The sequence below is a fragment of the Nocardioides perillae genome (assembly GCF_013409425.1).
In the GTDB taxonomy this organism is placed as follows: Bacteria; Actinomycetota; Actinomycetes; order Propionibacteriales; family Nocardioidaceae; genus Nocardioides; species Nocardioides perillae.
In genome coordinates, this window is record NZ_JACCAC010000001.1 from 2058845 (window position 1) to 2115527 (window position 56683).

At 74.9% G+C, this 56683-nt stretch carries 54 protein-coding genes, 1 tRNA gene and 1 other RNA gene (2 of these 56 cut by a window edge); 34 read left to right on the forward strand and 22 right to left on the reverse strand.

What is annotated here, in order from left to right; genetic code table 11:
• From BJ989_RS09530 to BJ989_RS09550, 5 genes are all read right to left on the reverse strand, one after another.
• Nucleotides 1-365: the start of a beta-ketoacyl-[acyl-carrier-protein] synthase family protein gene (locus BJ989_RS09530; RefSeq protein ID WP_179518001.1), read on the reverse strand. The gene continues 931 nt to the left of window position 1, outside the view; 365 of the gene's 1296 nt are visible here — the first part of the coding sequence; it begins with the start codon at nt 363-365; its stop codon lies off the left edge, out of view.
• 136 nt (nt 366-501) lie between these two features.
• Complete coding sequence (locus tag BJ989_RS09535) at nt 502-747, reverse strand: acyl carrier protein (RefSeq protein ID WP_179518002.1); 246 nt, start codon at nt 745-747, stop codon at nt 502-504.
• A gap of 95 nt (nt 748-842) precedes the next feature.
• Nucleotides 843-1847 carry a beta-ketoacyl-ACP synthase III gene (locus tag BJ989_RS09540; RefSeq protein WP_179518003.1) on the reverse strand — a complete coding sequence of 335 codons (1005 nt, stop codon included), beginning with the start codon at nt 1845-1847 and terminating at the stop codon, nt 843-845.
• Nucleotides 1847-3031 (reverse strand): acyltransferase domain-containing protein, encoded by a 1185-nt coding sequence (locus tag BJ989_RS09545; protein WP_179518004.1) that lies wholly within the window; start codon nt 3029-3031, stop codon nt 1847-1849. Before BJ989_RS09545 ends, BJ989_RS09540 begins: the two co-directional genes overlap by 1 nt.
• 78 nt (nt 3032-3109) lie before the next feature.
• A complete protein-coding gene (locus tag BJ989_RS09550; RefSeq protein WP_343049228.1) occupies nt 3110-4363 on the reverse strand; it encodes a PucR family transcriptional regulator in 1254 nt (417 codons plus the stop codon).
• Between the two features lie 143 nt (nt 4364-4506).
• On the opposite strand from BJ989_RS09550, the gene BJ989_RS09555 reads away from it, so the two are divergent.
• Complete coding sequence (locus tag BJ989_RS09555) at nt 4507-5514, forward strand: alpha/beta fold hydrolase (protein WP_179518005.1); 1008 nt, start codon at nt 4507-4509, stop codon at nt 5512-5514.
• A 40-nt stretch (nt 5515-5554) separates the two neighbouring features.
• Here BJ989_RS09555 and aceE read toward each other — a convergent pair whose 3' ends face one another.
• Nucleotides 5555-8347 carry a pyruvate dehydrogenase (acetyl-transferring), homodimeric type gene (aceE, locus tag BJ989_RS09560; protein WP_179518006.1) on the reverse strand — a complete coding sequence of 931 codons (2793 nt, stop codon included), beginning with the start codon at nt 8345-8347 and terminating at the stop codon, nt 5555-5557.
• A 206-nt stretch (nt 8348-8553) separates the two neighbouring features.
• Here aceE and BJ989_RS09565 point away from each other — a divergent pair, with 206 nt between their 5' ends.
• The 6 genes from BJ989_RS09565 (at nt 8554) to BJ989_RS09590 (ending at nt 12913) form a co-directional block, all read left to right on the forward strand.
• Entirely contained in the window at nt 8554-9018 is a 465-nt protein-coding gene (locus BJ989_RS09565) for a DUF3052 domain-containing protein (RefSeq protein WP_246283422.1), read from the forward strand.
• Nucleotides 9018-10646, forward strand: coding sequence for an AMP-binding protein (locus BJ989_RS09570; protein ID WP_179518007.1), 1629 nt, complete (start codon nt 9018-9020; stop codon nt 10644-10646). The genes BJ989_RS09565 and BJ989_RS09570 overlap by 1 nt, the downstream gene beginning before the upstream one ends.
• A gap of 94 nt (nt 10647-10740) precedes the next feature.
• Nucleotides 10741-11235 (forward strand): peroxiredoxin, encoded by a 495-nt coding sequence (locus BJ989_RS09575; protein WP_179518008.1) that lies wholly within the window; start codon nt 10741-10743, stop codon nt 11233-11235.
• A gap of 192 nt (nt 11236-11427) precedes the next feature.
• Nucleotides 11428-11499, forward strand: a tRNA-Val gene (locus BJ989_RS09580).
• 154 nt (nt 11500-11653) lie between these two features.
• Nucleotides 11654-12022, forward strand: a complete 369-nt coding sequence (locus BJ989_RS09585) for a hypothetical protein (RefSeq protein WP_179518009.1) — start codon at nt 11654-11656, stop codon at nt 12020-12022.
• Between the two features lie 6 nt (nt 12023-12028).
• Entirely contained in the window at nt 12029-12913 is an 885-nt protein-coding gene (locus BJ989_RS09590; protein ID WP_179518010.1) for a protein kinase domain-containing protein, read from the forward strand.
• A gap of 120 nt (nt 12914-13033) precedes the next feature.
• Here the strand turns inward: BJ989_RS09590 and BJ989_RS09595 are convergent, their stop codons facing one another.
• Genes BJ989_RS09595 through BJ989_RS09605 form a run of 3 tightly spaced genes read right to left on the reverse strand, consistent with a single transcriptional unit; the run spans nt 13034 to nt 15867 of the window.
• Nucleotides 13034-13714: a response regulator gene (locus BJ989_RS09595; protein ID WP_179518011.1), complete on the reverse strand. Its 681-nt coding sequence runs from the start codon at nt 13712-13714 to the stop codon at nt 13034-13036.
• Nucleotides 13699-15363, reverse strand: coding sequence for an ATP-binding protein (locus BJ989_RS18755; protein WP_179518012.1), 1665 nt, complete (start codon nt 15361-15363; stop codon nt 13699-13701). Before BJ989_RS18755 ends, BJ989_RS09595 begins: the two co-directional genes overlap by 16 nt.
• A 6-nt stretch (nt 15364-15369) precedes the next feature.
• Nucleotides 15370-15867, reverse strand: coding sequence for a hypothetical protein (locus BJ989_RS09605; RefSeq protein ID WP_179518013.1), 498 nt, complete (start codon nt 15865-15867; stop codon nt 15370-15372).
• Between the two features lie 109 nt (nt 15868-15976).
• Between BJ989_RS09605 and BJ989_RS09610 the strand changes: the two genes are divergently transcribed.
• From BJ989_RS09610 to BJ989_RS09625, 4 genes are read left to right on the forward strand one after another with little or no spacing between them, the layout of a single operon-like run.
• The gene (locus BJ989_RS09610; protein WP_179518014.1) at nt 15977-17533 is read left to right on the forward strand and encodes an AMP-binding protein; all 1557 of its coding nucleotides are present in this window, start codon (nt 15977-15979) and stop codon (nt 17531-17533) included.
• A gap of 10 nt (nt 17534-17543) precedes the next feature.
• Nucleotides 17544-18704, forward strand: coding sequence for a Nif3-like dinuclear metal center hexameric protein (locus tag BJ989_RS09615; RefSeq protein WP_179518015.1), 1161 nt, complete (start codon nt 17544-17546; stop codon nt 18702-18704).
• 60 nt (nt 18705-18764) lie between these two features.
• A complete protein-coding gene (locus tag BJ989_RS09620; protein WP_179518016.1) occupies nt 18765-19505 on the forward strand; it encodes a CT398-like coiled coil hairpin domain-containing protein in 741 nt (246 codons plus the stop codon).
• Nucleotides 19502-20710 carry a bifunctional RNase H/acid phosphatase gene (locus BJ989_RS09625; RefSeq protein WP_179518017.1) on the forward strand — a complete coding sequence of 403 codons (1209 nt, stop codon included), beginning with the start codon at nt 19502-19504 and terminating at the stop codon, nt 20708-20710. The genes BJ989_RS09620 and BJ989_RS09625 overlap by 4 nt, the downstream gene beginning before the upstream one ends.
• Nucleotides 20711-20802: 92 nt before the next feature.
• Here the strand turns inward: BJ989_RS09625 and yaaA are convergent, their stop codons facing one another.
• Nucleotides 20803-21582 (reverse strand): peroxide stress protein YaaA, encoded by a 780-nt coding sequence (gene yaaA, locus BJ989_RS09630; RefSeq protein WP_179518018.1) that lies wholly within the window; start codon nt 21580-21582, stop codon nt 20803-20805.
• A gap of 41 nt (nt 21583-21623) precedes the next feature.
• On the opposite strand from yaaA, the gene BJ989_RS09635 reads away from it, so the two are divergent.
• Nucleotides 21624-23114, forward strand: a complete 1491-nt coding sequence (locus BJ989_RS09635; protein ID WP_179518019.1) for a ribonuclease catalytic domain-containing protein — start codon at nt 21624-21626, stop codon at nt 23112-23114.
• A gap of 15 nt (nt 23115-23129) precedes the next feature.
• On the opposite strand, the gene rnpB is transcribed toward BJ989_RS09635, so the two are convergent.
• An RNA gene (rnpB, locus tag BJ989_RS09640) (RNase P RNA component class A) lies at nt 23130-23533 on the reverse strand.
• Between the two features lie 51 nt (nt 23534-23584).
• Between rnpB and BJ989_RS09645 the strand changes: the two genes are divergently transcribed.
• Entirely contained in the window at nt 23585-24103 is a 519-nt protein-coding gene (locus BJ989_RS09645) for a tetratricopeptide repeat protein (protein ID WP_343049229.1), read from the forward strand.
• A 15-nt stretch (nt 24104-24118) separates the two neighbouring features.
• Here the strand turns inward: BJ989_RS09645 and map are convergent, their stop codons facing one another.
• On the reverse strand, nt 24119-24988 hold the full coding sequence (gene map, locus BJ989_RS09650; RefSeq protein WP_179518020.1) for a type I methionyl aminopeptidase: 870 nt from the start codon (nt 24986-24988) through the stop codon (nt 24119-24121).
• A 24-nt stretch (nt 24989-25012) separates the two neighbouring features.
• On the opposite strand from map, the gene BJ989_RS09655 reads away from it, so the two are divergent.
• On the forward strand, nt 25013-25231 hold the full coding sequence (locus BJ989_RS09655) for a hypothetical protein (protein WP_179518021.1): 219 nt from the start codon (nt 25013-25015) through the stop codon (nt 25229-25231).
• Nucleotides 25228-25524 carry a hypothetical protein gene (locus tag BJ989_RS09660; protein ID WP_246283423.1) on the forward strand — a complete coding sequence of 99 codons (297 nt, stop codon included), beginning with the start codon at nt 25228-25230 and terminating at the stop codon, nt 25522-25524. Before BJ989_RS09655 ends, BJ989_RS09660 begins: the two co-directional genes overlap by 4 nt.
• A gap of 42 nt (nt 25525-25566) precedes the next feature.
• Here the strand turns inward: BJ989_RS09660 and BJ989_RS09665 are convergent, their stop codons facing one another.
• On the reverse strand, nt 25567-26781 hold the full coding sequence (locus BJ989_RS09665; protein WP_179518022.1) for a PQQ-dependent sugar dehydrogenase: 1215 nt from the start codon (nt 26779-26781) through the stop codon (nt 25567-25569).
• 105 nt (nt 26782-26886) lie between these two features.
• On the opposite strand from BJ989_RS09665, the gene BJ989_RS09670 reads away from it, so the two are divergent.
• On the forward strand, nt 26887-28458 hold the full coding sequence (locus BJ989_RS09670; RefSeq protein ID WP_179518023.1) for an LVIVD repeat-containing protein: 1572 nt from the start codon (nt 26887-26889) through the stop codon (nt 28456-28458).
• On the opposite strand, the gene panB is transcribed toward BJ989_RS09670, so the two are convergent.
• Entirely contained in the window at nt 28404-29261 is an 858-nt protein-coding gene (panB, locus tag BJ989_RS09675) for a 3-methyl-2-oxobutanoate hydroxymethyltransferase (RefSeq protein WP_246283424.1), read from the reverse strand. The two genes, BJ989_RS09670 and panB, sit on opposite strands and share 55 nt — an antisense overlap.
• A gap of 205 nt (nt 29262-29466) precedes the next feature.
• Here panB and BJ989_RS09680 point away from each other — a divergent pair, with 205 nt between their 5' ends.
• From BJ989_RS09680 to BJ989_RS09695, 4 genes are all read left to right on the forward strand, one after another.
• On the forward strand, nt 29467-31506 hold the full coding sequence (locus BJ989_RS09680; protein WP_179518025.1) for an NAD(+) synthase: 2040 nt from the start codon (nt 29467-29469) through the stop codon (nt 31504-31506).
• Between the two features lie 168 nt (nt 31507-31674).
• Nucleotides 31675-32064 carry a hypothetical protein gene (locus BJ989_RS09685; protein WP_179518026.1) on the forward strand — a complete coding sequence of 130 codons (390 nt, stop codon included), beginning with the start codon at nt 31675-31677 and terminating at the stop codon, nt 32062-32064.
• Nucleotides 32065-32138: 74 nt separating this feature from the next.
• Nucleotides 32139-32522 carry a hypothetical protein gene (locus tag BJ989_RS09690; protein ID WP_179518027.1) on the forward strand — a complete coding sequence of 128 codons (384 nt, stop codon included), beginning with the start codon at nt 32139-32141 and terminating at the stop codon, nt 32520-32522.
• 419 nt (nt 32523-32941) lie between these two features.
• Entirely contained in the window at nt 32942-34540 is a 1599-nt protein-coding gene (locus BJ989_RS09695; RefSeq protein WP_179518028.1) for an HNH endonuclease signature motif containing protein, read from the forward strand.
• Nucleotides 34541-34866: 326 nt separating this feature from the next.
• Here the strand turns inward: BJ989_RS09695 and BJ989_RS09700 are convergent, their stop codons facing one another.
• Nucleotides 34867-36267, reverse strand: a complete 1401-nt coding sequence (locus tag BJ989_RS09700; RefSeq protein ID WP_343049498.1) for a sensor histidine kinase — start codon at nt 36265-36267, stop codon at nt 34867-34869.
• A gap of 38 nt (nt 36268-36305) precedes the next feature.
• A complete protein-coding gene (locus BJ989_RS09705; RefSeq protein ID WP_179518030.1) occupies nt 36306-37025 on the reverse strand; it encodes a response regulator in 720 nt (239 codons plus the stop codon).
• 79 nt (nt 37026-37104) lie between these two features.
• On the opposite strand from BJ989_RS09705, the gene BJ989_RS09710 reads away from it, so the two are divergent.
• The 8 genes from BJ989_RS09710 (at nt 37105) to BJ989_RS09745 (ending at nt 46548) form a co-directional block, all read left to right on the forward strand.
• Entirely contained in the window at nt 37105-37554 is a 450-nt protein-coding gene (locus tag BJ989_RS09710) for a hypothetical protein (protein WP_179518031.1), read from the forward strand.
• Between the two features lie 29 nt (nt 37555-37583).
• A complete protein-coding gene (locus BJ989_RS09715) occupies nt 37584-38921 on the forward strand; it encodes a glutamine synthetase family protein (RefSeq protein ID WP_179518032.1) in 1338 nt (445 codons plus the stop codon).
• Nucleotides 38921-39664 carry a type 1 glutamine amidotransferase gene (locus tag BJ989_RS09720; protein ID WP_179518033.1) on the forward strand — a complete coding sequence of 248 codons (744 nt, stop codon included), beginning with the start codon at nt 38921-38923 and terminating at the stop codon, nt 39662-39664. The genes BJ989_RS09715 and BJ989_RS09720 overlap by 1 nt, the downstream gene beginning before the upstream one ends.
• 12 nt (nt 39665-39676) lie before the next feature.
• Complete coding sequence (locus BJ989_RS09725) at nt 39677-42703, forward strand: bifunctional [glutamine synthetase] adenylyltransferase/[glutamine synthetase]-adenylyl-L-tyrosine phosphorylase (protein ID WP_343049230.1); 3027 nt, start codon at nt 39677-39679, stop codon at nt 42701-42703.
• Between the two features lie 46 nt (nt 42704-42749).
• Nucleotides 42750-43223: a TIGR03618 family F420-dependent PPOX class oxidoreductase gene (locus tag BJ989_RS09730; protein ID WP_179518034.1), complete on the forward strand. Its 474-nt coding sequence runs from the start codon at nt 42750-42752 to the stop codon at nt 43221-43223.
• Nucleotides 43224-43297: 74 nt separating this feature from the next.
• Nucleotides 43298-44104, forward strand: coding sequence for an isocitrate lyase/phosphoenolpyruvate mutase family protein (locus BJ989_RS09735; RefSeq protein WP_218848790.1), 807 nt, complete (start codon nt 43298-43300; stop codon nt 44102-44104).
• A 43-nt stretch (nt 44105-44147) separates the two neighbouring features.
• Nucleotides 44148-44936: a hypothetical protein gene (locus BJ989_RS09740; RefSeq protein WP_179518035.1), complete on the forward strand. Its 789-nt coding sequence runs from the start codon at nt 44148-44150 to the stop codon at nt 44934-44936.
• A gap of 133 nt (nt 44937-45069) precedes the next feature.
• A complete protein-coding gene (locus BJ989_RS09745; RefSeq protein WP_179518036.1) occupies nt 45070-46548 on the forward strand; it encodes a PepSY domain-containing protein in 1479 nt (492 codons plus the stop codon).
• Here BJ989_RS09745 and BJ989_RS09750 read toward each other — a convergent pair.
• On the reverse strand, nt 46535-47794 hold the full coding sequence (locus BJ989_RS09750) for an acyltransferase family protein (RefSeq protein WP_179518037.1): 1260 nt from the start codon (nt 47792-47794) through the stop codon (nt 46535-46537). The two genes, BJ989_RS09745 and BJ989_RS09750, sit on opposite strands and share 14 nt — an antisense overlap.
• A 137-nt stretch (nt 47795-47931) precedes the next feature.
• Here BJ989_RS09750 and BJ989_RS09755 point away from each other — a divergent pair, with 137 nt between their 5' ends.
• Nucleotides 47932-48507 (forward strand): sugar O-acetyltransferase, encoded by a 576-nt coding sequence (locus tag BJ989_RS09755; RefSeq protein ID WP_179518038.1) that lies wholly within the window; start codon nt 47932-47934, stop codon nt 48505-48507.
• Here BJ989_RS09755 and BJ989_RS09760 read toward each other — a convergent pair.
• Complete coding sequence (locus tag BJ989_RS09760) at nt 48504-49175, reverse strand: DUF305 domain-containing protein (RefSeq protein ID WP_343049231.1); 672 nt, start codon at nt 49173-49175, stop codon at nt 48504-48506. The genes BJ989_RS09755 and BJ989_RS09760 overlap by 4 nt on opposite strands.
• A gap of 130 nt (nt 49176-49305) precedes the next feature.
• Here BJ989_RS09760 and BJ989_RS09765 point away from each other — a divergent pair, with 130 nt between their 5' ends.
• From BJ989_RS09765 to BJ989_RS09785, 5 genes are read left to right on the forward strand one after another with little or no spacing between them, the layout of a single operon-like run.
• Nucleotides 49306-49986 (forward strand): DUF4396 domain-containing protein, encoded by a 681-nt coding sequence (locus tag BJ989_RS09765; protein ID WP_343049232.1) that lies wholly within the window; start codon nt 49306-49308, stop codon nt 49984-49986.
• A 23-nt stretch (nt 49987-50009) separates the two neighbouring features.
• Nucleotides 50010-51062: a citrulline utilization hydrolase CtlX gene (gene ctlX, locus BJ989_RS09770; protein ID WP_179518040.1), complete on the forward strand. Its 1053-nt coding sequence runs from the start codon at nt 50010-50012 to the stop codon at nt 51060-51062.
• A 9-nt stretch (nt 51063-51071) separates the two neighbouring features.
• Entirely contained in the window at nt 51072-52310 is a 1239-nt protein-coding gene (locus tag BJ989_RS09775; RefSeq protein WP_179518041.1) for an NADH:flavin oxidoreductase/NADH oxidase family protein, read from the forward strand.
• A 22-nt stretch (nt 52311-52332) separates the two neighbouring features.
• On the forward strand, nt 52333-52698 hold the full coding sequence (locus BJ989_RS09780; RefSeq protein WP_179518042.1) for a DUF1330 domain-containing protein: 366 nt from the start codon (nt 52333-52335) through the stop codon (nt 52696-52698).
• 39 nt (nt 52699-52737) lie between these two features.
• On the forward strand, nt 52738-53280 hold the full coding sequence (locus BJ989_RS09785; protein ID WP_179518043.1) for a DUF421 domain-containing protein: 543 nt from the start codon (nt 52738-52740) through the stop codon (nt 53278-53280).
• Here BJ989_RS09785 and BJ989_RS09790 read toward each other — a convergent pair.
• From BJ989_RS09790 to BJ989_RS09805, 4 genes are all read right to left on the reverse strand, one after another.
• A complete protein-coding gene (locus BJ989_RS09790) occupies nt 53218-54237 on the reverse strand; it encodes a hypothetical protein (RefSeq protein ID WP_179518044.1) in 1020 nt (339 codons plus the stop codon). The genes BJ989_RS09785 and BJ989_RS09790 overlap by 63 nt on opposite strands.
• A 225-nt stretch (nt 54238-54462) precedes the next feature.
• On the reverse strand, nt 54463-55881 hold the full coding sequence (gene glnA / locus BJ989_RS09795) for a type I glutamate--ammonia ligase (protein WP_179518045.1): 1419 nt from the start codon (nt 55879-55881) through the stop codon (nt 54463-54465).
• Nucleotides 55882-56030: 149 nt separating this feature from the next.
• Nucleotides 56031-56456, reverse strand: a complete 426-nt coding sequence (locus tag BJ989_RS09800; RefSeq protein WP_179518046.1) for an RDD family protein — start codon at nt 56454-56456, stop codon at nt 56031-56033.
• Nucleotides 56453-56683, reverse strand: the 3' portion of a protein-coding gene (locus BJ989_RS09805; protein WP_179518047.1) for a DUF4191 domain-containing protein. Its footprint extends 477 nt past the window's final position; 231 of the gene's 708 nt are visible here — the last part of the coding sequence; its start codon lies beyond the right edge, outside the window; it ends in the stop codon at nt 56453-56455. The genes BJ989_RS09800 and BJ989_RS09805 overlap by 4 nt, the downstream gene beginning before the upstream one ends.

Genomic DNA, 56683 nt, shown 5'->3' on the forward strand with positions numbered 1-56683 from the left:
ATCGCGACCGCGAGCCGCTCGGGGTCGACGCCGGCGAGCGACGCCGCGTCCTCGCCCTCGTCGCCGCTGGTCGTGCTCACCGCGCCCGGGAGCGCCAGGCCTGCGTCGGCCCACGCCTCGAGCGCGGCCACCATCGCGAGCTGGCCCGAGCGGTCCATCCGCCGGGCCTTGACCCGGTCGAGGACCTCGCCGGGCTCCACCGCCACGCGCGCGGCGATCCGCGCGCCGAGGGGCTCGGCCCAGGCGTCCTCGAGCGCGCGGACGCCGGAGCGGCCCTCGAGCAGGGCGTTCCAGGTGGTGGGGACGTCGCCGCCGACGGGAGAGGTGGCTCCCAGGCCGGTGACGACGACGCGGGTGTGCTTCATCCAGGTCTCCGCTCGCGTGTGCAGGTCTGCTGCCGGGTCGGTGCCGGGCTGCTGGTGGGGGTGAGGTGGGAGCGAGCCCCGCGCGGCGGCGTACGGCGGGTGGTGCCGGCCGCCGCGACCGGTGCTCGGGCGGACCTCAGCCCTGGGCGCGCTCGATGTAGGCGACGGCGTCGCCGACGGTCTTGAGGTTCTTGACCTCCTCGTCGGGGATGGTGACGCCGAACTTCTCCTCGGCTGCCACGACGACCTCGACCATCGAGAGCGAGTCGACGTCGAGGTCGTCGACGAAGGACTTGTCGAGCTGGACGTCCTCGGCCGGGACGCCCGCGACCTCGTTGACGATCTCGGCCAGGTCGGTGCGGATCTCCTCGGTGGTGGCCATGGGCCTTCCTTCCTTCGGTTGCGGGCCCGGTGCGGGCCTCGTGGGGTGGTGCTGAGGGGGTGCTGCGGACGCAGCGGGCGCCCGGGGTGGGGCGATCAGGGGACGGTGACGACCTGGGCCGCGTAGGCCAGGCCGGCACCGAAGGCGACGAGCAGCGCGGTGTCGCCCGAGCGGGCGTCGCCGTCGCGCACCAGCCGGTCGAGCGCGAGCGGCACGGAGGCGGCGGAGGTGTTGCCCTGCTCGGCGACGTCGCGCGCGATGCGCACGTGGGCGGGCAGCTTCATCGCCCGCGCCATGGCGTCGGTGATGCGCATGTTGGCCTGGTGGGGCACGAAGAGGTCGAGGTCGTCAGGGGTGAGGCCGGCCCGCTCGAGCGCTTCGCTGGCGACCCCGGCCATGGTGAAGGCCGCCCAGCGGAAGACCTCGTTGCCCTGCATCACGAGGTGGGGCATCCGGGGCGACTCGGAGGCGAGCACGTCGCGCCAGTCCTCCCGCGACCGGATGAGGTCGGCGCGGGCGCCGTCGGAGCCCCACACGACGGGGCCGACGCCGTCGGCCTCACCGGGTCCGACGACCACCGCGCCGGCGCCGTCGGCGAAGATGAAGGCGGTGCCGCGGTCGGTCGGGTCGGTGATGTCGGAGAGCCGCTCGACGCCGACGACGAGCACGTGGCGCGCGGAGCCGCCGCGCACCATGTCGGCGGCGAGGGCCACGCCGTGGCAGAAGCCGGCGCAGGCGGCCGAGAGGTCGAAGGCGGCGCCCTGGCTGCCGAGCTCGTGCGCGACCAGGGCCGCGACGGCCGGGGTCTGCACGAGGTGGGACACGGTGGCGACGACGACGCAGTCGATCTCCGCAGCCGCGACGCCGGCCTGCTCGAGCGCCTGCCGCGAGGCGGCCACGGCCATCATCTGGACGGTCTCGTCGGGGGAGGCGAAGCGGCGCTCCTTGATGCCCGAGCGCTGCTGCACCCACTCGTCGCTGGAGTCGATCGCCTCGACCACCTCGGCGTTGGGCACGACGCGGCGCGGGCGGTAGGCGCCGAGCCCGAGCAGGGTGGCGTGGGGCGCGCCGGTCGGGGCGGTGAGGACGCGGCCGGGCATCAGGCGGCGCCCTGCGGGTGCAGGCGCACGAGCGGCTGGCCGGGGGAGACGAGGTCGCCGTCCTCGACGAGCCACTCCACGACCTGGCCGCCGTGGGGCGCGGTGACGGTGGTGCGGTCGCGCAGGCTCGCGACGTCGCCGATCGTGGCCTCCGGCGCGAGCACGTCGGCCGCGGCGGCGGCCTCGTCGAGGTGGAAGGTGCCCTTCGCCGGGGAGACCACCATCCGCCAGGTGGGCGTGGTGTCGATGGAGGAGGCCTCCCCGTGCTTGTCGACGAAGGCGCGCGCGGCGTCGAGCTGGTCGGGGGTCTTCAGCGCGAAGGTCTCGACGCCCTTCATCGCCCGCTTGGCGATGCCGGTCAGGGTGCCGGCGGGCGGCATCTCGAGCACGCCGGTCACGCCGAGGTCGAGCATCGTGTCCATGCACAGGTCCCAGCGCACGGGGCTCGCGATCTGCCCCACGAGCCGGGCGAGGACGTCGCGCCCGTCGTGGACGACGCGACCGTCGCGGTTCGAGATCACCGGAGTGCGGGGGTCGTGGGTCGAGACCGAGCGGGCCAGGCGGCCGAGGTGCTCGACGGCGGGCGCCATGTGCTGGGTGTGGAAGGCGCCGGCGACCGACAGCGGCACGAGGCGCGCCTTGGCGGGCGGGTCGGCGGCCAGGGCCTCGAGCTGGGCGAGCGTGCCGGCCGCGACGACCTGACCGGGGCCGTTGTCGTTGGCCGCGGTCAGCCCGTGGCGCCCGAGCGCGGCGAGCACCTCGTCGCGCTCGCCGCCGAGCACCGCGGTCATCCCGGTGGGCGTGGCGGCGGCGGCCGCGGCCATCGCCCGGCCGCGCTCGCGGACCAGCACCATCGCCTGCTCGGCCGAGATCACCCGGGCGCCGGCCGCTGCCGCGATCTCGCCCACGCTGTGGCCGGCGACCGCGCCGATGGTCGAGAACGCGTCGGCCGGGTGCGGGAAGAGCTCGAGGGCGGCGACGAGGCCGGCGGCGACGAGCAGCGGCTGGGCGACCTCGGTGTCGCGGATGGTCTCGGCGTCGGACTCCGTGCCGTGGTGCACGAGGTCGAGGCCGGCGACGGTGGAGAGCCACGCGAAGCGCGAGGCGAAGGTCGGGTCCTCCAACCACGGGCGGAGGAGGCCGGGGGACTGGGCACCCTGACCGGGGGCGACGATGACGAGCACGTGTCCATCCTGCGGGCGCACCGCCCTCGCGCCCGTGGGCGACGGGCACCAAACTGCCGGGCGGGTCTTGTCGGGTTCTTACAAAGTCGGCGGTGTCGGGCGGGTGGTTCGCCGCGACTGGCGCCCGAGCACGAGCGCGATGCGCAGGGTGAAGCCCTGGCGCGGGTCCGTCGGCACCAGGCCGGTCACCTCGGCGACGCGCCGGAGCCGGTAGCGCACCGTGTTGGCGTGCACGAAGAGCGCCCGCGCGGTGCCCTCGACCGAGGCGCCCTGGTGGAAGTAGGCGCCGAGCGTCTCCACCAGCGCCCCGCCCGCGGCGACCAGCGGGGCGTGCACCTCCTCGACGAGGTGGCGTCGGGCGTGGCCGTCGCCGGCCAGCGCCCGCTCGGGCAGCAGGTCGGCGGCGTGCACCGGGCGCGGTGCCTCCGGCCAGCCCGCTGCGGCACGGTGCGCCGAGACCGCGGCGCGGGCGGAGAGGTGCGCGGTGCTGAGGTCGGGGGTGACGGGACCGACGACGACGGGCCCGTCGCCGAACTGCTCGCTCACGACGGCAGCGGCGGCGGTGGCCTCGGCCGCGGTGGCGCCGACGCCACCGAGGACCACCACGAGCCGGTCGCCCTGGGTCGCGCAGAGCGCGTCGCTGCCTGCGGCGCGCGCGGTGCGGCGTACGTCGTCGAACAGGTCGGTCTCGGGCCGCGAGCCCGGCACGGGGCCGAGCACCACGCAGACCCCGCCGCGCGCCGACCAGCCGAGCGCGCTGGCGCGCGACAGGACCGTCTCGTCGGGCTCCGAGCGCAGCACGGAGTCGACGACGAGGGCCTCGAGGCGCGCGTCCCAGGCGCCCCTGATCTCGGCGGCGCGGGCGTAGACCTCGGCGGTGGCGAAGGCGACCTCGCGGGCGTAGCGCAGGACGGCCGCGTGGACGGTCGCGGCGTCGCGGGGGTCGACGACGCCGTCGACGTGCTCCTCGACGACCTCGATCGAGAGCCGCACCAGGTCGACGGTCTGCTGCAGGTTGATGACGCCGGTCAGCGCGCGCGGCGCGGCCCCGAAGACCTCGGCGGCGACGGCGTGCTCGCCGACCCCGCCGGCACCCCCGGCCCGGTCGTCGCCCTCGGCGCGGAACCAGTCGACGAAGCCCCGCACGCCCGCCTGCAGGATCAGCCCGACCCACGAGCGGTCCTCGGCGGACAGGTCGCGGAACCACGCGACCTCGGCCTCCATGCGCGCGGTCGCCGCGGTGCTCAGCCGCCCGCCCGCCCGCAGCAGGGCGGTCGCGGCCCGCTCGCGGGAGGGTGCCCCCGGGTCCGCGGGGGCGGCGTCGGCGGCCACGAGGCGACCCTACCGCCGCGCAGCCGCGGGGGTCGGGCACGAGGACTCCCAAGCAGGGAAGGGGATTCTCTGCTCCCGGTGGGTACCGAGGTGGTTGAATCGGGACCGGCCCGCCCCCGCGGGCCCGCACACCAGGAGGCTCGATGAGCCCACGCCCCACCCGAGCAGCCGTCGGCGCGCTCACCCCCCAGCACGTCACCGTGCACGGTCACCGGCGCGTCTTCGTCAGGGCCGGTCGGGGCCCCGCGCTGCTGCTGCTCCACGGCCTGGGCTGCGACCACACCACGTGGGCGCCGGTGGTCGCCGACCTCGCCAAGCGCTACACGGTGATCGCGCCCGACCTGCTCGGGCACGGCGCGTCGGACAAGCCGCGTGCCGACTACAGCCTGGGCGGCTACGCCAACGGGATGCGCGACCTGCTGACCGTGCTCGGGATCGACCGGGTCACGGTCGTGGGCCACAGCTTCGGCGGCGGCGTCGCGATGCAGTTCGCCTACCAGTTCCCCGAGCGCACCGAGCGCATGGTGCTGGTCGCCCCCGGCGGTCTCGGCCCCGAGGTGACCCCGGCCATCCGCGCCATCACGACCCCCGGCTTCCACCAGGCCCTCGGGCTCCTGACCCTGCCCGGGGTGCGCCACCTCGGCGGTGCGGCGATGCGCGCCCTCGCGCGCACCGGCCTGCCGCACACCCGCGACCTCGCCGAGGTCGCCGACATCTACGACTCGCTGCGCGACCCCGCTGCGCGGGCCGCGATCCGCCACGTCGTGCGCGCGGTGGTCGACTGGCGCGGCCAGGTCGTCACCATGGCCGACCGCGCCTACCTCACCGCGGCGATGCCGATGTGCGTGGTGTGGGGCGAGGACGACGACGTCATCCCCGTCTCGCACGCCGCCAACGCGGCCGCGCTGGCCCCCGGTGCCCGGGTCGAGATCGTGCCCAACGCCGGCCACTTCCCGCACAAGGACCACCCGCAGCGCTTCGTCAAGACGGTCCACGACTTCGTGCGCACCACCGAGCCGGCGCTGCACTCGCGCGCCCGCTGGCGCCAGCTGCTGGAGCAGGGTGCGCCGGTCGAGCCCGTCGAGGCCGAGGCCGGGCAGGCCCCGGTCGACCCCGTGCCGCACGTGCACGGCGCCGGGTCCCCCGCCTGAGCGGAGCACCCGGCGCCGGCCGGTCGTGCGGGGTCGTGCCTCAGGCGTCGCCGCCCTCCTGCTTGCGGTCCTTGACCGCGGTCGGGTCGTCGATGCGGTACTTCTCGAAGGCCTGCACGACGACGCCGGGGTCGACCTGGCCGTCGTCGGCGAGCGCCTGCAGCGCCTGCACCACGACCGACTCGGCGTCGACGTGGAAGAAGCGCCGCGCCGCGGGCCGGGTGTCGGCGAAGCCGAAGCCGTCGGTGCCGAGCACCCGGTAGTCGGCCGGCACCCAGCGCGCGATCTGCAGCGGCACCGCCGCCATGTAGTCCGACACCGCGACGACGGGCCCGGCGTGGCCGCGCAGCTTGTCGGTGACGTAGGGCGTGCGGGCCTCGTCGGCGGGGTGCAGGAGGTTGTGCTCCTCGGCCGAGACCGCGTCGCGGGCCAGCTCGTTCCACGAGGTCACCGACCAGGTGTCGGCGCGCACGCCCCAGTCCTCGGCCAGCAGCCGCGCGGCGTCCTCGACCCACGGGTAGCCGACGCCGGAGGCCAGCAGCTGCACGCGGGGACCCTCGCCCTCGGCGGTGGAGACCTTGTGCAGGCCCTTGAGGATGCCCTCGACGTCGACGTCGTCGGGCTCCTTGGGCTGGCTGATCGGCTCGTTGTAGACGGTGAGGTAGAAGATCACGTCCTCGCCGTGGGGGTGCTGCTCGGTCGCGCCGTACATCCGCTCGAGGCCGGACTGCATCACGTGCGCGACCTCGTAGGCGAAGGCCGGGTCGTAGTGCACGACCGCCGGGTTGGTCGCCGCCAGCAGCGGCGAGTGGCCGTCGGCGTGCTGCAGGCCCTCACCGGTCAGCGTCGTGCGACCGGCGGTCGCGCCCACGAGGAAGCCCTTGGCCAGCTGGTCGGCCATCGCCCAGATCGAGTCGCCGGTGCGCTGGAAGCCGAACATCGAGTAGAAGATGTAGAACGGGATCATCGGCTCGCCGTGCGTGGAGTACGCCGACCCCGCGGCCGTCGCCGACGCCATGGCCCCGGCCTCCGAGATGCCCTCGTGCAGCATCTGGCCCTGCTCGGACTCCTTGTAGGACAGCAACAACTTGCGGTCCACGGACTCGTAGCGCTGACCGCCGGGGTTGTAGACCTTGGCGCCCGGGAACATCGAGTCCATGCCGAAGGTGCGGTACTCGTCGGGCGCGATCGGCACGATGCGCTTGCCGATCTCGGGGTCCTTCATCCAGTCGCGCAGCAGCCGGACGGTCGCCATGGTCGTGGCGACCTTGTTCTTGCCCGAGCCCTGCTTGATCTCGGAGTAGACCGCGTCGCCGGGCAGCGTCAGGGGCTTGGCGCGCACGTCGCGGCGCGGCAGCGACCCGCCGAGCTGGCGGCGCCGCTCGAGCATGTAGTCGATCTCGGGGGAGTCGGCACCGGGGTGGAAGAACGGCGCGGTGCCGGTCTCCTCGTAGGCGCGCTCCAGGTCGCGGTCGGAGATGGGGAGGTAGAGCCGGTCGCGGAACCTCTTCAGGTCGTCCTGCGTCAGCTTCTTCATCTGGTGGGTGGCGTTCTTGCCCTCGAGGGCGTCGATCGTCCAGCCCTTGATGGTCTTGGCGAGGATGACCGTCGGCTGCCCGGTGTGCTTCGTGGCGGCGTCGAAGGCGGCGTACACCTTGCGGTAGTCGTGGCCACCGCGCGGCAGCTTCTCGATCTGGGTGTCGCTCATGTGCTCGACCATGGCCCGCAGCCGCGGGTCGGCGCCGAAGAAGTGGTCGCGGACGTAGGCGCCGTCCTCGACCGAGTAGGTCTGGAACTGCCCGTCGGGCGTGGTGTTCATCTGGTTGACCAGCACGCCGTCGACGTCGCGGGCGAGCAGCTGGTCCCACTCGCGGCCCCACACGACCTTGACGACGTTCCAGCCGGCGCCGCGGAAGTTGGACTCCAGCTCCTGGATGATCTTGCCGTTGCCCGTCACGGGGCCGTCGAGCTGCTGCAGGTTGCAGTTGACGACCCAGGTGAGGTTGTCGAGCTCCTCGCGGGCGGCCACGCGGATCGCGCCGAGCGACTCGGGCTCGGCCATCTCGCCGTCGCCGAGGAACGCCCACACGCGCTGCTGCGAGGTGTCCTTGATGCCGCGGTTGTGCAGGTAGCGGTTGAAGCGCGCCTGGTAGATCGAGTTGAGGCCGGTCAGGCCCATCGAGACCGTCGGGAACTCCCAGAAGTCCGGCATCAGCCGCGGGTGGGGGTAGGACGGAAGGCCCGCGCCGGGGCCGTGCTGGACCTCCTGGCGGAACCGGAAGAGCTGCTCCTCGCTCAGGCGGCCCTCGAGGAAGGCGCGGGCGTAGACGCCGGGGGAGCCGTGGCCCTGGATGAAGACCTGGTCGCCGCCGCCGGGGTGGTCCTTGCCGCGGAAGAAGTGGTTGAAGCCGACCTCGTAGAGGCTGGCCGAGGACTGGTAGGTGGCGATGTGGCCGCCGACCTCGAGGCCCTTGCGGTTGGCCGCCGAGACCATGACCGCGGCGTTCCACCGGATGAACGCCCGGATGCGGCGCTCGGTCTCCTCGTCGCCGGGGAACCACGGCTCGCGCTCGGGCGGGATGGTGTTGATGTAGTCGGTGCTGCGTAGGGCCGGGACGCCGACCTGCGACTGGCGGGCCCGCTCGAGCAGGCGCAGCATCACGTAGCGCGCGCGCTCGCGGCCGCGGTCGCCGACGAGGGAGTCGAAGCTGTCGAGCCACTCCTGGGTCTCGTCGGGGTCGATGTCGGGCAGCTGGGTCGGGAGGCCCTCGTGGATCACCGAGGGGGTCGCGCCGCTGCGGGTGCCTGGGGTGGGGGTGGTTCCGTCGGTCACCGGCCCATCGTGGCACTCCCGTGAGCGGGAGGAAATCTACCCGCGAGTACGTCCGGAGGGCGGTCGCGCGGGTGGTGTGGCGCACGTCGTGGTTGCGCACGGGCCGCGACTCCGCTGGACTGGTGCCACCTGCGTCGACCGCCCGGTCGTCGCAGCCGGGGCCGGCCGGACGTGCCGGGCCCTCGCGCACGAGACGGAGGTCGGAGTTGAGCTCGACGGCGGGTGGCGGGTCCACCCAGACGCACGGCGACCAGCAGGAGGCGGCGACGCCGACGGGCGGTCCGGCCGAGCGCATGGGGTTGACGCGCGGGATGGTCGTGCAGGAGCTCGGCTGGGACCAGGACACCGACGACGCCCTCCGGGTCGCGATCGAGGACGCCATCGACGCCGACATGGTCGACGGCGACCACGGCAACGTCGTGGACGCGGTGGTGCTGTGGTGGCGAGAGGACGACGGCGACCTCGTCGACGGCCTCGTCGACGCCCTCACCGACCTCGTCGGCGGCGGCTCGATCTGGCTGCTGACCCCGAAGGTGGGGCGACCGCAGTCGGTCGACGCCGCCGACATCGCCGAGGCGGCACCCATCGCCGGGCTCGCCCAGACGACCACGGCGACCGTCAGCAAGGACTGGGCCGCCACCCGCCTCGTCGCACCGAAGCCCCCCGCCTGATGGCGACCTCCACGCCCTCCCGCCTCGTGCGGGAGCGGCTCGGCGCGGCCGGCACCAGCCTGCGGGTGCTCGGCGCGGCCGGCGTCGTGCGCCCCTACGGCCCGCGCACGCTCCTCGGGCTCGCCAAGGTGCTCAAGGACTGGGGCACCGGCCCCGCGGGCGGCTTCGCCTCGCTCGCCCTGCGCCACCCCGACCGCCCGGGCCTGGTCGACGAGCTCGGCACGCTGACCTTCGGCGAGGTGCACCTCCGCAGCAACGCGCTCGCCCGCGGCCTGCGCGAGCTGGGCGTCGGCGAGGGCGACGGCGTCGCGGTCATGTGCCGCAACCACCGCGGCTTCGTCGACGTCAGCATCGCCGCGGCGAAGCTGGGCGCGGACGTGCTCTACCTCAACACCGCCTTCAGCGGCCCGCAGCTGGTGGAGGTCCTCGAGCGCGAGGGCCCCACCGTGGTGGTGCACGACGAGGAGTTCACCGACCTGCTCGCCGAGGCGGCCACCGCCCACCGCCTGCTCGCCTGGACCGACGCCGAGCCGGCCGACGACGTCGTCACCCTCGAGCGACTCGTGCGCAGCGGCGACGAGGCCGACCTCGACCCGCCCGAGCGCCACGGCCGCATCGTCATCCTCACCTCGGGCACCACCGGCACGCCCAAGGGCGCCCCGCGCAACGAGGCCGGCGTCGACGCCGCGGTCGCGCTGCTCTCCCGGATGCCCCTGCGCTTCGGCTGGCGCACCCACGTCGCGGCCCCACTCTTCCACACCTGGGGCTTCGCCCACCTCGCGCTCGGCATGTTGCTGGGCTCGACCGTCGTGCTGCGGCGCCGCTTCGAGCCCGAGGAGTTCCTGCGCACGGTGGAGTCGGAGCGCTGCGACTCCGTCGTGGTGATCCCGGTGATGCTGCAGCGCGTGCTCGGGCTGCCCGAGGAGGTGCTCTCCCGCGCCGACCTCGGCCACGTCAAGGTCGTGGCGTCGTCGGGCTCGGCGCTGGCGGGCGACCTCGCCACGCGGTGGATGGACCGCTTCGGCGACCACCTCTACTCCACCTACGGCTCGACCGAGGTGGCCTACGCCAGCATCGCGACCCCCGAGGACCTCCGCGAGGCGCCCGGCACGGCCGGCCGCCCGCCGTACGCGACGATCGTGAAGATCCTCGACGAGCAGGGCCGCGAGGTGCCGCGCGGCACGACCGGGCGCATCTTCGTGGGCAACGGACTGCTCTTCGAGGGCTACACCGGCGGCGGCCACAAGGAGGTCGTCGACGGGCTGATGTCGAGCGGCGACGTCGGGCGCATCGGCGACGACGACCGGCTCTACGTCGAGGGCCGCGACGACGACATGATCGTCTCCGGCGGCGAGAACGTCTTCCCGCAGGAGGTCGAGGACTGCCTGGCTCGCCACGAAGCGGTGGCCGAGGCGGCCGCGGTGGGCGTCGACGACGACGAGTTCGGCAAGCGCCTGCGCGCCTTCGTCGCGCTGCGCGACGGCGCCGAGTGCACCGAGGAGGACCTCAAGGCATGGGTGAAGCAGAACCTTGCCCGCTACAAGGTCCCCCGCGAGGTGGTCTTCCTCGACGAGCTGCCGCGCAACGCCACCGGCAAGGTGCTGAAGCGCGAGCTCGACCGCGACTGACGACCGCGCGACCGAGGACCGCGGCCGGACCCGCGGCGGACGGGCGGTCGACCGGGGTGCACGCCTCGTGGGTGGTGGGTGGGAGGATGCGGTCATGACCGTCGAGGCCCCGACCGCGGCCGGGCTGCGCATCGGCGGCCCCGCGCCCGACTTCACCCTGCGCGACCAGTTCGGACAGGACGTCACGCTGTCGTCCTTCCGCGGGCACAAGGCGGTCGCGGTCTTCTTCTACCCCTTCGCCTTCTCCGGGGTGTGCACCGGCGAGATGGCCGGCATCCGCGACCACCTGGCCGACTTCTTGACCTTCGACACCGAGGTGCTGGCGATCAGCTGCGACCCGGTCTACGCCGTGCGGGCCTTCGCCGACGCCGACGGGCTGAACTTCCCGCTGCTCTCCGACTTCTGGCCGCACGGGGCCGTGAGCCGGTCCTTCGAGGTCTTCGACGAGCGCCGCGGCTGCCCGCACCGCTCGTCCTACGTCGTCGACAAGCAGGGCGTGCTGCGCTGGGCGGTGCACAACGCGGCCCCGGAGGGGCGCGACCTCGCCGAGCACCTGCGGCAGCTGCGCGCGGCCGCCGACGGTGACTGACCGGGCGGTCCAGACCGCTCGCGGCGGACGGTGGACGAAGCCTTCCGTCGCCGTGACCGCCCTGCTAACGTTCTCCACGTCGCGCCGCTGGAGACCCGAGACTCCAGCGGCGCGACTCTTGCGTTCCCGGTGACGTCGCCCCGGCGCGCTGTCGTAGTCTGTGCCCGCTCCCGGGCCGGCGGCCCGGGTCCCGGGCGTGTAGCTCAGCGGTAGAGCCCCTCGCTTACAACGAGGTGGTCGGGGGTTCGATCCCCTCCGCGCCCACCGCTCCCACCCGTCGTACGCCGTGAGGTGGCTGCGTGAGACCACTCTCACGGCAGCCTCACGGACACCTCACCACCGCTCGGCAGAGTCTTCGTCGTGGCCGACGCAGGGCCACGACACCCGGGCCCCAGGCCCTCGACGAAAGGGACTCACCGTGAAGAAGATCGCCTCCGCCTCCGTGCTCGGCCTCACCGGGCTCGTGACGGTCGGCCTGCTGTCGCTGCAGGCGCCGAGCGTGTCGGCCGACCCGGAGCTCGCCAAGCGCGAGGACGACACCCCGGAGCTGGTGCTGGTGGCCGACGACGACGACGACGACACCAACGACCAGACCCGCAGCCGGAACACCGGCGTGAGCCGCTCGACCGGCGACGGCACGCGCAGCAACTTCACCCGCGTGAGCCGAGACCGCGACCTGAGCCGCAGCGACAAGACGCGCGACTTCACCCGCGACGGCGGCAAGCTGAAGCGCGACTGGTCGGCCAACCGCACCAACGACCGCTCGCGCAACGACACCCGTCGGTGACCCGGAGTGCCCGACTCCTGGCGCCTCGCCGAGGGTGACGAGCTGGCCCCCGAGCTGACCGCGGTGCGGCTGCTCGGGGGCGGCTCCGCCTACGAGGCCTACCTCTGCTTCGACGAGCTGACCTTCGTGCCGGTCGTCGTGAAGGTGCTGCGACCCTCGCAGGTCGACGACCCGTCCGCGCTGCGCGGGCTTCGACGCGAGGTGCGCGCGCTCACCGACGTCGACCACCCCGTGGTGGTCCGCGGGCTGCGCTACGACCTCGCCCACGAGCGGCCCTACGTCGTGCTCGAGAACTGCGACGGCCCGCGGCTGTCGTCGCTGGTGCGGCGCTACGGACCGCTGCAGGAGCAGCAGTACCTCCCGCTCGCGATCGACGTCGCCGCGGCGCTGCACTACTGCGGGCGCATCGGCTACGTGCACCTCGACGTCAAGCCGTCGAACGTCATCATGGGCGCCCCCGCGCGCCTCATCGACCTCTCGGTCGCGCGCACCGTCGAGGAGGCCGCCGACCTGCGCGCGCTCATCGGCACCGACGCCTACATGGCGCCCGAGCAGTGCGACCCGCAGGGCGCCTGGGGCGTCCCCGGGCCGGCCAGCGACGTGTGGGGCCTCGGCGCGACGGTCTGGGAAGCCGTCAGCGGCGCCCGGCCCTTCCGCGACGGCGACCCCGACGCGCCCGACGCCGAGGTGGCCCGGCGCTTCCCGCAGACCGTCGAGGACCCCCGGCCGCTCCCCGGCCGCGTGCCCGGTGCCGTGGCGGAGGTCCTCACCGCCTGCCTGCAGCGCGACCCTGCCGCCCGACCACAGCCAGCCGAGGTGTCCGAGGCCCTCGAGCCGGTGCTCACCGGCCTGCCGCGCGGTCGCCTCGCCGGCTTCCGGGTGCGCGGCTGAGCCACCGGCCCTGGGTTGCAGGAGTCACCGGCTGACCGGTGACTCCTGCACCTGTGCCCCGAGTCCTCGGGCCACCAGTGCGGGAGTCACCGGTCGACCGGTGACTCCGACGAGGGCGGTTCAGGGGACGAAGCGGTAACCGACGCCCCGGACGGTGGCGATGCGGTCGGCGCCGACCTTCTTGCGCAGGTAGCCGACGTAGACGTCGACGACGTTGGAGCCGGGGTCGAAGTCGTAGCCCCAGGCGTGGTCGAGCAGCTGCTCGCGGCTGAGCACCTGACCGGGGTTGAGCAGGAAGATCTCCGCGAGCGCGAACTCGCGCGCCGACAGGTCGTGCTCGACCCCGCCGACGCTGGCGCGGCGGGTGCGCAGGTCGAGGCGCACGCCACCGGCCTCGAGCGCGTCGTCCTGCCACCCGCCCGGCCCGCTCGCCGCCTCGGCGGCCTGCCGCAGCCGCAGCCGCACCCGGGCGAGCAGCTCGGCGAAGCGGAACGGCTTCGGCACGTAGTCGTCGGCGCCGCCCTCGAGCGCGGAGACCGTGTCGGTCACCGAGTCGCGGGCGGTGAGCACGATGACCGGCACCTTCGAGCCCTGCGAGCGCAGCTGGTCGAGCACCGCGAAGCCGTCGAGGCCGGGCAGCCCGATGTCGAGCACCACCAGGTCGTGCTCGCCCCGCAGCGCGACGTCGAGGGCTTCGCGCCCGTCGCCGACCACGGTCGTCAGGTGACCCTCCGCGCGCATGCCCTTGTCGAGGAAGGAGGCGATGCGCTGCTCGTCCTCGACGATCAGGATGCGGGCCACGGGGAGTCCTCTCGGTCGGGGTCAGAGGCAGGTACGGCGGGCAGGGCGCGGGTGGGCTCGTCGTCGGCGGCGTCGAGCGCGGCGGGAGAGGTGACGGTGCGGGGTGCCGGCGCCCGGTCGGCCGGCTCCCGCGCGGGCGCCGGCGGGTCACCGGGTCGCACGAGGGGCACCCGCACGACGAAGCGGGCGCCGCGCGGCACCGCGTCCTCCACGTGCGCCGTCCCGCCGTGCGCCTCCGCGATGGCCCGCACGATCGACAGGCCGAGCCCGAAGCCCTCGTCGCCGCGCGGGACGACGCTGCGCCCGAAGCGGTCGAAGATGCGCTCGCGGTCGGCCGCCGGGACGCCACGGCCCTCGTCGCGCACCCACAGCTCCACGTGGCGCTCTGCCACGCGTGAGCCGACCTCGACCCGCGACCCGGGCTCGGTGTGCTTGACGGCGTTGTCGGCGAGCTGCAGGAGGGCTTGGGTGATGCGCTGCTCGTCGAGCACCGCGACGGTGTCCGCGACCTCCGGCACCGCCCAGTCGCGCTCCCCCAGGGCGGACGCCTTGGCGTGCACGGCGCGGGTGAGGGCGCCGATGTCGACCGGCGCCGGCGCGAGGAAGTCGGGGCGTTGGCTCTTCGCCAGCAGGATCAGGTCACCGACGAGGCGCGCCATCCGGTCGACCTCGTCGAGCAGCAGGTCGCGGGTCTCGGCCACCTCGGCCGCGTCGTCGGGGTCGAGCAGCTCGAGGTGGCCGCGCAGCACGGTCAGGGGCGTCTTCAGCTCGTGGCCGGCGTCGTCGAGGAAGCGGCGCTGGTCGCCGAAGCCGGACTCCAGCCGGTCGAGCATCCCGTTGAAGGTGCGCGAGAGCGCCGTGACGTCGTCGCGGCCAGACCCGGTCTCGGGGATGCGGCGGGTGAGGTCGGAGGTCGAGATCTCGGCGGCCGTCGCCCGGAGCGCCCGCAGCGGCGCGAGCAGCCGGCCCGACTGCAGGGCCGCCACGAGCGTCAGCAGCCCGAGCGAGAGCAGCGAGACGATCGCGTAGGTCTGCATCGTGCGCCGCAGCTCGCTGTGCTCGTCGAGCAGGAAGTTGACGATCACCAGCGTGCCCTCGACCTCGGTGCTGGCCCCGCGCTGCACGGGCACGGCGGTCACCCACACCTCGCCGTACGGCGTGTCCTCCAGCACGCGGGTGCCGCCGCTGGCCAGCAAGCCCGCGACCGTGTCCTCGAACGCCGGGAGCTCCAGGATCTCGCTGCCGTAGCGGTTGCGGGTGCGCAGGTCGCGGGAGTCCTCCTCGGCCGCCTGCGAGCTCTCGCGGAGCTGGTCTCCGGCGTACCAGATGAGCAGCTCGTCGTCGTCGGGCACGTTGCGGGTCAAGAAGACCTCGAGCAGCCGGTTGGGGTCGTCGATCGGCCCGCCGGTGTCGGGGTCGACGGCGCTCGCCTGGAAGGCGCGCAGCTCGGCGACCTCCTGGTCGACCTGCGCGGTGACGTCGGACTCGATGCGCGAGGACTCCAGGGCGTAGACCAGCACCCCGGCCCCGGCGAGGGCCAGGGTGCTGAGCAGCGCGGCGGTGACGGTGATGCGGGTGCGGACCGTCAGCCGGGTGCGGCTCGCCGCGCCGCGCTCGGCCACCCCGCCTCCGGTCGGGGTGCTGCTCACCGGCGCTCAGTCGTCATCGTCGTCACCGGAGTCGTCGGCGTCGTCGTCCGCGTCGTCGTCGGTGCCGCCCCGGTCGTCCCGGTCGTCGTCCAGGTCCTCGCGGTCGTCGTCGCGGTCGGGCGCGAGGCGGGTCGGGGACGGGGTCACCACACGGACGCCGTCGCCGCGGTCCTCGTCGCGGTCGGCACCGCCGGCACCGGCCGTGCCACGGTCGTCCTCCCGGTCGTCCCGGTCGTCGTCCAGGTCGTCGCGACCGTCCTCGACGGCGTCCTCCCCCCCGTCGTCCTGGTCGTCGTCCCGATCGCGCGGTGGGCGGGTCGGGTCGGGCCGCGGGGTGCGCGACGGCGCCGGGGAGCCGGAGGGGGAGGCGGGGGCGTCGCGGAGCACGACGGGCTCGCGCGGGGTGGGTGCCGGCGCCTGCGCGCCCGCCAGCGTGCCGGCGACGTACCCCCCGATGGGGAGCAGCACCGCGACGGAGAGGAGGAGCTTCAGCCACGTGCTCATGACCCCACGATGGTGCCCGACGGTGGGGAGGTCGTGAGACCACCGTGAGAGGTCTCTCATCCCGTGGGACCTCGCGGCTAGGGTGGCGACCCCGTGTGAAGGAGGCCACATGTTCGTCCCGTTCAGCGTCAGCGACTTCCTCGACCGCGCCGAGAAGGTCTACCCCGCCCGCACGGGCGCGGTGGACGAGCCGGAGCAGCCGGCGCCCTCGCTGGGCACGCTCACCTACGCCGACGTGGCGGCGCTCGCCCGGCGCCAGGCCGCGCGTCTCGACGAGCTCGGGCTCGAGGTGGGCGACCGGGTCGCGGTGGTCTCGCACAACAGCGCCCGCCTGCTCACCTCGTTCTTCGGCGTCTGCGGGTCCGGGCGCGTGCTCGTGCCGGTGAACTTCCGGCTGCGGCCCGACGAGGTGCGCTACATCGTCGAGCACTCCGGCGCCCGGGTGCTGCTGGTCGACCCTGAGCTCGACGAGGCGCTCGCCGACGTCACGGCCGAGCACCGCTTCGTGCTCGGCGACGACGCCGCGCTCTACGCCGCGGCCCCGGAGGAGGGCGGGCCGGACCCGCGACCGTGGGAGCCCGACGAGTCGGCGACGGCGTGCATCAACTACACCTCTGGCACGACCGCCCGGCCGAAGGGCGTGCAGATCACCCACCGCAACGTGTGGGTCAACGCGGTCACCTTCGCGATGCACGCCGGCGTGACCGACCGCGACGTCTACCTCCACACCCTGCCGATGTTCCACGCCAACGGCTGGGGCATGCCGTTCGCGATGACGGGGCTCGGCGTGCCGCAGGTGGTGCTGCGCAAGGTCGACGGCGCCGAGATCCTGCGCCGCGTGGAGGAGCACGGCGTCACCGTGATGTGCGCCGCGCCGGCCGTCGTGGCGGCCGTGCTCGAGGCCGCGCAGTCGTGGGAGGGAGAGGTGCCCGGGCGCGACCGGGTGCGCATCATCGTCGCCGGCGCCCCGCCGCCGACCCGCACGGTCGCCCGCGTCGAGGAGGAGCTCGGGTGGGAGTTCATCCAGATCTACGGCCTCACCGAGACCTCGCCGCTGCTGACCATCAACCGCGGCCGGGCCGAGTGGGACGACCTGCCCGCGGAGGAGCGCGCCCAGCGGCTCGTGCGGGCGGGGGCCCCTGCCCTCGGCGTGCGCCTGCGCATCGACGACTCACCCGAGGGCGCGGGGGAGGTGCTCGCCCGCTCCAACGTGGTGCTCGAGGGCTACTGGCAGCAGCCGGAGGAGACCGAGCGGGCACTGGCCGGAGGGTGGTTCCACACCGGTGACGGCGGCACGATCGGCGACGACGGCTACCTCACGATCAACGACCGCAAGAAGGACGTGATCATCACCGGCGGCGAGAACGTCTCCTCGATCGAGGTCGAGGACGTCCTCTTCTCGCACCCCGCCGTGGCCGAGGTGGCGGTGATCGGGGTGCCCGACGAGAAGTGGGGCGAGACCATCAAGGCGCTCGTGGTCCTCGCGCCGGGCGAGGAGGTCTCGGAGGCCGACCTGATCGCGTGGTGCAAGCAGAAGGCCGCGGGCTACAAGGCGCCGACGTCGGTGGAGTTCCGCGACGAGCTGGCGCGCACGGCCACCGGCAAGCTGCAGAAGTTCAAGCTGCGCGCCCCCTACTGGGAGGGGCGCGAGCGGCAGGTCAACTAGCCTGCCCGACATGGCTGCCCCTGACGCGCCCGTCGGCCCCGCCCTGCGCGAGGTCGTCGACCTCGTCCACGGGTGGTACCCGCCCGGCACGGCCGAGGCCTGGGACGCCGTCGGGCTGGTGGCGGGGGACCCGGCCACGCCGGTGCGCAAGGTGCTGCTGGCGGTCGACCCGGCGCCGACGGTCGCCGAGGAGGCCGCCGACTGGGGCGCCGACCTGCTCGTCGTCCACCACCCGCTGCTGCTGAGGCCGGTGCACGGCGTCGCGGCGACCACGCCGAAGGGGCGCACCCTCGCCACCCTCACGGCGGCCGGGTGCGCGCTGCTCACCGCCCACACCAACGCCGACCAGGCCGAGGGCGGCGTCTCGGAGTCGCTCGCGGTGGCCCTGGGGCTGCGCGACCTCGAGCCGCTGCTGCCTGCGCCGCTGCCCGCTCTCGACCAGGTCGTCGTGCACGTGCCGAGCGCTGACGCCGACGCCCTGCGCCGGGTGCTGGCCGACGCCGGCGCCGGCGCCCTGGGCGACTACGCCGACTGCTCCTTCAGCGTCGCCGGGGAGGGCCGCTTCCGGCCGCTGCCCGGTGCGAGCCCCGCGATCGGCGAGGTGGGGGTGCCGGAGCGGGTCTCGGAGACCCGCGTGGAGGTGGTCGTGCCGCGCTCGCGGCGCACCGCGGTGGTGCGCGCGCTGCTGGCCGCCCACCCCTACGAGGAGCCGTCGTACGCCGTGCTCGAGCTCGCCGACCCGGGCACGGGTGCGACCGGCACGGGCAGGGTCGGCACCGTCGCCGCCAGCTCGCTGCGCGCCTTCGCCGAGCGGGTCGCCGCCGCGCTGCCGGCCACGGCCCACGGGGTGCGGGTGGCGGGCGACCCTGACCGCGAGGTGCGTCGGGTGGCCGTCTGCGGCGGGGCGGGGGACTTCCTGCTCGACCGGCTGCGCGGGGCCGACGTGGACGTCTACGTCACCAGCGACCTGCGGCACCACCCCGCCTCGGAGTTCCGCGAGTGGGACGGCCCGGCGCTCGTCGACGTCGCCCACTGGGCCGCGGAGTGGACGTGGCTCCCGGTGCTGCAGCAGCGGCTGCGCCGGGCGCTCGCGCCGCGGGGCGAGGGCGGGGATACGGTGGAGGTCCGGGTCAGCACGCGCTGCACCGATCCCTGGCAGTTCCGGGCCTGAGGCGCTCTCGGCCCGAGCCACCGCCCTGCCATCCGCCCGAGCACGCCGAGGAGACCACCGGTGAAGGCCGCCCCCAACGACCAGCTCGCGCTGCTCGACCTCCAGCAGGTCGACGCCCGGCTCGACCAGCTGCGCCACCAGCGCCGCTCGCTGCCCGAGCTGGCCGAGATCGCCGCCCTCGAGACCGAGCGCCGCGCGGTCGACGACCGGCGCCGCGACGCGCAGATCCGCGTCGACGACCTGACGCTGGAGCAGCGCCGGGCCGACCAGGACGTCGAGCAGGTCAAGGCCCGCCGCCAGCGCGACCGCGACCGGATGGAGCGGGGGCTCGTCACCAACCCCAAGGACCTCGAGCGGATGCAGCACGAGCTGGTGTCGCTCGAGCGCCGCATCGCCACGCTCGAGGACGCCGAGCTCGAGGTCATGGAGCAGCTGGAGGAGGCCCTGGCGCAGCTGGCCCGCCTCACCGAGGAGCTGGCCGCGATCGACGTGCGCCTCGACGACCTGCGCGCCGCCCGCGACGAGAAGGTCGGCGCGCTCGACGCCGAGGCCGGCACGGTGGAGGCCCAGCGCGGACCGCTCGTCGAGCGCCTGCCCGCCGACCTCGTCGCGCTCTACGACCGGCTGCGCGAGCAGAAGGGGAGCGGCGCCGCGGAGCTGCGGGGCCGCGCCTGCGGCGGCTGCCGGCTCACCCTCGACCACCTCGAGCTGGGGCGCATCAAGGCGCTGCCGGTCGACGAGGTCGTCCGGTGCGAGGAGTGCTCGCGGATCCTCGTCCGCACCCCCGAGTCCGGGCTGTGACCGGCTCGGCGACCCCGTCCCGGGTGGTCGTCGAGGCCGACGGCGGCTCGCGCGGCAACCCCGGCCCCGCGGCGTACGGCGCGCTGCTGCGCGACGCGGACACCGGCGCGTTGATCGCCGAGGACGGCGCCACCCTCGGGGTCGCCACCAACAACGTCGCGGAGTACTCCGGCCTGCTCGCCGGCCTGCGGCTCGCTCGTGACCACGCGCCGGGCGCGGTGGTCGAGGTGCGGATGGACAGCAAGCTCGTGGTCGAGCAGATGTCGGGGCGCTGGAAGATCAAGCACCCCGACATGCGGCCGCTCGCGCTCGAGGCACGCGAGCTCGCGCCGCCGGGCACGACGTACACGTGGGTCCCTCGGGCGCAGAACGCGCACGCCGACCGGCTGGCCAACGAGGCCCTCGACGGGGTCGCGGAGGGGGTGCGACTGCCCGGCGGAACCGCCGTCGGCGGCGTGGGGCGCGCACCGGACCCGACGCGGGGCGGCGACGAGGCACAGCCGGCGTCGGCGCAGGCGCAGCAGCGCGGGTGGTCGCCCGCGGGCGGGCCGCCGACCACGCTGGTCCTGGTGCGCCACGGGGTCACCGCGCACACCCAGGCCAAGCGCTTCTCGGGCGGCCTCGGCGGGGCGGACCCCGCGCTGAGCGACGAGGGGCGCGCGCAGGTGCGCGCCGTCGGGGAGTGGCTCGCGCCGCTGGCGGACCGGGTCGACGCGGTGCTGACCTCGCCCGTGCGCCGCACGGTCGAGTCGGCCGAGGTGCTCGCGGCGCTGCTCGGTGACCACGAGGTGGTGCCGGAGCCGGGGTTCGCGGAGATGGAGTTCGGCCGCTGGGACGGCCTGACCTTCGCGGAGGTGCGCGAGCGCGACCCCGAGGCGCTCGACGCCTGGCTCGCCGCGACCGACGTGCCGCCGCCCGGCGGGGAGTCCTTCGCCGAGGTGCGCGAGCGGGTCGCAGCGGCACTGGAGCGGGTGCTGCGCGGGCACGCCGGGCGCACCGTCGTCGTCGCCAGCCACGTCACGCCGATCAAGGTGCTCGTCGCCCAGGCGCTCGGTGCGCCCCTCGAGGCGCTCTACCGCATGGAGCTGGCGCCGGCCTCGGTGACGGTGATCGCCTACCACCCCGACCCCGACGCCCCCGCCGAGCCCGTGCCGGGCCACCGGCCGTCGCTCCGGCTCTTCAACGGGCGGGCTACCGCGCTCTGAGCGCCCCGCCGACGGTGCAATTGCTGGGTTGTGGCCCGGTTACGCGCGAGTAACCGGGCGACAACCCAGCAATTGACCGCTGCAGCGGCGGGTCAGACCTCGGTGACGACGACGTCGAGCTGGGTGCCCTTCGGGCCCGCGTCGCCCACCTCGACGTGCCACCCGAGGTCGCGCAGCACGTCGGCGAGGGCGGCAGGCGTGCGCGGCGCCCGCCCGTCCTCGAGCAGGGCGCGGACGAGGCGGCCCTTCGTCGCCTTGTTGAAGTGGCTGACCACCTTGCGGGTGCCGCCGTGCTCGTGCAGCACGCGCACGGTCGCCACACGCGGCGCGAGGTCGGCCGGCGGGCGCCAGAACGCCGCGTAGGTGCCGGAGCGCAGGTCGACCAGCAGACCGCGGCCCAGCGCCGCGGTGACGGCCTCGCCGAGGTGCGCGCGCCACAGCCCCGCGACGGGGCCGAGGCCGGGCAGCGCGACGTCGCCGGCGAGGCGGTACGCCGGGATGCGGTCGGCGAGCCGCACCAGGCCGAAGACCGACGAGGTCACCGCGACCCGTGTCGCCGCGCGTCGGCGGGCGGCGGGGGAGAGGGAGGCGGCGTCGAGGGCGTCGTACAGCACCCCGGTGTAGACGCGGTCGGCGCGGGCCGTGGGTGCGCTGCGCAGGTGCGCGTTGGCGGCGACGAGGTCGTGCTGGCCGGCCCCGACACCGAGCACGGCCGCGGCGTCGGCGACGTCGCCGGCGCACAGCGCGGTGAGCGCGTCGAGCACCTGCGTGCGCGGCTCGCGCAGCGTCGGCGCGACGAGGCCGTCGAGGTCGAGGGGGGAGCCGCGACGCGGCGCGGTCTTGCCCTCGCTGGGCGGCAGCAGGATCAGCACGGGAGAAGGCTAGGAGGCCGTCCGTGGCTAGGGTGACCCGCATGACGCAGGCAGGGCTCGACCGGCAGGTGCACGGGGTGCGCGCGCACCTGCGAGGCGACGGTGGCGCGCTCGCCGCCGAGCTGCAGGCGGGCCTCGCCCGCCTGCACGCCGACCTCGGCCTGCCCGACGGCTTCGCGCCCGACGTCGTGGCCGCGGCGGAGCGCGCGACGGTCGCGCCGCGCCTCCCGGAGCTCGACCGCACCGACCTGCCCTTCCTCACGATCGACCCCGAGGGCGCCCGCGACCTCGACCAGGCGCTGCACCTCGAGCGGGCCGGCGACGGCTACCGGGTCCACTACGCGATCGCCGACGTCGCCGCCTTCGTCACCGCCGGCGACCCGGTCGACCAGGAGGCGCAACACCGCGGCGAGACGCTCTACGGCGCCGGGTCGAAGGTGCCGCTGCACCCACCCGCGATCTCCGAGGGCGCGGGCTCGCTGCTCGTCGACCAGGTGCGGCCGGCGCTGCTGTGGACCATCGACGTGGACGCCGAGGGCGAGGGCACGCGGGCCCACGTCGAGCGCGCACTGGTGCGCTCCCGGGCGCAGCTGACCTACGACCAAGCCCAGGAAGTGGTCGACGGGACCGCCGACCACGGCCTCGCCCCCGAGCTGCGTGACGCGCTCGGCCTGCTGCGCGAGGTCGGCACCCTCCGCCTGGCACGGGAGGCGGCACGCGGCGGCGTCTCGCTGCCTCTGCCCGAGCAGGAGGTCGACGTGCGCGGCGAGGCGTGGCACCTCGAGTTCCGCGCCCGGCTGCCCGTCGAGGACTGGAACGCGCAGATCTCCCTGTTGACGGGCTTCGCCGCGGCCTCGCTCATGGTCTACGCCCGCGTCGGCATCCTGCGCACCCTGCCGCCGCCGGACCCGCGCGACGTGCGGCGCCTGCACCGCACCGCCCGGGCGCTGGGCATCGCGTGGCCCGCCGAGCAGCTCTACCCCGACTTCGTGCGCTCGCTGGACCCGACCGTGCCCGCCCACGCCGCGATGGTCGTGGCCTGCACCCGGCTGCTGCGCGGCAGCGGCTACGTCGCCTTCGACGGCGAGCTGCCCGAGCAGCCCCAACACGCGGGTCTGGCCTCGGAGTACGCCCACGTCACGGCCCCGCTGCGCCGGCTGGTCGACCGCTACGGGCTCGAGGTGTGCGTCGCGCTGTGCGCGGACGAGCCCGTGCCCGCGTGGGTGCTGGACGCGCTGCCGGGACTGCCCGCGACCATGCGGGAGTCGGGCCGACGCGCGAACCAGTACGAGAGCGGCGTGCTGGACGTCGCCGAGGCAGGTGCGCTCGCCGGGCACGTCGGGGCCGAGCTGCAGGCGGTCGTGGTCGAAGTCGACGACGACGACCCGAGGCGCGGTGAGGTGCGGCTCGTCGACCCGGCCGTCGAGGCGCGCGTGCGCGGCGCGCAGCCGCTCCCGCTGGGCGAGGAGGTCCGGGTGCGGGTGGTCTCGGTCGACGTCGTCGGCGGACGCGTCGAGCTCGAGGCCTCCTGAGCGGGAGCCCGGGTGCGGACGGGCTGGCTCGTAGGCCGGGTTCTGTTCCCCGACCGGCCTCACGACCGGTCGGCTGGCGACCATCCATCTAGGGCTGCCGTCGCCGACAGCCTCGTGCGGTCCACCCGCGAGCTCGGGCGGGCCGCCCTCGAACGCTCGCGCACCGCGACCGGGGTCGCGGCTTCTTGACCTTGCTCCAGGTGGGGTTTGCCGAGCCGCTCCGGTCACCCGGAGCGCTGGTGGTCTCTTGCACCACCGTTTCACCCTTGCCGCCCGGCCCCGGAGGGTCGGGAGGCGGTCTGTTCTCTGTGGCACTGTCCCGCGGGTCACCCCGGGTGGGCGTTGCCCACCACCCTGCCCTGTGGAGCCCGGACCTTCCTCGGCCCGCCGCAGCGGGACGCGGTCGCCCGGCCAGCCCGTCCGCGGAGCCAGGATAGGGAACAGCGACCCCCGCGCGCACGTTGACCGCGGTGGAGGACGAGATGACCGACGAGCAGCACACCCCCGACCGCACCCACGGCGAGGCCCCCGAGGCCCCCGAGACCCCCGAGGCTGTCGTGGGGAGCGCCGAGCCGCCCGTGCGCCTCACCGCGCCGGTGCTGCGCTTCCCCGGCGGGCCCGGCAGCGGAGACCTGTCGCGCGCCTTCCGCGAGGCCCACGACCTGCTGAGCCGCAGCGCCCCTCGTGAGGCGCTCGAGGTGCTCGGGCCGGCCCTGGCCCAGGAGCCGGGCAACACCGGGCTGCGCACGCTGCGCGCCTGGGCCTTCCTGCTGCGCGCGCAGCTCGCGCGCGCCGAGGAGGAGCTGCGGGCACTCGTGGAGGAGAACCCGGGCGACGACTGGGTGCGCCACGCCCTCGGGCGCACGCTGGAGCGCCAGTCGCGCTACGCCGAGGCGCTGCCGCACCTGCGCCTGGCGGCGGCGATGACCGGCGACCCGGAGCACGAGTACGACGTGCTGCGCGTCGAGCGGCTGGCCTCCGGGGTCTGAGGGCCCGGCGGCCCGTCAGGGGAGGGTCAGCACCTCGGCCCCGGCCAGGGTGACCACCAGCGTGTGCTCGAACTGCGCGCTGGGTCGGCGGTCGCGGGTCACGACGGTCCAGCCGTCGTCCCACATCTCCCACTCGTGCGTGCCCAGGTTGAGCATCGGCTCGATGGTGAAGGTGGTGCCGACCTCGAGCACCTCGTCGGCCTCGGGGTCGTCGTAGTGGGGCACGACGAGGCCGGAGTGGAAGGCCGTGCCGATGCCGTGGCCGGTGAACTCGCGCACCACCCCGTAGCCGAACCGCCGGGCCCAGGACTCGATGACCCGCCCCACGACGTTGAGCCGCCGCCCGGGCCTGACTGCCCGGATCGCGCGGTCGAGCGCCTCGCGGGTGCGCTCGACGAGCAGCCGCACCTCCTCGTCGACGTCGCCGGCGAGGAACGTGGCGTTGGTGTCGCCGTGGACCCCGTCGAGGTAGGCGGTGACGTCGATGTTGACGACGTCGCCGTCCTGCACGACGCGGTCGTCGGGGATGCCGTGGCAGACGACCTCGTTGACGCTCGAGCACAGCGACTTGGGGAAGCCGCGGTAGCCCAGCGTCGAGGGGTAGGCACCGTGGTCGCAGAGGAACTCGTGCCCGATCCGGTCGAGCTCGTCGGTGGTGACGCCGGGTGCGACGTGGGAGCCGACCAGGTCGCGAGCCTGCGCTGCGAGGCGCCCGGCCACGCGCATCCGCGCGATCGTCTCCTCGTCCTGCACGTGGCTGCCGGTGTACGTCGCGGGCGCCGGCCGGTCGACGTACTCCGGGCGGGGGATCGACGCCGGCACGGGGCGGCGCGGCGACACGCGCCCCGGCGTCACGGGTGAGGCGGTGGGCCTGGCAGCCGGCATGGCGGCGAGTGTAGTTTCGCGGCCATGAGCAGCAGCGGGGAGCCCGAGGAGTTCTGGTTCTGCCTCAAGCACCACCGCGTCGAGGGGCGCGAGGGCTGCCGCAGCGCCGACCGGTTGGGTCCCTACGCGACCGAGGCCGAGGCCGCCCGGGCGCTCGAGCGGGTGCAGGAGCGCAACGAGGCGTGGCAGGCCCAGGACGAGGAGTGGGACGAGACCGGCCCGGCCGGCGAGGACCGCGGTTGAGCGACCCGCTCGCAGCGCCGCCCCCCGGCGCCGGCGGCCGGAGCGGCCCCGCCGCACCCGCGTCGCCGTGGTCCTTCGCGGGGATGGTCGGCCTGGCGGCCGTGCTCTTCCTCGACGTGGCCAGCGTGACCTTCCTGCCCGGGTGGGCGGTGGTCGCGCTCGTGGTGGTGTGGGTCGTGCTCCTCGTGCAGGCGTGCCGGTGGTTCGTGCGGCGCCCGCGCGGTGTCGCCGCGCTGGCCGGGGCCGGTCTCGCGGCGTGGGTCGTCGCCTGGCTCGCCGTGGTCCTCGGCTGAGCCCGACCCCCGGCGAGGCGCGGAGCGGGGCGAGGCGACCGGTCAGCGGCGCGGGCTGACCCGCAGCACCGCGTCGCCCTCGCCGTTGGCGGTGGTGATCAGCAGGTCCCCGTTGGGCGCGGTGGTCACCGAGCGCAGCCGCCCGTCCTGCTGCAGCGCCTCGGGTGCGCGGGTCCACAGCAGCCGCCCGCGCCGGTCGAACTTCATGAAGACCACGCGCGAGCCCTTCAGCGCGGCGACGGCGAGCGCCCCGTCGTAACGGCCCCAGCGCTGCCCGCGGACCCACGCGGCGCCGGACGCCGCGATCGTGGGCGAGCCCGAGCGCCAGCGGGCCTGCTGCTGGGGGCCCGGCAGGGACGTGTCGGTCATCGGCACGCTCTCGTCGTAGCCCGGGCCCGGGTCCCAGCCGTAGTTGCCGCCCCTCACCAGCCGGTTGACCTCGTCGTCGCGGTTCGAGCCGTGCTCGACCGACCACAGCGTGCCGTCGGCGCGCTGGGCCAGCCCCTGGACGTTGCGGTGGCCGTAGGTGAAGACGTAGCGCCGCTCGCGGTCGGGATGCTCGGCCCACGGGTTGCCCGGCCAGGGCGCGCCCGTCGTGCGCACCAGGCGCAGCACCTTGCCCGCCAGCGACCCGCGGTCCTGCGGGTTGCGCTCGTCGGCCGCGTCGCCGGTGCCGACGAGCAGCGAGCCGTCGCGCGCGATCATCAGGCGGCACCCGCCGTGGCGTCCGCTGGTGGTCGGGATGCCGGCCAGGAGGGTGCGCACCTTCGTCGCCCGGGTCAGCGCCTCGTCGAGGCGCCAGGCGACGACGCGCACGTCGGTGCCGCCACCCTGCCGGAAGCCGCCCTGGCAGGTGTAGACGCGGCGGTTGCTGCGGAAGCCCGGGTCGACCTCGAGCGACATCAGCCCGGTCTCGCCCGACGACCACACCTCGGAGGAGGGGAAGCGCAGCGCGCGCGTGCCGCGGCGGTCCGCGACGAGCAGTCGCCGGGTCTCGCGCTCGGTGACGAGCAGCGCGCCCCCGGGCAGCTGCTGCACGTCCCAGGGCTGGGTCAGGCCGCGCACCGGCCGGCGCACCTGCAGGGCGGGCAGGGCGGTGGCCCGGGGCGCGACGGAACGGCCCTGCGTCGGCCCGTCCTCGGGGGCGGCACCGGCGCCGTCGCTGGGGTCCCCGGCCGTGGCGCAGGCCGGTGCCAGGAGCACGACGGCGACGGCGGAGGCCAGACCGGCCCGGAGCGAGCGGGGGCGACTGCGCATGACGCCACGGTACGCCGCGTGACCCAGGTCGCTCAGGCTCGTTGCAGGAGCAGGGCCCCACCCGTGAGCCACCCGCCTCGCGGGCCCCCACACCTCGGAGGACGCATGCGCGCACGACCCACCCGCCGTCGACCGGCCACCACCTCGGGCGCGGCGGTCGCCCTCGCGCTCGGGCTCGGCTTGGCGCTCGGGCTCGGGCCGGCCCCGGCGCTGGCCCACGAGGGCGACGGCGACGTCGCCACCAACACCCGCGGCGCGCGGGTCGCCACGGCCGGCACGGGTGAGCGGATGAGCTTCGTGGCCAACCTGCAGTACGACCGCAGCGGCGAGGCGCAGCAGGGCTCCGACATCGAGTTCGCCCGCATCGGCGGCCGCGACTACGCCCTCGCGGGGACCCTGGGCAAGGGCCTGCAGATCATCGACGTCACGCGGCCGCGCACGCCGAAGCGGGTCGCGGTCTTCGACTGCGACATCTCCCAGGGCGACGTGCAGGTGTGGCGCCACCGCCACCGCGTGCTGGCCAGCTACACCGCCGACGGCTCCGTCGGGGCGGCGGGCGCCGCCTCGCAGTGCGGCCAGGACCTCGAGCTCGCAGCCGACGACGCCGGCACGGTGATCCTCGACCTCACCGTCCCCTCGCGTCCGCGGAGCGTCAGCTGGATCTCGGTGCCCGAGGGCTCGCACAACATGACGATCCACCCGAGCGGGCGCTACCTCTACAACTCCAACTCCGACCTCCTGACCACGGGCGCCGAGCCGGAGGTGGCGATCTTCGACGTCTCCGTGCCCAGCCGGCCGCGCAAGGTCCAGGACTACCGCCTGCCGTTCGTGCCGACGTCGCTCGGCTCGGAGTCGCACGACGTCACCTTCGACCGCACCGGCGACCGGGCCTACGTCGCGGCGCTGTCGCAGACGCTGGTGCTCGACACGAGCGACCCGGCCCGGCCGCGGCAGGTCGGGCAGATCGTCGACCCCGCGGTCAACGTCGTGCACCAGGCCGACCCGTTCTCGGTGCGCCGCGCCGACGGCTCGTGGCGGCGGCTGCTCATCGTCACCGACGAGCGGGCGGGCGCCGCGGCGAGCCTCGAGTGCCCCGGTGGGGGTCTGCACGTCTACGACGTCACCGGCGGCCTCGAGCGCAACCCGGTCAAGCTGGGGGCCTGGTTCATCGACGCCTTCACGGTCCAGGACGGCGCGACCTGCACCTCCCACGTGCTCCGGGTCTACCCGCAGCAGCAGATGCTGACCATCGCGTGGTACGCCCAGGGCGTGCGCGTCCTCGACATCTCCGGGCTCGCCACGGCCACCGGCGGGCCGACCACGCTCGCCTTCGGTGACGGCATCGGCATGCGCGAGGTCGGCAGCTTCGCCTTCGCCGACTCCGACACCTGGTCGTTCAAGACCAACCGGATCAACCGCGACGGGTCCTTCTTCGGCTACGGCAACGACCTCGTCCGCGGCTTCGACGTCTACCGCTTCCGCGGCCTCGCCGACCGTCGGGTGCCGGCCCTCGTGCCCCGCGACCTGCGCCCGCCGAAGCCGCGCCGCACCACGGCCGCGGCCCTGGCACCGGTCGCGGTGCTGGTGCCGTCGGCCGCGGTGGCGCTGTGGCTGCGCCGGCGTCAGAAGGTGTGCTCGGGCCCCGGGAAGGTGCCGGCCCGCACGTCGTCGGCGTAGGCCCGGGCAGCACCGGCCAGGGTGCCGCGCAGGTCGGCGTACTGCTTGACGAAGCGCGGCATCCGGCCGGTGCGCAGGCCGAAGGCGTCCTGCCACACCAGCACCTGGCCGTCGCAGCCGACGCCGGCGCCGATCCCGATGGTGGGGATCGCGAGCTCCTGGCTGACCTGCGTCGCGACGTCGCCGGGCACCATCTCCATGACGACCGCGAAGGCGCCCGCCTCCTGCACCGCGTGGGCGTCGCGCAGCACCCGCTCCGCCGACTCGCCGCGGCCCTGCACCCGGTAGCCACCGAGGGTGTGCTCGGACTGCGGGGTGAAGCCGATGTGCGCGCAGACCGGGATCCCGCCGCGGGTCAGCCGCTCGACGACCGGTGCCATCTCGGCGCCGCCCTCGAGCTTGACGGCGTGGGCACCGCCCTCCTTCATGAAGCGGGCGGCGGTGAGGTAGGCCTGCTCGGGCGAGGCCTGGTAGCTGCCGAACGGCAGGTCGCCGAGCACCATCGCCCGACGCGCGGAGCGGGCGACGGCGCGGGTGAGGGGGAGCAGCTCGTCGACGGTGACCGGCAGGGAGGTCTCGTTGCCGTAGACGTTGTTCGACGCGCTGTCGCCGACGAGGAGGACGTCGATGCCCGCCTCGTCGAAGACCTCGGCGGTGTACATGTCGTAGCTGGTGAGCATCGTGATGCGCTCGCCGCGCTGCTTCATCTCGGCCAGGTGGTGGGTGCGCACGCGCCGGACGGTCACGCTGCCGCCCGTGCCGCTGCCCGCGCTGCCGCCGTAGGGCGGGGGCTGCTCGCTCATGGGTGCTCCTCTGCTCATCTCGCGGCTCCCTGCTGGAGTCCACGGACGTCTCCGAGGCTAGAGCGCCCGACGCGGGGGCGGACAGGTGCGGCGGTGGTGGCGCGCGTCACCCGCAGGCGGCGGGCGGCGGAGGGCACGGCGTACGCCGTGGGGGCACCCTGCTGGGCGGGTCCTCGGTCCGCGGCGCCAGCCCTAGGGTGGCGGCGTGGACTTCTACTCCGCCTACGCCCACGGCTTCGCCCGCGTCGCCGCCTGCACCGTGCCGGTGCGCGTGGCCGACCCGGCGGCCAACCTGCGCGCGGTGCTCGCCGAGGCGCGGGCCTGCCACGACGACGCGGTCGCGGTCGCGGTCTTCCCCGAGCTGTGCCTGAGCGGCTACTCCGCGGAGGACCTCTTCCTGCAGGACCCGCTGCTCGACGGCGTGCTGGCCGCGGTCGAGGAGCTCGTCGCCGCGTCGGTCGACCTCGCGCCCGTGCTCGTGGTCGGTGCCCCGCTGGCCCACGGCAACCGGGTGCTGAACTGCGCGGTGGTCGTGCACCGCGGCGTCGTGCTGGGCGTCGCGCCGAAGTCCTACCTCCCGACCTACCGCGAGTTCTACGAGCGGCGGTGGTTCGCCCCGGGTGACGACGTGCGCGGCACGACCACGCTGGCCGGTCAGGAGGTGCCGATCGGACCCGACCTGCTCTTCGAGGCCGCCGACGTGCGCGGGCTGACGCTCCACGTCGAGGTCTGCGAGGACATGTGGGTGCCGGTCCCGCCCAGCGCCGAGGCCGCGCTGGCGGGGGCGACGGTGCTCGCGAACCTCTCCGGCAGCCCGATCACCGTGGGACGGGCCGACGACCGGTCGCTGCTGGCGCAGTCGGCCTCGAGCAGGTGCCAGGCCGCCTACGTGTACGCCGCGGCGGGTCAGGGCGAGTCGACCACCGACCTGTCGTGGGACGGCCAGACCATGGTCTGGGAGAAGGGCGAGCTGCTCGCCGAGACCGAGCGCTTCCCCGACGGGCCGCGCCGCTCGGTCGCCGACGTCGACCTCGACCGGCTGCGGCTCGAGCGGCTGCGCACCGGCACCTTCGACGACAACGCCCGCGCGGTGCTGGGGGAGCGGGGCGTGGAGTTCCGCCGGGTGGTCTTCGAGCTCGACCCGCCGACCGGCGACGTGGGGCTGCGCCGCAAGGTCGACCGCTTCCCCTTCGTGCCCGACGACGCCGCCCGGCTGGCGCAGGACTGCTACGAGGCCTACAACATCCAGGTCTCGGGCCTCGAGCAGCGGCTGACCTCGATCGGGCAGCCCAAGGTCGTCATCGGCGTCTCCGGCGGCCTGGACTCCACGCACGCGCTGATCGTGGCGGCGAAGGCGATGGACCGCCTCGGCCGGCCGCGCTCGGACATCCTCGCCTTCACCCTGCCGGGCTTCGCGACCGGTGACACGACGAAGTCCTACGCCACCCGGCTCTCGCAGGGCCTCGGCGTGACCTTCGAGGAGATCGACATCAAGCCGGCGGCCGGGCAGATGCTCGCCGACCTCGGCCACCCCTACGCCCGGGGCGAGGAGGTCTACGACGTCACCTTCGAGAACGTCCAGGCCGGCCTGCGCACCGACTACCTCTTCCGCCTGGCCAACCACCGCGGCGGCATCGTGCTGGGCACGGGGGACCTGTCCGAGCTGGCGCTCGGCTGGTGCACCTACGGCGTGGGCGACCAGATGTCGCACTACACCGTGAACTCCGGGGTGCCGAAGACGCTCGTGCAGCACCTCATCCGCTGGGTGGCCGACTCCGACCAGCTCGGCAGCGACGTCGGCGCGCTGCTGCACGAGATCGTCGGGCAGGAGATCACGCCCGAGCTGGTGCCGACGCGGGAGGACGAGCTGCCGCAGAGCACCGAGTCCTCGGTCGGGCCCTATGCCCTGCAGGACTTCACGCTGTGGCACGTGCTGCGCTACGGCATGGCGCCGAGCCGCATCGCCTTCCTCGCCTGGCACGCCTGGTCCGACGCCGAGCGCGGCAGCTGGCCCGCGGGCTACCCCGAGGACGCGCGGCCGGAGTTCGACCTCGCCACGATCCGGTCCTGGCTCGAGGTGTTCGTGGAGCGGTTCTTCGCGAGCCAGTTCAAGCGGTCCGCGCTGCCCAACGGGCCGAAGGTCTCCGCCGGCGGCACGCTGTCGCCCCGCGGCGACTGGCGCATGCCCTCCGACGCCAGCGCCGCCGCCTGGCTCGCCGACCTCGCGCGGGTGCCGCAGGGCTGAGGACGGCGCCCCTCGGGGCCGGCGGGTGCGGTGGGGCTGTCGGTGCGATGGGTGCGGTGCGGGTCTTGGCCGCGCCTTGACCTGCGGCTGGGACGGGGTTGGCCGACCTCGCGGCACGGTGCTCCTGACGGCCCGCACCGGCGGGCCCCGACCCAGGAGGCACCACCCGTGAAGCGCACCTCACTCATCGCCCTCGTCACCGGCGCCGTCGTCGTGGCCGGCGGCGTCACCGCCGGCGCGGTCGCCCTCACCGGCGACGACGAGGTCGGCGAGCGCGGCAGCTGCGCCGCCACCACCCACGAGCTCACCGTCGAGCGCGACGACGACACCGGCGGGCTGGAGGTCGGCTTCGAGCTGCAGTCGGCCGGGCCCGGTGAGGTCTGGAGCATCGACGTCCGCCAGGGCGACGCCCAGCTCTTCGCCGGCGAGCGCACGACCGACGAGGACGGCGAGGTCGACCTCGACCTGCCCGCCGCCGAGCGCGACGGCGACCTCTTCACCGTCGAGTACGCCGCACCCGACGCCGGCGAGCCGTGCACCGTCACGGTGCGCCGCTGATCCCAACCGCTCCGCGGTCCGGCCGTCCGGCCGTCCCGCTGTCCTGCTGTCCCACCTGTCCTGAGGAGATCCCGATGTCCCGCACCGCTGTGCTCACGTCCCTGTCCGCCGCTGCCGTCCTCGCGGCCGGCACCACCCTCGCCACAGCCGTCCCCGCGGCCGGCGACACCGAGCGCACGGCCCGCTGCGGCGGTGCCCTCGCCTCGCTGTCCGTCGACCGCGAGGACGGCGCGCTCGAGGTCGACGCCGACGTCGACGGCGCCCGCCCCGGCAGCCGCTGGCGCGTCGTCCTGCGCCACGAGGGACGCGTCGTCGCCGACCGCGTGCTGCGTGCCGACCGGGAGGGCGAGCTCGACCTCGACCGGGTGCGCCCCGACACCCCCGGCCGCGACACCTTCCGGCTCACGGTCGACCGCCGGGGCCCCGCCGACCCGTGCAGCGTGCGCGTCGTCGTCTGACCGTCCCGACCCAGCGGCCCGGTGCCCGGCACCGGGCCGCTGCGCTGGTCGAGCAGCGAGCCGTGGCGAGCGTGTCGAGACCCGGTGCGCTTCCCGCCGACCTGAGGTCGAGGGGTCGCGCGCTGCGCTCGCGTCGAGGGGTCGCGCGTTGCGCTCGCGTCGAGGGGTCGCGCGCTGGGCTCGGGTCGAGGGGTCGCGCGCTGGGCTCGGGTCGAGGGGTCGCGCGCTGCTCATCCGTCGAGGGGTCGCGCGCTGGGGCAGTCGGGTGGTCGAGGAGGCCCCGCCGGGGCCGTCTCGAGACCGGAGTCCAGGCGGGCTGCGGGCCACTGGTCGTGCACAGGTCGACGGGCCTGGATCCGTTGTCCACAGCCGGATCCGAGCCGCCGGTGAGTGTCGGTGGTGGCTGCTTGACTCCTCTCATGACCACCAGCCCGGCACCCGAGCTCGACACCGCGATCGCGGTGCTCGACCGTGCCGGCGAGGCGGTCTTGGCGCAGCGTCGTTGGGATGCGGAGCTGATGCGGGCTGCGTGTGCGTGGGCGGATCTACACCCCGCCGACGCGCTCGATGCGGCGACGGTGGCCGGCACCTACGGCGACACCGCCCTGCGGGTGGCTGGGGCCTGGGCGCCGGGGGTGACGGAGTTCGCGGTGGCGGAGTTCGCGTCCCGGTTGGGGCGTTCCACTGTCTCGGGTGCCGCCTACCTCGGCCAAGCCCTGGTGTGCCGCCACCTCCTGCCCCGGCTGTGGGACGCGGTGCAGGCGCATCGGGTCGACGGGTGGCGCGCCCGCCTCGTCGCCTGCATGGTCCTCGGCAGAGACCTCACCCCCGAAGCAGCCGGGTGGGTGGACCGCCACGTGACGCCCGTGGCGCAGACCATCGGCGCCACCACCCTGGAGCGCCTGGTCGCGGAGGCGTTGGCGCGGTTCATGCCCGATGAGGCGGAGCTCGCTCAGGCCGAGGCCCGCGAGCGGCGCCGGTTCGAGATCCACCTCGACGGCCGCCCCGGCGATGACCTGACGGGGACGGTGGACGCGAGTGGGTGTTTCGACCTGCCCGACGGGATCACCATCCACGACGCCGTCACCGAGGAGAAGCAGCGGCTGCGTGCCCTGGGCGCTACGGCTGAGTCGGGGCCGTTGTCGGCACAGGCCCTGCTGAACCTCGTGGTGCGGGGTTCCGACGGCGCGTCGGCGCAGGGCACCCTCGAGCTGGTGACCGTGGACGGGGGTCGAGCAGCGGGCCCTGGCGAGTGTGTCGAGACCCCCGAGCCCGGGGCACCGCAGCCCGGCTCGCCGGGCCGGTCTGGCTCTCGGCAGCGGCGCTACTTGCTGCACCTGCACCTGTCCGACGCGGTGCTGCGCTCCTCGATGTTCCCTGGTCGGCTGGCTGCCGGGGACGGGGCGGTGGGACGGGTGAAGGAGACCCGGGCACCGGTGTCGGCGACCGCGATCCGCGACTGGCTCACCACCGCCGGCATCGACGGGGTCGCGCCCCACGTGACGGTGCTGCCGGTGCTCGACCTCGCCGAGGCGGTGCACACCGAGGCCTACGAGGTCCCACGCCGCCTGGCCCACCACAGCGCTCTGACGCACCTGACGTGCGTGTTCCCGTGGTGCGGCCGCGCGGCCCGCAGGTGCGACCACGACCACGCCGTCCCCTACGACCCCGCCGTCCCGGATGCGGGTGGGCCGACCTGTTCCTGCAACATCGCGCCGCTGTGCCGGCCGCACCACCGGTTGAAGACCCACGGCCACGCCGCCACCAGGTGGACCCTCACACCCGCAGGCGCCGGCGCATGGCTGTGGAAGTCACCGCACGGGGCGCACTACCTGCGCGACCACACCGGCACCCGACCCCTCGATGGGCCACTCGAAGGGCCCCTCGCCCACCACACCGCACCACCCGGTGGTGGACCAGCGCCCCCGGACTGCGGACCGGCCTACAACACCGGGCCGCCGCGCGATGGCGACCCGCCGCACCACGACCACACCGGGCCGCCCGCACCCGCGGACTGACGCCACGCGCGTGCGTCGCCCGGGTCTCGACACGGGCCTGGCGGCCCTGCTCGACCAAAGAACAGGGGCGTCCGGTCCTCTTCAGCCATCTGTTCGACGACAGCCCGCACCCCGACACCGGGGTGACGGGCTCGTCGTGCTGCCCCGAGCACCGCGACCGCCCGGGGCGGGGTCTCGACACGCGCCCGGCGGCCCCGCACGAGCAGCAAGAGGCGCGCCTCCGGCCTCCGGACCACCTCAACGTCGACAGTCCGCAGCCCAGCGCGGGAAGACGGGCTCGTCGTGCCGCCCGGAGCACGACCGGCGCCCCCGGGCTCTGGTCCTCCTCACGCCGGGCCGAAGACCACCTCCACGCGCAGGCCGCCGAGGGGGGACGGCCCGAGACGCAAGGTGCCACCGGACTCCTCGGCCGTGCGCCGGGCGATGGCCAGGCCCAGCCCGGTCGACCCGCCGGGCGAGGCACCCCGCTCGAGCACCGCCGGGCCGTCCGCGACGCCGGCCAGACCGGCCCCGCCGTCGTCGACGACCAGCCGCAGGCCACGCCCCGAGCCGTCGCGTCCCCCGCGCTCGACCCCGCCGTCGACGCCGACGACGACCCCCACCCCAGCACCGACTTCGCCACCGCGCCCGTCACCGACCCCGGCACCCACCGCGCCACGAACGGGAGCGTCACCCTCGCCCGCGATCGTGACCTCGACAGGCGCGCCCTCCGGCGTGTGGGTGAAGACGTTGTCGAGGAGCACGTCGAGCACGGCCTCGAGGTCGGCGGCGTCGGCGCGCACCGACACCTCGCGCAGGGGCGTGGGCAGCCGCAACGCCCACGGGCGCCCCTGGTCCTCGGCGAGCGGCTCCCAGAAGCGTGCCCGGGCCGCGAGGACGGCGACGCCGTCGGCCCGGGCGACGAGGCCCTCGCGCTCGGAGCGCCGGGCTTCGCGGACGAGCTGGTCCACGGTGCGGTCGAGGTGGTCGAGGTCCTCGGCCAACCGGGCGCGCTCGCCCGGGTCGGCGAGGGTCTCGACGCGCAGTCTGAGGGCGGTGACGGGGGTGCGGAGCCGGTGGGCCAGGTCGGCGACGCCGGCCCGCTCCCGGGTGAGGAGCACCTCCACCCGCTCGACGAGCAGGTCGAGCGCGGCCGCGACCTCGCGGACCTCGGGCGGCCCCTCGCGCGGTGCCGGCGGCGGGTGGCGGTCGGTGCCGAGCCGCGCGGCGTACGACGCCAGGCCGCGCAGCGGCGTCGTGAAGGAGCGCCCCAGCCGGTCGGCGAGGAGCACCGACCCTGCGAGGAGGAGCAGCGCCAGGACCCCCAGGACGACGAGCGCCTCGAGCACGCCGGAGCCGAGACCGGGCTCGCGCACGTCGACGCGGATCACCGGGGTGTCGGCCGGGAGCGCGCTGGACCCGCCGAGGGAGACCGGCACCAGGATGCGCGCGCCGTCGTCGGTCTGGTCCACCCGCGCCTGGCCGGTCAGGCGGGCGTCGACGATCCCGGGGTCCTCCCCGGGGACGGGGCCGACGTCGCGCCCGTCGGGGTAGAGCACGGTCGTCTGGGTCTCGCGCGAGGTGTTGATGCGCTCGAGGTAGGTCGACACCGCGCCCAGGTCGTCGCCCGCTCCCGACACGACCGTCTCGGTGGCCTGCACCTCGAGCGCGGCCCGCGAGAGCCGGTCCTCGAGCGCGAACGAGCGCACCAGCACCGCCATCGGCACGAGCAGCGCGAGCAGCAGCATCGCGGCCACCGCCGCCACCGTGAGGGAGAGCGACCGCCTCACCCGGGTGCCTCGGGCGCCTCGGGTCGCACAGGTGCCTCCGGGGCCTCGAGGCGCACGCCGACCCCGCGCACGCTGTGCAGGTAGCGCGGCGCGGCGGCCGACTCGCCGAGCTTGCGACGCAGCCAGGACAGGTGCACGTCGACCGTCTTGTCCGAACCACCCCACGGCTGGTGCCACACCTCGGTGAGCAGCTCGCGCTTGGTGACGACGGTGCCCGCGCGCTCGGCGAGGTGGCGCAGCAGGTCGAACTCGCGGGGGCTCAGCTCCACGTGCTCGCCGGCGAGCGTCACCCGCCGGGCGGCCGGGTCGACGACGAGGTCGCCGACGACGACGTCGGCCCGTGGCGCGGCGCCCGAGCCGCTGCGCCGCAGCACCGCCCGGATGCGGGCCTCGAGCTGGGCGGTGCTGAACGGCTTGACCACGTAGTCGTCGGCACCCGCGTCGAGGGCCGCCACCAGGCTGGGGTCGTCGTCGCGGGCCGAGGCGATGATCACCGGCACCTGGCTGACGGCCCGGATCATCGCCAGCACCTGCGTGCCGTCGACGTCGGGCAGCCCCAGGTCGAGCACGACCAGGTCGGGGCGCTCCTCCACTGCCTGCTGCAGCCCGGCCATGCCGGTGGGGGCGGACGACACGGCGTACCCACGCTCGCCGAGGGCGCGCACGACCAGGGGACGGATCCGGTCGTCGTCCTCCACCACCAGCACCTGGGCCACGCCGCGACGCTAGCGGCTTAGCGCAGCCTTAGGGCGGCGTTGCCCGGCGCTTGGCGCGGGACCCCCCAAGATGGGCGTCGTGGCCTCTCGACGCACCCTGACCCGGTACGCCGCCGCGTGGCTCGTCGCGACGAGTGCTGCGGTGGCCACCGGCGTGCTGGCGGTGGGCCTGGTCGGCGGACAGCTCCGCGACCGCGGGCCGCTGGGCAACGAGGTGGCCCGCCAGGCCGAGCTCGCCGAGGGCTCGGCGGTGCCGCGCGCCGACGCCGAGGTGGTGACCGAGCGCTTCGCGTGGGACTTCGGGAGCGTCGAGGCCGTCTGCCAGGGGGCCGTCGCCTCGATCAGCGACGTGGCGCCGGCGCGCGCGGCCGGGTGGCGCACGGTGAGCTACGAGCCGGGCCCCGACGACGACGTCGACGTCGTCTTCAGCAGCGGTGCCCGCTCGGTCGACCTCGAGCTCTTCTGCAACCGCGGTCGGCCCACCGTCGCCGAGCTCGAGCGCAACACCCTGCCGGACGGCGACGACTGAGCAGGGCCGCGACGCCCTAGGGTGGCGCCATGGGCAAGCAAGAGGACTTCGTGCTCCGCGCGCTCGAGGAGCGCGACGTCCGCTTCGTGCGGCTGTGGTTCACCGACGTGCTGGGCTTCTTGAAGTCGGTCGCGGTGGCGCCCGCGGAGCTGGAGGGCGCCTTCGACGAGGGCATCGGCTTCGACGGCTCGGCCATCGAGGGCTTCGCCCGCGTCTTCGAGGCCGACATGCTCGCCAAGCCCGACCCGTCGACGTTCCAGATCCTGCCGTGGCGGAGCGAAGGCCCGTCGACCGCGCGGATGTTCTGCGACATCGTGATGCCCGACGGCAGCCCGTCCTACGCCGACCCGCGCTTCGTGCTCAAGCGCACCCTCAGCGTCGCCGCCGACCGCGGGTTCACCTTCTACACGCACCCCGAGATCGAGTTCTACCTCTTCAAGGACACCCCGAGCGCGGGGGAGGAGCCGGTGCCGGTCGACCGCAGCGGCTACTTCGACCACACCGCGCAGTCCATGGGTGCCGACTTCCGGCGCGAGGCGATCACGATGCTCGAGCAGATGGGCATCTCGGTGGAGTTCAGCCACCACGAGGGCGGCCCGGGACAGCAGGAGATCGACCTGCGCTACGCCGACGCGCTGAGCACCGCCGACAACATCATGACCTTCCGCACCGTCATCCGCGAGGTCGCGCTCAACCAGGGCATCTGGGCCTCCTTCATGCCCAAGCCGTTCACCACCCACCCCGGGTCGGGCATGCACACCCACGTCTCGCTCTTCGAGGGCGACACCAACGCCTTCTACGAGGCCGGCGCGGAGTACCAACTCTCCCGCACCGGTCGGTCCTTCATCGCCGGGGTGCTGAAGCACGCCGCCGAGATCACCTGCGTCACCAACCAGTGGGTCAACTCCTACAAGCGCCTGATCGGCGGCGGCGAGGCCCCGTCGTACGTCTGCTGGGGCCACAACAACCGCTCCGCGATGGTGCGGGTGCCGATGTACAAGCCCAACAAGGGCCAGTCGACGCGCGTCGAGCTGCGCACGATCGACGCGGCCTGCAACCCCTACCTCGCCTTCGCGGTCATCCTGGCCGCGGGGCTGAAGGGCATCGACGAGGGCTACGAGCTGCCGCGCGAGGCCGAGGACGACGTGTGGAGCCTCTCCGAGCGCGAGCGCACGGCGCTGGGCATCGAGCCGCTGCCGAAGAACCTCAACGACGCGATCGGCGTCGCGGAGCGCTCCGAGCTGCTCGCCGAGACGTTGGGCGAGCACGTCTACGACTTCTTCCTGCGCAACAAGCGTGCGGAGTGGGAGGAGTACCGCGGGCAGGTCTCGGCCTTCGAGCGCGACCGGATGCTGCCGGTCATCTGATGGGCGCGCCCACCGGCCCCCGCGTGTGCGTGGTCGAGCACGAGGCGCAGTGCCCGCCGGCCCTGCTCGGCGAGTGGCTCACCGCGGCAGGCGCCGACCTCGACGTACGCCGCCCGTGGGCCGGCGACCCCCTCCCGGTGGACCTCGCCGACCACGACGCCCTCGTGGTGCTCGGCGGCTCGATGGGCGCCGGGGACGAGGCCACCCACCCCTGGCTCGCCGAGGCGAAGGCGCTGCTGCGCACCGCCGCCGAGACCGGGACCCCCGCCCTCGGCGTCTGCCTGGGCCACCAGCTCGCCGCCGACGCGCTGGGCGGCACGGTCGAGCGCAACCCGCGCGGTCAGCAGGCGGGGGTGCTCGAGGTCGGGTGGTCGCCCGGGGCCGACGACGACCCGCTGCTCGGCCGGCTCGTCGGCTCCGCGCGCCGCGGCGTGCAGTGGAACAACGACGTGGTGACCGCCCTCCCGCCCGGCGCGGTCGCCCTGGCCCGCACGCCGGCCGGGGAGCTGCAGGCCGCCCGGCTCGCGCCGACCGTGTGGGGCGTGCAGCTGCACCCCGAGGCCGACCGCGCCGTCGTCGCGAGCTGGGCCGCGGGCGACCGCGACGACCACCTCGAGCGCGGGATCGACCAGGACGCCGTCCTCGCCGAGCTCGACGCTGCGCGGGCCGAGCTCGACGCGGCGTGGCGCCCGCTGGCCGCGTCGCTGGTCGCCCTCGCCGCCGGCCACCCGGCCACCCGGTGACGGGGTGACCCGGTGACCACCGCGCCGCGGCACAGCAGGCGAGGGCTGCTGCTGCGCGCCGGCCTGCAGGACGCCGACGCCGCGCTGGAGCACCTCGCGTCCCTCGCGGACGGGGAGACCGCACTCGCCGACCCCGACGCCGTCGACGGCCTCGTGGCGCAGCTCGGGCGTGCGGGCGACCCCGACCAGGCCCTGGCCGCCCTGGCCCGCACCGCCTCCCGCCTCGAGACGACCCACGGCGACGGTGAGCGGCGCGCCCTCCTCGACGCGGTGGTCGACGACGACGCGACCGCTCGACGCCTGCTGGGCGTCCTCGGGGCCAGCGACGCGCTGGCCGACCACCTCGCCCGCCACCCCGGACAGTGGCGTGAGCTCACCGACCCCCTCCTCGGCACGACCCGCCCCCCGGCGTACGCCGTGCGGGCCGGCCTGCTCGCGGCCGTCGGCGCCGACCCCGACGACGCACTGCCGACCGCGACGCGCCCCGACCCGGTGGCGGTCGACGCGCTGCGGGTGGAGTACCGCCGGGTCCTGCTGCGCCTCGCCGCGCGCGACCTCGCCCACGACGTGGGCGTCGACGACGTCGCGGCGGAGCTCTCCGACCTCGCTGCCGGCACCCTCGACGCGGCGCTGGCCGTGGCCCGGGCCCGGGTGGGGGAGCAGGCGGCGACGGCCCGGCTCGCGGTCGTCGCCATGGGCAAGTGCGGTGGCCACGAGCTCAACTACGTCTCCGACGTCGACGTCATCTTCGTCGCGGAGCCCGCCGAGGGTGCCGACGAGCAGGTCGCCCTCAAGGCCGCCACCCGGCTCGCCTCGGCCCTGATGCAGGTGTGCGGCGACCACACCGCCGAGGGCACGATCTGGCCGGTCGACGCCGGCCTGCGGCCCGAGGGGCGCAGCGGTCCGCTGGTGCGCACGCTCGCCAGCCACGAGGGCTACTACGAGCGCTGGGCCAAGACGTGGGAATTCCAGGCCCTCCTCAAGGCCCGCGCGGTGGCCGGCGACCTCGCGCTGGGGGAGGCCTTCACCGCGATGGTGGCCCCCCGGGTCTGGCGGGTCGCCGAGACCGAGCACTTCGTCGAGGACGTGCAGGCCATGCGCCGCCGCGTCGTCGAGCACATCCCGGCGCACGAGGCCGACCGGCAGCTCAAGCTGGGGTCGGGCGGGCTGCGCGACGTGGAGTTCGCCGTGCAGCTGCTGCAGCTGGTGCACGGACGCGTCGACGAGCGGCTGCGGCTGCCCACGACGCTGAGCGCGCTCGCAGCCCTCACCGCGGGGGGCTACGTCGGGCGCGAGGACGGGGAGGCGCTCCACCACGCCTACGCCTTCCTGCGCACGCTCGAGCACCGCATCCAGCTGCACCGCCTGCAGCGCACCCACGTGGTCCCCTCCGACGAGGACGCGCTGCGGCGCCTGGGCCGCTCCTTCGGCTTCACCCGCGCGCCGGCCGAGGAGCTGGAGGAGGCGTGGCGCCACCACCGCCGCGAGGTGCGCCGGCTGCACGAGAAGCTCTTCTACCGCCCCCTGCTCACCGCGGTCGCCCAGCTCCCCGACGACGTCGCTCGGCTCTCGGTCGAGGCCGCCCGCAGCCGCCTCGCGGCCCTCGGCTTCGTCGACCCCGCCGCCGCCCTGCGCCACCTCGAGGCGATGACCAGCGGCGTGCGCCGCAGCGCGCAGATCCAGCGCGCCCTGCTGCCGGTGATGCTCGCCTGGTTCTCCGACGCCCCCGACCCCGACGCCGGGCTCTTCGGCTTCCGGCGCATCAGCGAGTCCCTCGGCGGCAGCCACTGGTACCTCCGCGCCCTGCGCGACGAGGGTCAGGTGGCCGAGCACCTCGCCAAGGTGCTGGCGAGCTCGCGCTACGCCACCGCGCTGCTCGAGCGCGAGCCGGAGGGCGTGCGGCTGCTGGGCGGCGACCTCGGGCCCCGCTCGTCGGAGGCCCTCACCACCGAGATGCTCGCCGCGGCCCGCCGGCAGGGCGACGCCACGGCGGCCGTGCGCAGCGTGCGGGCCGTGCGGCGCCGCGAGCTCTTCCGCATCGCCGCCGGGGAGCTCGTCGGACAGGTCGACGTGGAGCAGGTGGGCGCAGCGCTGTCCCGGCTCACCGACGCCACGCTCGAGGCGACGCTCGACGTCGTGCGCCGCTCGGTGGCCGAGCAGCGCGGCCTCGACGGGGCCCCCACGCGCCTCGCCGTGGTGGCGATGGGCCGCTACGGCGGCTTCGAGCTGTCCTACGCCAGCGACGCCGACGTGCTCTTCGTGCACGACCCGCTGCCCGGGGCCGACCCGGGTGCGGCGGCGTCCTTCGCGCAGGCCTGCGCGCTGGAGCTGCGGCGCCTCCTCGCTGCCCCCGCCAGCGACCCGGCGCTCGAGGTCGACGCCGACCTGCGGCCCGAGGGCAAGCAGGGCCCGCTCGTGCGCACGCTCTCGTCCTACGCGGCGTACTACGCCAAGTGGTCCCACGTCTGGGAGGCGCAGGCGCTGCTGCGCGCCGACGCCGCGGTCGGCGACCCCGACCTGCGGTCGGCCTTCACCGCCCTGGTGGACCCGCTGCGCTACCCCGCCGAGGGCCTCGCCGCCGCCGACGTCGTCGAGGTGCGGCGCATCAAGGCACGCGTCGACACCGAGCGGCTGCCGCGGGGCGCCGACCCGCAGACGCACCTCAAGCTCGGGCGCGGCGGCCTGGCCGACATCGAGTGGACCGTCCAGCTGCTCCAGATGCGCCACGCCGGCCGGCACGAGGGCCTGCGCACGCCGCGCACCCTCGAGGCGCTGCGCGCGGCCGTCGAGGCCGACCTGCTGCCCCCGGGCGACGCCGACGAGCTGGCCGCCGCCTGGTGCCTGGTCAGCCGGGTGCGCAACGCGGTCACGCTCGTCACCGGCAAGCCGGGCGACAGCCTGCCGCGGGACCTGCGCGAGCGCGCCGCGGTGGCGCTCGTCCTCGGCTACGGCCCCGGGCGCTCCGACGAGATGGTCAACGACTACCTGCGGACCACCCGCCGGGCCCACGCCGTCGTCGACCGGGTCTTCTGGGGCTGAGCGCCAGGCGGGACCGCCACAGCCAGGCCCCTGCCATGCTGGCGCGGTGCCCCGGATCGCCACCGCCGAGCGTCTCGACCGCGACGCCGTCCTCGACTTCGCCCGCACCCGCCACCACCTCGTGCTGGTGACCCGCCGCCGCGACGGCAGCCCGCAGGTCTCGCCGGTCACGGGCGGCGTCGACGCCGCCGGCCGCGTGGTGGTCGCCACCTACCCCGACCGCGCCAAGGCGGTGAACCTGCGCCGCGACCCGCGCGCGTCGGTGCTGGTGCTCTCCGACGACTGGGACGACGCCTGGGTTCAGCTCGACGGCACGGCCGAGGTGCTCGACATGCCCTCGCCCGAGGCCGAGGACGGGCTCGTCGAGTACTTCCGCTGCATCAGCGGGGAGCACCCCGACTGGGAGGACTACCGCGCGGCCATGCGCCGCCAGGCCAAGTCGCTGCTGCGCATCACCGTCGAGCGGTGGGGGCCGGTCGCGACCGGCGGCTTCCCGCCCGACCGGCTCCCGCCCGCCTGACCGCACCCGCACCCGCACCCACACCCGCGCCCACCGCACCACCCGCACCCACCCGACGCTCCGGAAGGACCCCCGTGCCCGACACCCTCGCCTCCAACCCCGAGCCCGCCGAGACCCGCAGCCGCGCGAGCGAGCTGATGGCCCTGCACCGCGCCGAGAAGCTCCTCACCGTGGTCAACGTCTGGGACGTCATCAGCGCCCGCGTGGTCGCCGACGTGCCCGGCACCGCGGCGCTCGCGACCGCCAGCCACTCCATCGCCTCGTCCTACGGCTACGACGACGGCGAGCAGATCCCCGTCGACCTCATGCTCGAGGCGGTCAGCCGGATCGTGCGGGCCACCGGTCTGCCGGTCACCGCCGACCTCGAGGCCGGCTACGGCGACCCGGGCGAGACCGTGCGCCGCGCCATCGGCCTCGGCGTCGTGGGCTGCAACCTCGAGGACCAGCTCAAGCCGCTGCCCGAGGCCGTGCGCGCGGTCGAGCAGGTGGTCAAGGTGGCCGAGGAGGAGGGGGTCGACTTCGTGCTCAACGCCCGCACCGACGCCTTCGCCCGCGGCCGCGAGCGCGACCCGGAGGTCAACCTCGCCGACGCGATCGAGCGGGGCAGGGCCTTCCTCGACGCCGGCGCCCCCGTGGTCTTCGTGCCCGGCAAGCTCACCGACGAGCAGGTGCAGGCGCTCGTCGACGCCTTCGGCCCGCAGCGGCTCACGCTCATCGCGATCCCCGGCACGCCGCCGCTCGCCCGGCTCGAGGAGCTCGGCGTGGCGCGCGTCTCCTTCGGCCCGCTGTCGCAGAACGTCGCGCTCACCGCCCTGCAGGAGCTGGTCGAGGGCGTGCAGCGCGGTGAGGGCGTGCCGTCCTCCATGCGCGTCCTGAACTGACCGAGGGCCCGGCCCGCCCGAGGGGTCGTGGAAGACTCCTCGGGTGGGACTGGGGGCGGGGCTGCGCTGGGGTCGCGGGGCACTGCTCGCCGCGGTGGCCGTGGGCGCGGGCGTCCTCGGCCACGCCGGCGCCGACGGGCTGCTGCCCGGAGCGCCCACCCTCCTGCTCCTGTACGCCGCCGCGACGGCCGCCTGCACGGCGCTGCTGCGCCACCCCGCCTCGCGCCGCCGGGTGGTCGCGCTCCTCCTCGGCGGCCAGGGCCTCGTGCACCTGGCCCTCACCGCGACCGCGGGGCACGGCGCCCCCGCGGGCGGTGCTCCGCCCGCGCTGCCAGCGGCGGTCCCGGCCGCACCCGCCCTGCCGGACCCGCTGCTGGGCGCCGCGTCCGAGGGCGGGCGGCGCGTCGGGTCGCTGCAGGACCACTACGCCGCGCTGGACCCGCTGACCGGCGCAGGAACCGACGCAGGGACCGGCGAAGGGACCGGCGCGGCCGCCGCCGACCTGCTCGCCGCACTGGCACAGCCGCTCGGGCACGCCGTGGGGCACGTAGCCCACCACGCGCCGATGGCGCTGGCCCACCTCGTCGCGGCGGTGGCGGTCGGGCTGTGGCTGGCGAGCGGGGAGCAGGCGCTGGCCACCCTCGTCGCGCTGGCCCGCGCCGTGCTCGGCGCGCCCGCGCTCGCTGCCGGCCTCGCCGCCGCCCTGGCGGCCGCTGCGCCGCCCACGCGCACGCGCGGGTCCCGACCTCGACCCACGTTGACCCGGCCCCGCACGCTCGTCCTCGCGCGCGGCGTACCTCGTCGCGGACCTCCGGTGCTCCTCGCCGGCTGACGCGTCTCGCCACCACCGCCTCTGCGGGGGACGGCCGGGCGCGCCGCTGTGCTGCCGCCCCGTCCGCGCACCGCGCCCGCCCGAGGGTCGCGGTGCACCCCGCGCGCCTGCGCGCCACCGCGAGGAGACCTCCGTGACCACGCTCGACCGACCCCGCACCCGACCCCGCACCCGACCCCGCACCCGACCCCGCACCCGACCCCGCTCCCGACCCCGCACCCGACCCGGCTGCCGCTCCGGCACCGCGGGGCTGTTCCGCGCCTTCTGGCGCTGGCACGCCTACGCCGGCGTGCTCGTCGTGCCCGTCCTCGTCGTGCTGTCCGCGACCGGGCTCGTCTACCTCTTCCGCTTCCAGCTCGAGCCGCTGCTCCACGCCGACACCATGCGGGTCGAGCAGCCCGCGGGGGTGGACTTCGCGCAGGACCTGACCTCCCAGCTGGCCGCGGCCGACCGCGCCCACCCCGAGCTCACCCCGGTCTCCCTCGCGGAGCCGCGCGAGGCGGGCCTGGCGACCGTGGTGTCGACCGTGACCGCCGACGGGGCGACGCGGGACGTGTTCGTCGACCCGTGGACGCTCGAGGTCACCGGTGTGCTCGACCCCGACCGCACCGTGTCCGGCTACGCCGTCCGCCTGCACGGTGAGCTCATGGCCGGCAGGCTGGGCGACGCGGTCGTCGAGCTCGTCGCCTGCTGGGCGATCGTCGTCGCGCTCACCGGCTACTTCCTGCTCGTGAAGGGGCGCGCGGCGCGACGCCGGCGCCGGCCGGCGCGGGCTGCCGGGGCGCGGCTGCGCTCGATGCACGGACGCGTCGGGGCGGTCGTCGGCCTCGGCCTGCTCTTCCTGCTGGTGTCCGGGCTGCCGTGGACTGGCTTCTGGGGCGAGCGGGTGCAGGCGGTCGCGACCGACCGCGGGTCCTCGCTCTGGTCGACCGACCCCGGCGCCGCCTCCGACCCGGCCTCCTCCCTGGACGAGTCGCTGCCCCACAGCCACGCGGCCGACCTGCCGTGGGCGCTGCAGGAGAGCGAGGTGCCCACCTCCGACCCCGGCGCGGCCCACTCCGGGAGCGTCGCCGACGTCGACACCGCGGTCGCGGTCGCCGACGCCGAGGGCCTGCGGCACCCGATGACCGTCGCGCTGCCGACCGGGGAGGGCGGGGTCTACTCGGTGATCGGCTACGCCTTCGACGCACCCTCCGACGAGCGGACCGTGCACGTCGACCGCTACGGCGGCCACGTCGTGTCGACCTACGGCTTCGACGACTACCCGGCCCTGGCCCAGGTCGTCGCGCACGGCATCGGCCTGCACGAGGGGCGCTCGCTGGGGCTGTGGTCCTTCTGGGGCGCGGCCGCGATGTGCGTCGCGATCCTCGTCGCCTGCGTGACCGGACCGGTCATGTGGTGGCGCCGCCGGCCGCGAGGTGCCGGCACCCTGGGCGCCCCGCGCGGGCGGATGCCGCTGCGCCGCTCACCGCTGCTGCTCGTCGCGGTCGTCGCCCTCGCGGTGCTGCTGCCGCTCTTCGGGCTGTCGCTGGTCGTGGTGCTCGCCCTCGACCAGCTGGTGCTGCGCCGGGTGCCGGCCCTGGCAGGCTTCTTCGACGTCAGCGACCGCTGAGACGCGGGCCGCGCTGAGCACGCTCGCGCAGAGCGGCCGGGAGGTCGAACATCCACCCCGCCCCGAGCCGCAGCAGGGCCCGGTGGGTGAGCAGCGACGCGGCGACCAGCCCCGCGACCAGCAGCAGCGGGTAGCCGGCCCACGCCAGCGCCACGAGCAGCTCGGCGCCGCCGTCCCGCGCGGCCCCGCCGCCGGGGACCACGGCCGGCACCCCGCCGGAGAGGTACGGGGTGCGGGGCTCGGCACCCGACGGCAGGGCCGCGCCGCCGCGCAGGGCCGTGAGCACGGCGTCGCCGTGGTCGGGGTTCGCGTAGACGGCGTCGACCAGCCACTGGTGCAGCACGCCGAGGAGCGGCATGTGCAGCACGTAGACGGGCAGGGTGCGGCGCCCGAGCGCCGCGACCGGCCCGGCGGCCCGGCCGCCGGCCCAGCCGCGGTCGCTGACCGCCATCGCGAGCTGCACGCCGAGCACGACCGCGACGGGCGCGAGCGCCAGGGAGAAGACGCTCTTCGGCGCTCCCAGCGCCAGGCAGGCGGCCGCGGTGGCGGCGTACGCCGTGAGGAGGGCAGCGACGCCCGGCAGGCGCAGCCGCGGGAGACCGGCGAGCAGCCGCGGGAAGCAGGCGCCGGCCAGGAAGAAGACGAAGCAGTGCACGACGCTGTAGCGGTTGACGCCCTCGATCGGCAGCCACGACGCGAGGAGGGAGACCACCGCGGCTCCGGCCACCGCGGCGCCGGGGGTGACGTGGGCCAGCAGGAGCTTCGCGACGACGAAGTAGACGGCCAGCGCGTAGAGGTACCAGACGCCGGTCGCGGCCAGCAGCAGGTGCGTCAGCCCCTCGAGCACGCCCGGCACCCGGTGGGTCTCGATGGCGGTCGCGACGGTCGCGAAGACCACGACGTGGACCGCCAGCCACACCAGGTAGGTCCAGTAGGGCGTGAGCACGCGGCGCACGGCGACCAGCGGCCACGGCCGGCGCAGCGCCCCCGCGGCGAACATGCCGGACACGGCGAAGAACAACGGCATCCGCACCGGCTTGAGCGCCGTGTCGACGGCGACCCACGCCTGGACCACCGCCGCACCTGCCGCGGTGTCGGGCACCACGAGCGGGAGGTGCTTGCCGACCACGTGGTGCAGGACGACCAGCAGGATGCACAGGCCCTTCGCGACGTCGGCCCACGCCACCCGCCGCGCCGGCTCCGCGGTGGCGTCGGTCGTCACGCGGGCGGACGGTGCGGGGGTCATGACCGGATCGTCGGGCACGGGGCCCGGCGCCGCCACGCCCCGGGCCCGCCCGTGACCTGATCGTGACGCCGTGCCGGAGGCGACCGTCGTGCTCGGGCCTCGGCATCGCGCAGCACCGGATGGCGCAGGATGGCCGGATGAGCGAGAAGACCATGCACGAGCGGATGCTCGCGGGGGAGCCCTACATCGCCGACGACCCGCAGATCGCCGCAGACTCGAGGCGCGCGATGTCGTTGACCCACCGCATCAACCACGCCGACCCGACCGACGCCGGTCTGCTCCGCGAGCTCTTCACCGAGCTCCTCGGCGGCTTCGGCGAGGGCACCGAGATCCGGCCGCCGTTCCGCTGCGACTACGGCTACCGGACGTCGGTGGGCGCGCGGACCTTCGTCAACTTCGGGCTCGTCGTGCTCGACGTCGCAGAGGTGAGGATCGGCGACCACGTGCAGATCGGGCCCGGCGTGCAGCTGCTCACCGCGACGCACCCGCTCGAGCCCGGGCCGCGGCGCGACGGGTGGGAGTCCGCGGAGCCGATCACGATCGAGGACGGCGTGTGGCTCGGCGGCGGGGTCGTGGTCTGCCCGGGCGTCACGATCGGAGCCGACACCGTCGTCGGTGCCGGCTCCGTCGTGACGCGCGACCTGCCGGCGGGCGTGGTCGCGGTCGGGTCACCCGCGCGGGTCGTGCGGGAGCTCCCTCGCGAGGACGGCTAGCCGAGCAGCGCCCGCATCTGCTCGATCTCCGCCGTCTGCGAGGCCTCGACCGCCTCGGCCAGCTCGACGGCCGGGGCGTAGCGCCCCTCCTGCTGCTGCGTGCGGGCCATCTCGACCGCACCCTCGTGGTGCTCGACCATCATCTCGAGCCAGAGCTCCTGGAAGGCGGAGTCGGGCGCGGCCGCCAGGGCGGCCATCTCGTCGCCGGACATCATCCCGGGCATGTCCATGCCCTCCATGCCTTCCATGCCTTCCATGTGCTCTGCGTCGGTGTGGTCACCGCCGTGCCCGGCACTGGCGTGGTCGCGCACCGTGGCCGGGACCTCCTCGCCCCACGCGAGCAGCCAGCCGGCCATCTGCTCGATCTCCGGCGCCTGCGCCGCCCGGATCTGCTCGGCGAGCGCGGCGACCTCCGGGTCGAGCGGACGGCCGGCCGTGAGGTCGACCATCACGAGGGCCTGGGCGTGGTGCTGGACCATGTCCTGGGCGAAGGCGACGTCGGCCGCACCGTGCTCGGTCTGCGAGACCTCGGCCGACGCGTCGGAGGCCGGCTCGTCGCCGCCGCAGGCGGTGAGGGCGAGGCCCGCGCCGAGCGCCAGGGCGGCGAGGGCGGTGCGCCGGACGGTGCGGCGGGGGTGGGTGGTCACGGGGGTACGGGTCGTGGTCACGGGTGTCCTCATCCGATCGGTGGGGGGGCGAGCGGGTCTCCGGGATGCGCGAGCAGCACCGGTCGACTCTTGATCGGAAGATACCTCAGGGGGGTATATGTTTGCCTAGGTCCGACGAGAGGAGCCCACCGTGACCCACCATGCAGAGCACGCCCACCACGCAGGCGAGGCGCACCACGAGCACCCCGCCAGCCGCGGCATGGCCGTGAGCGCCACCCTGCACTGCCTCACCGGCTGCGCCATCGGCGAGATCACCGGGCTCGTCCTCGGCACCGCACTGGGCCTGAGCACCGGGTGGACGATCGTCCTCGCGGTCTCGCTCGCGTTCCTCTTCGGCTACACGCTCTCGACGCTGCCGTTGGTGCGGGCGGGCCTCGGCTTCGGCGCCGCCCTCAGCGTCGTGCTGGCAGCCGACACCCTCTCCATCGCCACCATGGAGGTCGTCGACAACGCGGTGATGGCCCTGCTCCCCGGGGCGATGGAGGCGGGCCTGGTCAACGTCGCCTTCTGGGCCGGGATGATGGTGGCGCTCACGGCGGCGTTCTTCGCGGCGTACCCCGTCAACCGGTGGTTGCTGGCCCGTGGCAAGGGCCACGCGCTCACCCACGCCTACCACGGAGCGGCGGCGGAGGTGACCGGCGCGCGACGCTTCGTGCCCGCCCTCTCGACGCCGACGCTGGTGGCGGCCGTCACCGCGTTCCTGCTCGGCGGGCTGCTCGTCTCGGCTGCCGCGGAGCTCGACGGCGACGGCGCCGGAGGCGGCACCCACGGCGGGGGCGGGCACGCGAGCGCGCCGGTTTCCGTCGGGTGAGCGGGAGGTCCTAGCATCCGCCCGTGAGTGCACAGGCCCCCTCCGCCGTCATCCTGGTCCGCGCGAAGCGCTTCGTCCCGAACCCGGCGACGGCCGCCGACAACGCCTTCCAGCGCGAGGTGCCCGCGGGGGAGTCGCCCGAGACGGTCGCGGCGCGAGCGCTGGGGGAGATGGACGCCCTCGCGCAGGCGCTGCGCGACGTGGGCGTGCGGGTGCACGTCTTCGAGGACGAGGACCACACCCGCCCCGACAGCGTCTTCCCCAACAACTGGCTCTCCACGCACGCGGGCGGCATGGTCGCGGTCTACCCGATGTACGCCTCGAACCGGCGCCACGAGCGCCGCGCCGACGTGCTGGAGATGCTCAAGTCGCAGTACCGCGTGCAGACGATCGTCGACTACTCCGGGCTCGAGCCCGACGGCATCTTCCTCGAGGGCACCGGCGCGATGGTGCTCGACCACGTCTCGCGCGTGGCCTACACCGCGCGCAGCCACCGTGCCGACACCCACGTGCTCGAGCGCTTCTGCACCGACTTCGGCTACGAGCCGATGGCCTTCGAGGCGGTCGACGCGCAAGGCGTGCCGGTCTACCACACCAACGTCATCGCCTGCATCGGCACCGACGTCGCGCTGATCGCGCTCGACATGATCCCCGACCTGCAGCGCCGGGAGGCCGTGCGCGAGCGGCTCAGCGTCAACGGCCGCCGGGTCGTGGAGCTCAGCGAGGCGCAGATCCGCGAGTTCGCGGGCAACGCCGTCGAGCTCTGCGGGCGCACGCCGGAGGGACGCCGCCGCTACGTCATGGCGATGTCCGCGCGTGCCCGTCGCAGCCTGCTCCCCGACCAGGTGGCGGCGATCGAGGAGTCCTGCGAGATCGTGGCTGTCGACATCCCGACGATCGAGCTGGCGGGCGGGTCAGTGCGCTGCATGATCGCCGGCATCCACCTCGACCGTCGCCCGGTCGACACCGAGCCGGAGCTGACCGAGGCCGTCCGGGCCATCAACGAGGACCACCCGGTCACCGCCGACGGCCGCTACGTGGACGCCGACGGCCGCACACCGGAGCCTGCGCTCTAGCCTGCGGGCATGACCGCCCTCGACGAGCCGCTCACCCTGCCCTGCGGGCAGGTCCTCCCCAACCGGCTGGTGAAGTCGGCGCTCAGCGAGGCGCTCGGCACCGCCGACCACGCGCCCGACGCGCGCCTCGAGCGGCTCTACCGCCGCTGGAGCAGCGGCGGCTACGGCCTGGTCGTGACCGGCAACGTCATGGTCGACCGCACCCAGCTCGGCGAGCCGGGCAACGTCGTGGTCGAGGACGACCGCCACCTGCCGGCCCTCGCCCGGTGGGCCAGCGCGGCGAAGGCGGGCGGCACCCCGGTGTGGGTGCAGGTCAACCACCCCGGCCGCCAGGCCAACCTCCTCGCGCTGCGCACGCGCCCGGTGGCGCCGAGCGCGGTGGCGGTGGGGCTGCCGGGCGCGACGACGCCGCGGGCGCTGACCTCCGCGGAGGTCGAGGAGCTCGTGGAGCGCTTCGCGACGACCGCCGAGGTGTGCGAGCGGGCGGGCTTCGACGGCGTCCAGGTGCACGCGGCCCACGGCTACCTGGTGGCGCAGTTCCTCTCGCCGCTGTCCAACCTGCGCGACGACGAGTGGGGCGGTGACCCCGAGCGGCGCATGCGCTTCCTGCTCGAGGTGGTGCGCGCCGTGCGTCGTCGGGTCTCGCCCGGCTTCGCCGTGGGCGTGAAGCTGAACTCGGCCGACTTCCAGCGCGGCGGCTTCAGCGAGGAGGAGTCGGCCGGCGTCGTCGAGGCGCTCTCGCGCGAGGGCCTCGACCTGCTGGAGGTCAGCGGCGGCAGCTACGAGTCGCCGGCGATGATGGGCACCGCGGCCGCGTCGACGCGGGCGCGTGAGGCCTACTTCCTCGAGTACGCCGCCACCGTGCGCGAGCGCGCCGGCGGCGTGCCGCTGGCGGTCACCGGGGGCTTCCGCAGCCGGGAGGCCATGGCTGGCGCGGTCGCGGCGGGGGAGTGCGACGTCGTCGGGCTCGGCCGACCCACCGTCACGACCCCCGACGCCGCCGCGCAGGTGCTGGACGGGCGCACCGACCGGCTGGTGGCGCACCGCCTCGCCTCGGGCCTGCCGGGCGTCGCGCGCCGCGTGGTCGACGTTAAGGCGCTCGACGGCGCGATGGACCTCAGCTGGCACACCGACCAGCTCCACCGCCTCGGCGCGGGCCTCGAGCCCGACCTCGACCGCGGCCGCCTCGCCACCGCCGTCGCGATGCTGCGCCGCAACGGCCGGGGTGCCCTGCGCAAGCGCGGCTGAGGCCGTCCGGCAGGATGCCGCCATGGCCATCGACCCCCGCGGCAAGGACCTGAAGGCGTTCCTCGAGGCAGACCCCGAGGCACCCGTCGTGATGCTCAACCTCCTGCGCTTCGCCGACGGCGGCCGCGCACAGTACGACGACTACCTGCGCCACTTCCGCGGCCACGCGGAGTCGCGCGGCGCCGAGGTCCTCTACTTCGGCACCGGCGACACCCCGCTCGTCGCGGAGGCCGGCCAGGAGTGGGACGCCGTGCTGCTGGTGCGCTACCCCACGCGCCGCAGCTTCAGCGAGATGGTGGCCGACCCGGCCTACCAGGAGGGTGCGGCCTTGCGCAGCGGGGCGCTCGTCGAGGCCGTGCTGCAGCCGACGGTGCCCGCCGCCCTCTGACCCCCGGGTGCGCCCGTCGGGGTCGGGTACCGCCCCGGCATGTGGTGGACATCGTGGGACGCCGTCGTGCGGATCGTGCTGGTCGGAGCCGCGGGGTACGCCGCGCTGGTGCTGCTCCTGCGCGTCTCCGGCAAGCGGACCCTGGCCAAGCTGAACGCCTTCGACTTCGTCGTCACGGTCGCGCTGGGCTCGACCCTCGCCACCCTGCTGCTGGACCAGAAGACGTCGTGGACCGACGGCGTCGTCGCGCTCGCCCTCCTCGTGCTGCTGCAGCTGCTCGTCGCGCTGCTGACCACCTGGTGGGAGGCCACCCGGGGCGTCGTCACGGCGCAGCCGACGCTGCTCCTGGCCGACGGCTCGGTGCGTCGAGACGTGCTGCGTCGCAACCGGATCAGCGAGTCCGAGCTGCGGCAGGCCGTGCGGTCGAGCGGGCAGGGCGACCTCGGCTCGCTCGCGGCCGTCGTGCTCGAGACCGACGGCACGATGAGCGTGGTGCCGCTCTCCGCTGCCGGTGACCGGTCAGCCCTGGCCGACCTCGACCAGGCCACCCTCGCGCACCTGCGAGCGGTCACCGACCGCTGACCGGCGCGGCCGCAGGTCCGCGCGCGGCAGCCACCGCACGGCCTCCGCGGTCACGGGGGACGAGCCGTAGACGAGCAGCGCCAGGAACACGCCGTACACGGGGAGGTGGCCGACCATCTCGGTCTGGCCGAAGATCAGCAGCGTGGCGTTGAAGGGGACCATCGCGACCAGCACCGCGACCTGCGGCAGCGCGCAGGAGAGCACGAGCAGGCCGAAGAGCAGCTCGGTGGCGCCGGCCACGGCGACGAAGGTCGCGGGAGCGACGTCGAGGCCCACGAGGGCGAAGACGTCGAGGGCGGGGTAGCGCTCGAGGGTGTCGATCGCCATGGCCGGGTTCGTGAGCTTCTCCGAGAACGCCAGCACGATCAGCGCCGCGCCGACCCCGAGCCGCAGCAGCAGGAGCGCGAGGCGCAGCTGCGCCGGCGTCGCCCGCACCGCACCGTGGGCGTCGGCCGAGGGCGGCAGCACGAGCAGGAACGCTGCGACGGCCGCGAGGTTCGCGCACTCGCCGAGCGCCACCGGTCCCGCGACCACGGCCAGCGCGGGGCCGAGGGCGAGCACGAGCCCGGCGGCGGGTCGCAGCCGGACCCCGGTGACCAGCCAGACGCCGAGGGCGGCCTCCAGCAGCAGCAGGGAGGCGCCCACGACCCCGTCGAGGTGGTCAATGGACGGAGTGAGGAAGGCGCCGGTGGCGGCCAGGGCGAGGAGCGCGACGCCGAGGTGGATGCCGAGCAGGCGGGGGACCCACGGGACGAGCTGCTCCAGCGGCTGCAGCACGCGCAGCTCGGGGCCGCGCACGCGCAGCGCGACGAAGCGCCACGCCACGGTCACGACGACCACCGCGGCGGTCAGCGCCAGCGGCAGGGGCGAGAAGAAGAACGACCAGTCACCCGCCGGTCGCGACTCCACGAACCAGCGCTCGTGCGTCGGGAGGAGGACAGGGGCGAGCAGGGGCATCGGTGCACCGATCTGGGGAGCGGAGGGCGGTCACCCCCACCCTCGGCGATCGCCGCGCGCTGCTGAACCCGCGAAGGTCCCGACCCCGCAGGGCTCAGGTCCCCCGCCGTCCGGGACCTGCGGTGCCACGTTTCGCGAGGTCGGGCGGGTCGGCCACGACGGCGACAGGGGAAGGTCCCGGCAGCAGGTGCCGAGGACCTTCCCCTGTCGGAGGAGCCGTGATGCTCAGATGTCGTAGTAGAGCTCGAACTCGTGCGGGTGCGGACGCAGCTGCACGGGCATGATCTCGTTGGTGCGCTTGTAGTCGATCCACGTCTCGATCAGGTCGGGGGTGAAGACGTTGCCGACGGTGAGGAAGTCGTGGTCGCGCTCGAGGTTGTCGAGCACGGCGCCCAGGGAGGTGGGGACCTGGGCGATGTCGGCCATCTCGTCCGGCGGCAGCTCGTAGATGTCCTTGTCGATCGGGGCGGCCGGCTCGATCTTGTTCTTGATGCCGTCGAGGCCGGCGAGCAGCAGCGCCGAGAAGGCCAGGTAGGGGTTGGCCGACGGGTCGGGGCAGCGGAACTCGATGCGCTTCGCCTTGGGGTTCGACCCGGTGATCGGGATGCGCACGCAGGCGGAGCGGTTGCGCTGGGAGTAGACCAGCGAGATCGGCGCCTCGAAGCCCGGCACCAGGCGGTGGTAGGAGTTCACCGTCGGGTTGGTGAAGGCCAGCAGCGACGGCGCGTGCTTGAGGATGCCGCCGATGTAGTAGCGCGCCATGTCCGAGAGCCCGCCGTAGCCGGTCTCGTCGTAGAACAGCGGCTCGCCGCCGTTCCAGATCGACTGGTGGCAGTGCATGCCGGAGCCGTTGTCACCGAAGATCGGCTTGGGCATGAAGGTCGCGGTCTTGCCGTTGCGCCAGGCGACGTTCTTGACGATGTACTTGAACTTCATGACGTCGTCGGCGGCCTTGAGCAGCTCGTCGAACTTGTAGTTGATCTCGGCCTGGCCCGCGGTGCCGACCTCGTGGTGGGCACGCTCGACCTGCAGGCCGGTCTTCTCCAGCTCGATGACCATCTCGTCGCGCAGCTCGCCGAAGTGGTCGTAGGGGGCCACGGGGAAGTAGCCGCCCTTGTACTTCACCTTGTAGCCGCGGTTGTCGCCCTCGGCGCCGCTGTTCCAGGCGCCGGCCTCGGAGTCGATGTGGTAGAAGCCCGAGTGCGCGTTGGTCTCGAAGCGCACGTTGTCGAAGACGTAGAACTCCGCCTCGGGGGCGAAGTAGGCCTTGTCGCCGATGCCGGTGCTGGCGAGGTAGGCCATCGCCTTGCGGGCGATGTTGCGCGGGTCGCGGGAGTAGGCCTCGCCCGTCAGCGGGTCGTGGATGAAGAAGTTGACGACGAGGGTCTTGGCGACGCGGAAGGGGTCGATGTAGGCCGTGGTCGGGTCCGGGAAGAGCTGCATGTCGGACTCGTGGATGGCCTGGAAGCCGCGGATCGAGGAGCCGTCGAAGCCGAGGCCGTCGTCGAAGACGGACTGGTCGAAGGACGAGACCGGCACCGTGAAGTGCTGCATCACGCCGGGCAGGTCGCAGAAGCGGACGTCGACCATCTCGACGCCCTCGTCCTTGAGGTACTTCAGCAGCTCGTCGCTGTTCGCGAACATTCGTCCTCCTTGGCCGAGCGGGGTGTCGGCGCGCGGGGTGGGGTGGTGGCGCCCGGCGCTGCGCTGCGCCGGACGGGTGCCTGCAACCTAGGCACCGGCAGTTTCCAGACCGTATCCCGTTTGTTTCGTCCGTGTAACAGCAGTCCGGTTCAGCGACCGGTGCCGGCGCGCAGCGCGGCGAGGGTCACCGCGCCGCTGCGGGTGGCCAGGTCGTGCAGGCCGCGACCGTCGGGGCGGAAGACGAGCGGCGGGATGACCAGGAGCACCAGCGCGTGGCGCAGCAGGCTGGGCAGCACCGGCAGCGACGTCAGCGTGCCGTCGGGGGCCTGGCGCACGACCCGCAGCCGGGTGGCGAGCTGGCCGAAGGAGCCGCCGGCGAGCGCGGTGAAGAGCGAGGCCTGGAGCCAGTAGACCGCCATGACGTAGAAGCCGCTCGCCCGGTCGTCGAGGTAGCCGTCGAGGCCCGTCACCGCGATGACGACCAGGACGGCGGCGAGCCAGTCGACCAGCAGTGCACCCGCGCGCCGGGGCCAGGTCGCGGTCTCGAGCTGCCACGGCACCTGCGCCGGGCTCACCGGCCGCGCATGTTCTGGCGCATGCCCTTCATGTTCTGCGGCACGGGGCCCTTGGGCAGCGGCACGGAGGAGCGGTTCGCGTCGAGCGCGCGCAGCCGGCCCAGCACCTCGGTGAGCTGCGGGCCCTTGACGCCCTTGCCGAGCTTCTGGACGTGGCGCACGAGCTTGGGGATCGGCACCTCGCCCTCGCCGCTGCCGGCGACGACCTCGTGCACCGGGGTCTCGGC

Excerpts from the sequence above, each read along its gene's own strand:
- BJ989_RS09535 (WP_179518002.1), bottom strand. The coding sequence starts at position 747 with ATGGCCACCACCGAGGAGATCCGCACCGACCTGGCCGAGATCGTCAAC.
- BJ989_RS09540 (WP_179518003.1), bottom strand. The coding sequence starts at position 1,847 with ATGCCCGGCCGCGTCCTCACCGCCCCGACCGGCGCGCCCCACGCCACC.
- BJ989_RS09555 (WP_179518005.1), top strand. The coding sequence starts at position 4,507 with ATGAGCCCACGCCCCACCCGAGCAGCCGTCGGCGCGCTCACCCCCCAG.
- BJ989_RS09570 (WP_179518007.1), top strand. The coding sequence starts at position 9,018 with ATGGCGACCTCCACGCCCTCCCGCCTCGTGCGGGAGCGGCTCGGCGCG.
- BJ989_RS09575 (WP_179518008.1), top strand. The coding sequence starts at position 10,741 with ATGACCGTCGAGGCCCCGACCGCGGCCGGGCTGCGCATCGGCGGCCCC.
- BJ989_RS09605 (WP_179518013.1), bottom strand. The coding sequence starts at position 15,867 with ATGAGCACGTGGCTGAAGCTCCTCCTCTCCGTCGCGGTGCTGCTCCCC.
- BJ989_RS09610 (WP_179518014.1), top strand. The coding sequence starts at position 15,977 with ATGTTCGTCCCGTTCAGCGTCAGCGACTTCCTCGACCGCGCCGAGAAG.
- BJ989_RS09615 (WP_179518015.1), top strand. The coding sequence starts at position 17,544 with ATGGCTGCCCCTGACGCGCCCGTCGGCCCCGCCCTGCGCGAGGTCGTC.
- BJ989_RS09635 (WP_179518019.1), top strand. The coding sequence starts at position 21,624 with ATGACGCAGGCAGGGCTCGACCGGCAGGTGCACGGGGTGCGCGCGCAC.
- map (WP_179518020.1), bottom strand. The coding sequence starts at position 24,988 with ATGCCGGCTGCCAGGCCCACCGCCTCACCCGTGACGCCGGGGCGCGTG.
- BJ989_RS09655 (WP_179518021.1), top strand. The coding sequence starts at position 25,013 with ATGAGCAGCAGCGGGGAGCCCGAGGAGTTCTGGTTCTGCCTCAAGCAC.
- BJ989_RS09665 (WP_179518022.1), bottom strand. The coding sequence starts at position 26,781 with ATGCGCAGTCGCCCCCGCTCGCTCCGGGCCGGTCTGGCCTCCGCCGTC.
- BJ989_RS09670 (WP_179518023.1), top strand. The coding sequence starts at position 26,887 with ATGCGCGCACGACCCACCCGCCGTCGACCGGCCACCACCTCGGGCGCG.
- panB (WP_246283424.1), bottom strand. The coding sequence starts at position 29,261 with ATGAGCGAGCAGCCCCCGCCCTACGGCGGCAGCGCGGGCAGCGGCACG.
- BJ989_RS09690 (WP_179518027.1), top strand. The coding sequence starts at position 32,139 with ATGTCCCGCACCGCTGTGCTCACGTCCCTGTCCGCCGCTGCCGTCCTC.
- BJ989_RS09695 (WP_179518028.1), top strand. The coding sequence starts at position 32,942 with ATGACCACCAGCCCGGCACCCGAGCTCGACACCGCGATCGCGGTGCTC.
- BJ989_RS09700 (WP_343049498.1), bottom strand. The coding sequence starts at position 36,267 with ATGCTGCTGCTCGCGCTGCTCGTGCCGATGGCGGTGCTGGTGCGCTCG.
- BJ989_RS09715 (WP_179518032.1), top strand. The coding sequence starts at position 37,584 with ATGGGCAAGCAAGAGGACTTCGTGCTCCGCGCGCTCGAGGAGCGCGAC.
- BJ989_RS09720 (WP_179518033.1), top strand. The coding sequence starts at position 38,921 with ATGGGCGCGCCCACCGGCCCCCGCGTGTGCGTGGTCGAGCACGAGGCG.
- BJ989_RS09750 (WP_179518037.1), bottom strand. The coding sequence starts at position 47,794 with ATGACCCCCGCACCGTCCGCCCGCGTGACGACCGACGCCACCGCGGAG.
- BJ989_RS09755 (WP_179518038.1), top strand. The coding sequence starts at position 47,932 with ATGAGCGAGAAGACCATGCACGAGCGGATGCTCGCGGGGGAGCCCTAC.
- BJ989_RS09775 (WP_179518041.1), top strand. The coding sequence starts at position 51,072 with ATGACCGCCCTCGACGAGCCGCTCACCCTGCCCTGCGGGCAGGTCCTC.
- BJ989_RS09780 (WP_179518042.1), top strand. The coding sequence starts at position 52,333 with ATGGCCATCGACCCCCGCGGCAAGGACCTGAAGGCGTTCCTCGAGGCA.
- BJ989_RS09785 (WP_179518043.1), top strand. The coding sequence starts at position 52,738 with ATGTGGTGGACATCGTGGGACGCCGTCGTGCGGATCGTGCTGGTCGGA.
- BJ989_RS09790 (WP_179518044.1), bottom strand. The coding sequence starts at position 54,237 with ATGCCCCTGCTCGCCCCTGTCCTCCTCCCGACGCACGAGCGCTGGTTC.
- glnA (WP_179518045.1), bottom strand. The coding sequence starts at position 55,881 with ATGTTCGCGAACAGCGACGAGCTGCTGAAGTACCTCAAGGACGAGGGC.